We start from the raw sequence: 56,272 nt of genomic DNA, 5'->3' as shown, positions 1-56,272 counted from the left end.
AACGGATGCCTCGTCGGTGGCCATCACGTTGCTGTGCGTGCCGAGCAGGTACTTCAGGAAGTACTCGTTGCCCTTCGCCGAGGACCCCATGAGGTTCGAGCGCCAGAGTGTGAGCAGGCGGGGCCAGTTCTCGGGCGCGTCGACGTCGGCGATGGCCGGTTGCAGGTCGCCGCTGCGCAGCTGGCCCGCGACGAAGGATGCCGCGTCGGGGGCGTCGCCCGCGGCGACCGCGGCCTCGGCGGCATCGGCCACGTCGAGCGGGTTGCGGTCGAACTGCGGATAGAACGGCATCCAGCCGAGGCGGGCCGACTGCGCGATCGCGTCGGCCGTGTGCATCCCGTCGAGGTTGCCCTCGGCCAGCGGCGAGGCGAGCGCGTCGGCCGAGTAGCCGTCGAAGCGCCACTGGTCGGTGTGCATGTACCAGTACGCCGTGCCGATCATCGTGCGCGGCGGTCGCACCCAGTCGAGCGCGTTCGCGAGCGAGAGCCATCCGGTGATGGGCCGGCACTTCTCCTGCCCGACGTAGTGCGCCCAGCCGCCGCCGTTGCGGCCCATCGACCCCGTGAGGATCAGGAGCGAGAGGATCGACCGGTACGTGGCATCCCCGTGGAACCACTGGCAGATGCCCGCGCCCATGATGATCATCGAGCGACCGCCCGAGTCGATGGCGTTCTGCGAGAACTCGCGCGCGACGCGGATGCACGCCTCGGCCGGGACGCCCGTGATGTCCTCCTGCCACGCGGGCGTGTACGGGCTCTCCGCGTCGTCGTAGCCGGCGGGCCACTCGCCCGGCAGGCCCTCGCGCGCCACGCCGTACTGCGCGAGCAGCAGGTCGTAGACGGTCGTCACGAGCTTCCCGGCTACGCGAACGGCCGGCACGCCGCGGCGCAGCACCGCGCCCTCGCCGTCGGGCGAGTCGAAGCGGGGCAGGAGCACCTCGACGTCCTCGGCCGCGGTCTTCGCGTCGCGCACCGACAGCGCAGGCTGGGTCTCGCCCAGGTCGAGGTTCCAGCGGCCCACGCCCGATTCCGCGTAGCGGATTCCCATCGAGCCGTTCGGTACGACCGGCTCGCCGGTCGCGGCCTCGAGCACGACGGTCTTCCAGGCGTCTTCGGATGCTCCTGCGCCGAGGTCCGCGCTCGCCAGGTCTGCGCCGGTCAGGTCCGCGCTCGTCAGGAACTTGCCCGGCACGAGCCCGCCGTTGGAGTGCTCGACGAGGGTCACGAGGTGCGGCAGGTCGGTGTACTTGCGGGAGAAGTCGACGAAGAACGGCTCGCGGCGGTCGACGTAGTGCTCCTTCAGCAGGACGTGGCCCATCGCCATCGCGAGGGCCGCGTCGGTGCCGGCCTGGCAGGGCAGCCACTCGTCGGCGAACTTGGTGTTGTCGGCGTAGTCCGGGCTCACCGTGACGACCTTGGTGCCGCGGTAGCGCACCTCGGCCATCCAGTGCGCGTCGGGCGTGCGCGTCACGGGCACGTTGGAGCCCCACATCATCAGGTACGTGGCATCCCACCAGTCACCGGACTCGGGCACGTCGGTCTGGTCGCCGAACACCTGCGGGCTCGCCACGGGCAAGTCGGCGTACCAGTCGTAGAAGCTCGTCATGACGCCGCCGACCAGCTGCGTGAAGCGGGTGCCGATGCAGTGCGAGACCATCGACATCGCCGGGATCGGCGAGAAGCCCGCGACCCGGTCGGGCCCGTACTCCTTGATGGTGTGCACGTAGCCGGCGGCCACGAGCTCGACGGCCTCGGCCCAGGTCGCGCGCACGAGGCCGCCCTTGCCGCGCGCCTGCTGGTAGCGCCGGCGCGTCTCGGGGTTCTTCGAGACCTCGCCGAAGGCGAGCACCGGGTCGCCCGTGCGCGCCTTCGCCTCGCGGTACGCGTCGAGCAGCACGCCCCGGACGTAGGGGTACCGCACGCGCGTGGGGGAGTAGGTGTACCACGAGAACGCAGCCCCGCGGGGGCACCCGCGGGGCTCGTATTCGGGGCGGTCGGGGCCGACGCTCGGATAGTCGGTCTGCTGCGCCTCCCACGTGATGATGCCGTCCTTGACGTACACCTTCCACGAACACGAGCCGGTGCAGTTCACGCCGTGCGTCGAGCGGACGACCTTGTCGTGGCTCCACCGGTCGCGGTAGAACGCGTCGCCCTGGCGGCCCCCCTTGAGGAAGGCCGCGCGGTGGTCGGGCGTCTCGTCCCACCGCGTGAAGAACCTCCCGACGCGAAGCAGTGCGTCGGAAGCCGGACCGTCAACCCCCGAAGACGTGGCCATGCCACGGACCCTACCGAGGTCGGACGGGCGAGCGCTAGGTCCGGGCCGGAGTGTTCACGCGCTCGCCGGCGCTCCGGTGAGCCGGCCGAACCCGAGGCGTAGCATGGCGATGACGGCCGTGAACGCCAGACGGGAGCCGGCATGGTCCAGGTCAGGGTGCTGGGCGTCGCCCTCGACGCCGCCAGGCAGCACGTGGTGCTGCTCAAGCCCCTCCTCGAGCCCGGCGGCGAGGGCCGAATCCTGCCGATCTGGATCGGCGCGCAGGAGGCGACCTCCATCCTGATCGCCATCCAGGGCGAGCAGGCGCCGCGTCCGCTCTCCCACGACCTGCTCACGACCCTCTTCGACGTGGTCGACGCGCGTGTCGAGCAGGCCACGGTCACCCGCATCGACGGCGGCACCTTCTACGCCGAACTCACGATCGCGACGCCCACCGGCGCGCAGGTGATCGACGCGAGGCCCTCCGACGCGATCGCGCTCGCGCTGCGCGCCGAGGCGCCGATCGTCGTCGAGGACGAGGTGCTCGAGGCGGCCGGCATCGCGGCCGAACTCCTCGAAGAGCACGAGGACGCGCGCGACGACGACGCCGAGCTCGACGAGTTCAAGCGGTTCCTCGACGAGGTCGACCCCGAGGACTTCCAGGGCTGAGCGGTGCCGCGACGGCTGAGCCGGCCGAGCCTGGCCTCGCCTCAGTGCTCGCCGAACTCGGCGACCGGCGGATCCTCGCCCGGCCGCACGTTCAGATCCGCCTTGGCCTGCGGCGGTACGGCCGGCCGGCGCGACGCACCCGGCGACGTCGCCGGCCGCACCGGTCCCGACGCGGCCGAGTCGGGCTCAGCGGTGATCACCAGGCCCCGAGCGCTGTTGGCCGACTCCATCAACTGCTCCAGCCAGTCGCGGTTGATGGCCGGATGCCGCCCGCCGGAGAACTTGAAGTACAGGTTCTGCGCCGGATGCACCCAGACCGAGCTGTGGCCGTTGCCGGTCTCCTGCGCGTCACGCCACGACATCACGAAGCTCTCGTTGCGGCGGAGCTTCTGCACGATCACGAGCTGCAGGTGGGCGAGCACCCGGTCGTCGAACTCGATCAACACGCCGTCGTACTGCAGCGTTCCCATCTCGCCACCTCCTCGGTCACTTCAGGCTCCCGCACGGGTGGGGACGCGGCAAGGGAGTTGTGGACGCCTTCGGTGCGGGTTATAGGGCCGACCCGCGCCTACGGCCCGAGCGGCTCCTGTCCGTACTCGTCGAGCATCGACCAGCCGCCCTCCGCGAGTTCCTCCTCGGTGAACGGGACCGCGCGCGCCACGCCCGAGCGGCTCGCGCGCTCGTAGAGGCCGACGATGGTGTCGATCTCCACCAGTTCGCCGTCGCCGCGCTCGGCCGTCGTGACGGCCGCGGTGCCGGTCTGCCAGCCGACGAGGAGGTCGGCGTGCTCCACCTCGCCGTTCGCGACGACGACCGGGATGCTCACCAGGTCGACCGCCTGCTGGCGCTGCAGCACCATCGCGTAGTTCATGACCGCGTCGGCGATCTCCGTGCCGGTCACGAAGGAACCGGTTCCGTTGGTCAGGACTTTCATGGCACACACCGAGGGTCGACGATTCAGGATTCGGCGTCACCCGGGTCTGTGGCAACACGTCGATTCTACCGAGGCCATCCGACGGTGCGCGGGGTTGACAACGGGTGGAGCGCCGTACTCACCGGCTGGTGGTGCTCCGTTTCGCATCCGCCGATCAGAGCTGCAGGCGAAGCTCGACGATCTGCCGGGCGATCTCGGTGATCGGCGTCTGCGACGCCTTCGAGCGGTGGCGGATCATCCGGAACGCCTCGTCCATGTCGACCTGGTTCGTGTACGAGACGACGCCCTTCGCCTGCTCGATGACGATCCGGCTGTTGAGCGCACCCTGCAGTTGCTCCTGCACGACCAGGCTCTCGCGGAGCGCCCGCTCGTGGACGATGCCGATGGTCGCGACGTCCGCGAACGCCTGCGCGGTCGCATGGTCGTCCGGGCCGAGCTCGCCGAGGCCGGCGCGCAACAGGTTCAGCGTGCCGATCGTCGTCTCGCGCAGGCGCAGGGGGATCGCGGTCATCGAGGCGAAGCCCTGCTCGAGCGCGGCGTCGCGGAAGCGTGCCCACCCGGCCGGAGACGCCGAGATGTCGGGCATCGTGACCGCGCGGCCGCTGCGGTAGCACTCGATGCACGGGCCGGCCTCCGCGCCCAGCTGCATCATCTCGACGATGCGCGTCGCCTCGCTGGTGGATGCCACGAGCTCGAGCTCGCCCGTCGCGTCGGCGAGCAGGATGCCCGCGGCGTCGGTGTCGAGCAGGTCGCGGCACGAGTCGACGAGCACCTGGAGCAGGTCGACGACGTCGTAGCCCACGACGAGCGTGTCTGCGAGCTTGGCGAAGGTCTGCACCACGCGGGTGTCGCGCATCGTCTCAGGCATCGCCGGCCTCCTGAACCGAGAAGTCGAGCCGGCCCTCGACGAGGTCGGTCGCCACCTCCTTCACCGAACGCGACGTCGCGAACGCGTGGCCGTGGATCACGAGGCGGGCGTCTTCGGGGGGCACGCGCAGTTGCGCGACCACGATGCCCGTCGCCTGGTGCACGACCCGGCGGGAGTGGATGTTCCCGGCATCCTCGGCGTACTCGCCGCCGACCTCGGCCAGCGCGCGCTGCAGCACACGCCGGCTCACGATCTTCGCCATCTCGACGGCCCGTCGCGCGTCGATCTCCTCGAGCGTCATCGGGGTCGCCGAGTAGAGGTCGATCGCCCCGATCCGCAACGAGCCCACGACCAACGGGAAGGCGAACAGCGATCGCACCGGAAGCTCGCGGATGGCCTCGGTGAATGCGGGCCATCGCACGCTTCGCAGGACGTCGGGCTCCTCGACGGGGCGCGCGGTCGCGAGGGCTTCCCAGCAGGGCCCCTCGCCGAGGTCGAACTGCACTTCGTCGAGCTTGGCGGCCTCGGGGTTCGTCGCCGAGAGGGTCTCGCTGCCGAGGAGATCGCCGAGCGTCGACACCGCCGCACCGCTCACCGGGAGGATCTCGAGGAACGGGCCGCTCAATTGCGCATTCCGCTCGGAACGCTCCAGCTGTTCCAAGGCTTCCACGAAGCCGTCGCCCATCATGCTCCTCGACGGTGTCCCCGGCGACCCATGCGGCCGGGAGGCCGTCACTGCCTCAAGCCAACCCCACGCGCATGCGTACTTCAACCCCCTGCCGATCCCGCGCAGACCGGTCGCGATCCGTGCGGGTCGAGCGCGAGGCATCCGAACGCGGAAGAATGGCGCGCATGGATGCCTCGCTGCCCGCGCTGACCCGGATGCCGTCGCCGCAGTACGTCATGTCGGCCGAGGGTCGGCGCCTCGCCACCTACTCGTGGGGCGACGAGGACGCGCCGACCGTGCTGTGCGTGCACGGGTTCGCCTCGAGCTGTCGCGACAACTGGGTGAACACCGGGTGGGTCCGCGACCTGACGCGGGCCGGCTACCGGGTGCTCGGCGTCGACCAGCTCGGACACGGCGCGAGCGACAAGCCGCACGTCGCCGACGAGTACGCGATGGACCAGCTCGTCGAGGACCTCGTCATCGTGCTCGACACCTACCTCGTCGACCAGGTTCGGTACGTCGGCTACTCGCTGGGCGCGCGCGTCGGCTGGCAGGTCGCCGTGCAGGCGCCGCACCGGGTCACGCGGGCCGTGCTCGGCGGCATCCCCGACGGCCGGCCGCTCGCCCGCCTGCAACTCGACCAGGTTCGCGCCTTCGCCGAGCACGGCACCCCGGTCGAAGACCGGGTCACGCAGAACTACCTGACCCTCGCGAGCCGGGTGGGCGGCAACGACCTGCTCTCGCTCGTCGCGCTCGCCGAGGGCATGGCGCTCGGCGACGCCGACCCCGATCCCGCCGACCCCCCGCGCCAGCCCGTGCTGTTCGCGACGGGAAGTGAAGACGCGATCCTGGCGCAGTCGAGGGTGCTGGCCGAGGCCACCCCCGCCGGCCGATTCGTGGAACTGCCGGGCCGGCACCACTTCAACGCGCCGGGCTCCCGGGACTTTCGGCGCGCGGCGCTCGAGTTCCTCGCGGAGACGCAGTGATGTCGCCCGCGGCCGACCGCCGCGACGACGAGGTCGACCTGCTCATCGACGCGTGGTCGCGCCGGCTGCCCGACGTCGACCTGACGCCGCTCGACGTCATGTCGCGGCTGCGCCGCGCCGCGAACCGGCTGGCGCGTCTGCGTGCGAGCGCGTTCAGCGGCGCGGGCCTTGCCGCGTGGGAGTTCGACGTGCTCGCGGCGCTCCGGCGCGAGGAGCCCCCGCACGAACTCAGCCCCGCGCAGCTCATCTCGGCGACCATGATCGGCAGTGCCGCGATGTCGAACCGCCTCGACAACCTCGTGCGGCGCGGGCTCGTCGAACGGCGGCCCAACCCGCGCGACGGGCGCAGCGTGCTCGTGCGCATCACCGCCGAGGGGGCGACCCGCGTCGACGACGCGATGCGCAGCCTCGCCGAGCGCGAGTCCGAGGAGCTGCGAGGGCTCACGCGCGAGGAGCAGGCGACGCTCGCGAGCCTGCTGCGGCGGCTGGCGCGGGAGTAGGCGCCACCTCGAAGTAGAGGTGCGCGTGCAGCGCGCAGCCGGGGTTGAACGGTGCCGAGCAGGCCGTGCACACCTCGGTCGCGAGGTACTCGTCGATCGTGAGCTCGGTGCCGCACGCCCCGCACAGCACCGCGCGCTCGCCGCGTCGGTCGAGCGGCCATTGCGCAGCCGGATGGCCGGCCTCAGCGGCATGGCAGCGATGGCACGGGTAGTACTCGCCGCAGCACGCGAAGCGGATCGCGACGATGTCGAGCTCGGTGCGGTAGTGCACGCACCGGGTCTGGTCGTCGACCGTCGGGCCGAGCACCCGCGGACGGGAGGCCTCGCGAGCGCCGCCGGTCATGTGCTCAGCCGGCGAGCACCGCGTCGAGGCTCTCGCGCACGATCGCGAGACCGCGCGTGAGCTCCTCGTCGGTGATCGTCAGCGCGGGCAGGAACTTCAGCACCTCGTCGAACGCGCCCGACGTCTCGATGACGAGCCCGCGCTCGAACGCGGCCTTCGAGATCCGCCCGGCGAGCGTGCGGTCGGCGTCGCAGGCGAGGCCGACCATGAGGCCGCGGCCGCGCACCACGAACCCGAGCCCGGGGTGGGCCGCGGCGATCTGCTCGAGTTCGCCGAACAGTAGCGCCGACTTGCGGGCGACGTCGTCGACGAGCGCCGAGTCCCGCCAGTACGTCTCGAGTGCGGCGCGCGCCGAGACGAACGCGAGGTTGTTGCCGCGGAAGGTGCCCGTGTGCGCACCGGGCTCCCACACGTCGACCTCGGGGCGCAGCAGCACGAGCGACATCGGCAGCCCCGAGCCCGAGATCGACTTCGACACGGTCACGAGGTCGGGCACGATGCCCGCGGCCTCGAACGCGAAGAAGTGACCCGTGCGGCCGATGCCCGACTGGATCTCGTCGAGGATCAGCAGGATGCCGCGCTGCTCGGTGATCGCGCGCAGCCGCTGCAGCCACGGCACGCTCGCGACGTTGATGCCGCCCTCGCCCTGCACCGCCTCGACGATGACCGCCGCCGGCAGGTCGAGCCCTGAGCCCGAGTCGTCGAGCATCTTCTCGAACAGGTCGAGCGTGTCGACCCCTTCACCGAGGTACCCGTCGTAGGGCAGGCGCGCGACGTCGCCGAGCGGCACGCCCGCGGCGCCGCGGTAGTGGCTGTTGCCGGTCGCCGAGAGCGCGCCGAGGCTGAGTCCGTGGAACGCGTTCGTGAACGCCACCACGCTCGTGCGGCCCGTCGCCTGACGGGCGACCTTGAGCGCGGCCTCGACCGCGTTGGCGCCGGTCGGACCCGTGAACTGCAGCTTGTGGTCGAGCCCGCGCGGCTCGAGCACGAGGCGCTCGAACGCCTCGATGAACGCGCGCTTCGCGCTGGTCGCCATGTCGAGGCCGTGGATGATGCCGTCGCGCTCGAGGTACTCGACGAGCGCCCGGGTGAACACCGGGTTGTTGTGGCCGTAGTTCAGCACGCCCGCACCGGCGAAGAAGTCGAGGTACTCGCGCCCGTCGGCGTCGACGAGCGTCGAACCCGTCGCGCGGTCGAAGACGGTGGGGAACGCGCGGACGTATCCGCGGACCTCGGACTCGCGACGGTCGAAGACGTCGAGTGCGGTGGCATCGCTCATGGCGGGCTCCTCCTGGAAGCGGGGACGGGGGCGGTGATTCGAGCCTAGGCGTCGCGCGCGGTCGCGGATGCCACGCACGCCTCGAGCGCGACCCACGCGAGCATCGCGCATTTCACGCGCATCACGTACTTCGAGACGCCGTGGAACGCGACGGCGTCACCGAGCAACTCTTCGTCGGCCTCGCCGGCGCCCTTGGAGCGCATCATGGTGCGGAACGCGTCGACGAGGCGGCGAACCTGCTCGACCTCCGCGCCGGTGGCGAGCTCGGTCAGCGCCGAGGCGGAGGCCATCGAGATGCTGCATCCGTCGCCGGTCCAGCCGATGCGCTCGATCGTGGATCCGGACTCGTCGAGGCGGATGGCGAGGGTGATCTCGTCGCCGCAGGTCGGGTTCAACTCGTGGTGGCTCGCGTGCGGGTCGGCGAGCTCGCCGTCGCCCACGCGCCGGCGCGAGTGGTCGAGGATCAGCTCCTGGTAGAGGCCCGACAGGTCGCTCATGCGCCGGCCCCGAAGAAGCCGCGCACCTCGGCGAGGGCGGCCCCGTACCGGCGGATCTCGTCGGCCGTCGTGTAGACGTACGCGCTCGCGCGCGTCGTCGCCCGTAGGCCCAGCCGGCGGTGCAGCGGCTGCGCGCAGTGGTGGCCCACGCGCACCGCGATGCCCTGCGCGTCGAGGAACTGGCCGACGTCGTGCGCGTGCACGCCCGGGACGTCGACGCTCGCGAGCGCGGCGCGCGGCGCACCGGGCGGGGGGCCGACGAGCCGGATGCCGGGAATGCGGGCGACCTCGTCGACGAGCAGCTCGGCGAGTTCGGCCTCGTGCGCGTGCACGCCGCCCATGCCGAGCCCGTCGAGGAAGCGCACGGCCTCGCCCAGGGCAACGGCCTGCGAGACGGGCTGCGTGCCCGCTTCGAACCGGTGCGGCGAGGGCAGGAACTCGGCGCGCTCCATGGTCACCGTCGTGATCGTGGAGCCGCCCGTGCGTGCGGGCGGCAGCGCGTCGAGCAGCTGCTCGCGGCCGTACAGCACGCCGATGCCGGTCGGCCCGAGCATCTTGTGCGCCGAGAACGCGGCGAAGTCCACGCCGAGCGCGCCGAAGTCGATCGGCCGGTGCGGCACCGACTGGCACGCGTCGAGCACGACGAGCGCGCCGTGCCGGTGCGCGATCTCGGCGACGTCGGCGACGGGCGCGGCGAAGCCCGTGACGTTCGACACGTGCGCGAATGCGACGACGCGTGTGCGATCGCCGATGACGGATGCCGCGTCGTCGATGCCCCACGTGCCGTCGTCGCCGACCGGGATCCAGCGCAGGGTCGCGCCCGTCTTCGCCGCGAGGCGCTGCCACGGGATGAGGTTGGCGTGGTGCTCGGCCTCGGTGACCACGATCTCGTCGCCCGGCCGGAGGGCGAACACATCGGCCTCCGAGCCGCCGAGGCCGGCCGAGGCATCCGCCATGCCGAGCGCGACGAGGTTGATCGCATCGGTCGCGTTCTCGGTCCACACGATCTCGCGGTCGCCGGCGCCGACGAAGGCCGCGACGGTCGCCCGCGCCTCCTCGAACGCGCCCGTCGAGGTGCCCACGAGCGTGCTCGCGCCACGGTGCACGGCGGCGTTCGACCGTTCGAGGTAGGCGCGCTCGGCATCGAGCACCGCGGTCGGGCGCTGGGCCGTCGCCGCGGAGTCGAGGTAGGCGAGCGGATGGCCGTTGAGCTCCTGCGCGAGGTAGGGGAACTGGTCGCGCAGGGTCGCGGGCAGCCGGCCGCCGAGCGTCGCGGTGGGATCGAGCGTCACGGTACCTCCCGGTCGTCCCCGAGCGGGCTCGCGCGGGGGATGCATCCTCCAGTCTGACGCAGTTCAGCCGAGCGCCGCCCGTGAGCGGCCCGATCGTTCAGGAGAGCGGGCGGTTGCTGCGGATGAGGCCGTCGGGGTCGACGCGCTGCTTGACGGCGGCGAGCCGGTCGAGTGCGGCGCGGTCGTAGGCGTCGGCGAGGGTGGCGCCGGCACCCAGGAAGGTCGGGATCGCGCCGCCCGCGCCGTGGCGCTCGGCCAGCTCGCGCAGGGGGGCGAGGGCCGCGTCGGCGTCGATGGGCGGCCCGGCGAGCACGACGCCGCTCGAGAGCAGCCCGCTCGCGGTCACGGCGCCGACGACCGACTGGTCGGCACCGAGCTCCTCGGCGATCGCTCCGCCGAGCGCGCGCACGCTCGCCCGCGTGAGCCCGGCGTCGGCGCCGGCGGTGAACGCCTCGACGAAGTCGCGCGCGAAGCCGTCGGCGAACAGGTCGAGCGAGGCGCCGAAGTCGGCCGCGGCCATGGGGGCGACGGGCTCCGCGGCGACGGCGGCCAGGTCGCCGATGGTGAACGCCGTGAGCGTGTCGGCGACGGGTTCGGCCGCGGCCAGCAGTCGCTCGGCGTGGCCGCGACCGGTCGCCTCGTCGCCGACGTGCACGAGGGCGACGGTCGCGAGCCGCGCCCCGCGCAGGTGCGGTGGCAGCACGGGCGCGTCGGGGAAGCTCATCAGGCCGAGGTCGAGGCCGAGCTCGGGCTCGTCGCGCGCGAGCGCGATGCCGGCCTCGAGCACCGCCTCGGCGGCTTCGGCCGGGAACATCAGGCTGCCGCCGAACAGCTGCTCGCCGGGGTGCAGGGCCAGTTCGACCGCAGTGACCACGCCGAACAGCCCGCCGCCGCCGCGGAGCCCCCACATCAGCTCGGGGTCGTCGGCGTCGGTGACGGTGCGGAGCTCGCCGGCGGCATCGATCAGGTCGACGGAGATGATCGAACGCGCGGTCAGGCCGTAGCGGCGGCTGAACATCGACTGCCCGCCGCCGATGGCGAGGGCGACGACGTTGACCTCGGGGTTGGAGCCTGCGAGGGCGATGAGGCCGGTGCCGTCGAGCGCGCTGAGCACGCGGCCCCAGTTCACCCCCGCGCCCACGCGCACCCGGCGCGCCTCGGCGTCGACGACGATCTCGTCGAAGGCGGACGGACGGATGACGACGACCCCCTCGAGGGGCTCGCCCGCGCCGTGCCCGTTGGGCTGCGTCGTGACGCCGGCGCCCGCCTCGCGCGCAATGCGGAGGACGGCCTGCACGTCGGCGGCGTCGGCGGGCTCGACGATCGCGGCCGGCCACTGCTCGACCGCGAGGTTCCACGGCAGCCGGGCGGCGGCGTAGTCGGCGTCGTCGGGGAGGACGACGCGCCCGCGCACCGACGTGCGCAGCGACTCGAGGACGGAGGGATCGAACGGTACGGCGGTCATGTGACGGATGCCTTTCGGTCGGAATCGACGACGCCGCCCAACGTATCGGCCGCCACCGACAGCGTCGAGACGTGGTCGGGATGACCGGGCGGCTGCGCGTCAGCGCAGGTCGAGCCGCATGAGCACGCGCGGGAAGCCGTTCAGCACGGACTCGGTGTCGGCCGCCCTGCGGAAGCCCGCGCGCTCGAAGAGCGCGCGCGTGCCGACGTAGGCCATCGTGAGGTCGACCTTCTCGCCGCGATTGTCGACGGGGTACCCCTCGATCGCCGGAGCGCCGTGATCGCGCGCGAACTCCACGGCGCCCGCGAGCAGGTGGTGCGAGACGCCCTCGCCGCGGTGGCCCGGGCGCACGCGGATGCACCACACCGTCCAGACGTCGAGGTCGTCGACGTGGGGGATCCGACGGTTCTTCGCGAAGCTCGTGTCGGCGCGGGGGTGCACGCCCGCCCAGCCGACGACCTCGTCGCCGTCGTAGGCGAGCACGCCGGGCGGCGGGTCCTCGCGGCACAGCTCGCGAACGCGATCGCCCCGCGCCGGACCGCGCAGCGACTGGTTCTCTTTCGAGGACGTCAGCCGGTAGCTCAGGCACCAGCACACGTTCGCGTCGGGGCGCTTGGGCCCGACGACGGCGGCGACGTCGTCGAACACGGAAGCCGGGCGCACCTCGATGGCCATGTCCACAGGATGCCACCGACCGCCGACCAGGGCCCACCGCGCCGCTAGGCTTCGGCCATGCCGCTGCTGTCGCTGCTGATCCTCGTCGTCGTCATCGTCGCCCTCATCGACATCATCACGCGCGGCGAGTGGCAGGTGAAGCACCTGCCCAAGATCGCGTGGGTGCTCCTCGTGGTCTTCCTGCCGCTCATCGGCTCGATCCTCTGGTTCACGCTCGGGCGCGAGTGGGAGGGCGGCGTGCGCCTTCCGCGGCGCGAGCCGCGGTCGTCGCCCCGGTCGGATGCCCCGCCGATGCGGCAGTACCCGGTCGACACGCGCTCGACCGAGGAGCAGATCGCCGATCTCGACCGCGAGATCGAGGCGTGGGAACGCCGGCGCGAGCTCGAGGCCCGCCCGCCCTCCGATGAGTCGGGCGCGACCGGCCCGAAGGCCTGAACTCCGCCGCCTCTCAGTCCTCGTCGGCCCAGGTCTGCACGATCACGGCCGACGCGTGGATGCAGAGCACCCGCAGGCGTCCCTCGCCGACGTTGGTGAACCCGTGCCAGACGCCCGCGGGCACCGTCGCGGTGTCGCCCGCGTTCGCGACGAAGGTGCGGTCGCCGATCATGATGCGCGCCGTGCCGTCGATCAGCACCCACGTCTCGGCGTAGGGATGCCAGTGCAGGCCGGGCCCCTCGCCCGGCTGGTTGTCGACGAGGAAGTACGACACGCTCGCCCCGTGCTCGAGGCCGACGAACCGGCGGGTGTTGCTCGTGCCGAGGCGCAGGGATTCGCCGCTGACGATCTCGGGCAGCTCGGGCGTCGTGGCCGGTGCGAGGGTGATCTCGGTGGAGTAGGTCGCGCTGGGCATGGGAATCGCTCCGTTCGGTTCGGTCGGTCGGTTCGGTTCGGTCGGTTCGGTGAGCGGATGCCGCTCACGGGGAACAGGTTCGCGCGGAGGCATCCGTTGCCGTGACTGTTTCGATGCTGGACGAAACATCGGATGCGCGCATTGACGCGGTTACATGGGCGGCGTACATTCACCCGCATGGGTGAATATAAACTCGACACCGTGCTGAGCGCGGTCGCGGATCCCACGAGGCGGGCGATCCTCGATCGCCTGCTCGTCTCCGACGCGAGGGTGACCGAGATCGCGAGCGCCTTCCCGATCTCCCTCAACTCGACGAGCAAGCACATCAAGGTGCTCGAGCGCGCCGAGCTCGTGCGCCGCGACGTGCGCGGCCGCGACCACGTGCTGTCGCTGCGCGCCGAGGGGCTCGGCGACGCCGTCGCCTGGATGCAGCGCTACCGCGAGTTCTGGGAGGAACGGCTCGCCGCGCTCGAGGCGTTCGTGCTCGAGGCGGAGCCCGAAGCCGATATCGACGCGGACGCCGGCTCCGACGCGTCCACCGACGGGATCGCACGATGACGCCCGCGGTCGGCGTGAGCCGGCGCATCCGCGCGTCGGCCGAGCGCCTCTTCGACGCCTGGCTCGACCCGGCGGCGCTCACGCAGTGGATGCGCAGGCCCGGCGACGACGCGCCGGTCGTGGTCGCCGACGCGCGCGTGGGCGGCGGCTTCTCGATCACGATGCACGGCCCGACGGGCCACGTGGTGCACGTCGGCGAGTACGTCGAGATCGACCGCCCCCGAGCGCTGTCGTTCACATGGCGGTCGGAGCACACGGTCGGCGTCGACTCGATCGTGCACGTGACGTTCACGCCCGACGACGACGCGACCGTCGTCGCCGTCAGGCACGAACTGCTGCCCGACGAGGCGTCGGCCGGCAAGCACCGGGCGGGCTGGTCGGAGATCCTCGACCGCTACGTCGACGAGTACGGGGAGGAGGCGGCGTGATGCTGCTCGCGGGGAAGGTCGCCGTCATCCACGGCGGCGGGGGATCGATCGGGGCGGCGACGGCGCGGGTCTTCGCGCGTGAGGGCGCGAGGCTCTTCCTCGCGGGGCGCAGCCTGCCGCGGCTCGAACGCGCGGCGGCCGCGGCGCGGGACGCGGGGGCATCCGACGTCGATATCGCCGTCATCGACGCGATGGACCAGGCAGACGTCGACACGCACCTCGACGGCGTCGCCATGCGCGCCGGCTCCGTCGACGTCGCCCTGAACGCCGTCGGGTTCGACCACGTGCAGGGCCTCGCGATCGCCGACACCTCGCTCGAGGACTACCTGCATCCGACCGTCGGCTACCTCACCACGAACTTCGTCACCGCGAAGGCGGCGTCGCGCGTCATGCTCGCCCAGGGCAGCGGTGTCATCCTCACGATCTCGACGCCTGGGGCGAGGCTCACCGGTCGCGGCCTCATCGGCAACGCGGCGCAGAGCGCGGGGCTCGAGGGCTTCTCGCGCGCGCTCGCCGGCGAGCTCGGCCCGGCCGGCGTGCGGGTGGTGTGCGTGCGGCCGCATGCGCTCTCCGACGCCGTCGACTCGTCGTACACCGGGGAGATGTTCGGACGCATCGCCGCCGCGGGCGGCATCGGCATGGACGCGTGGCTCGAGGGCCTCGCCGGATCGACGCTCATGGGCCGCCTCCCCGTGCTCGACGAGGTCGCCGAGTACCTCGCCTTCGCGGCATCCGATCGCGCCGCGTCGATGACCGGCGGCATCGCGAACCTCACCGCCGGGGCGCTCGTCGACTGAGTCGCGGCTGCCTCCCGGCCGACCGTCGTGCTCGGGCGGGCGTCGTCCTACCCCGTCCGCCGTCGCGGGGCAACGCCTGTCGGCATGCCGCCGGCGCCGGTACGCTCGCGAGCCCGGCGTGGCCGACCGCGGCCGCGCCGGCCGAGGGGGTCGGGCATGGAGATCAGCGTCTACAAGCAGTTCCGCAACGTCATGACGTCGTTGTGGCTCGTGCCCGTGCTGTGCGTGCTGCTCGGCATCGGCATCTCGTTCACCACGATCGCGATCGATCGCGCCACGGGCTTCCGAGCACTCCCCGAGGATCTCGTCGGCGGGCCGGAGGCCGCGCTCGAGATCCTCACCACGGTGGCCGCCTCGATGGTGAACCTCACGGTGCTGGTGCTGACGATCGTGCTGGTGGTCGTGCAGTTGGCGATGGGCCAGTTCTCGCCCCGCATCGTGCAGCGGCTCCTGCGCGACCGGCCGAGCCAGCTGGCGATCGGCCTGTTCGTGGCGACGTTCGTGCACACGCTCCTCACCATCCGCGAGGTCGACGTCGGCGACGCCGACGACCCCGGCCACGTGCCCGGCGTCGCCATCGCGACGACGTTCGTGCTCTCCCTGGCCAGCATCGCCGTGCTCGTGGTCTACATCCACCACATCGGCCAGGCGCTCCGCGTGTCCGCGCTCGTCGAGATCGCGGGAGACAACACGCGCAAACTGGTGAACGAGGTCTACCCGAACGAGGCGCCCATGCCCGCCGACGCCGACCCGGGCTTCGTCCTGGCGGAGGAGTCGGGCGCCGTGACGTTGATCCGGTACGACAAGCTCGTCGAGGCGGCGCAGCGTGCCGACTGCACCCTCGAGCTCATCCCCGCCCTCGGCGAGTTCATTCCGGCCGGCGGTCGGCTGTTCCAGGTGCGGGGGAACCCCGAACGACTCGACCGCAGCGCCGTGCACCGGTCGGTCGTCATCCGCTTCGAGCGCACGCTCGAACAGGATGTCTCGTACGGCGTGCGGCTGCTCGTCGACATGGCCATCCGGGCGCTCGCCGACGCCCCGTGGCAGGACCCCACCACCGCGGTCCAGGCGATCGACCGGATCCACGACTGCCTGCGGGAACTCGCGCAGCGCGAGTTCCCCGACGGCCATCACGTCGACGCGAGCGGTGAGCTCCGTCTCGTCGAGAAGGTGATGAGCTGGGACGACTACGTGACCCTCGCGTTCACCGAGGTCCGACTGGCGGGTGCCGGCTCGCCCCAGGTCGCGCGGCGTCTGAACTCGGCGATCGACGACCTGCTCGCCTTCGCGCCCGAGGATCGCCGGCCGGTGCTGGAGGAGCAGCGCGACCTCCTGCGAGCCGCCATCGAGCGCAGCTACGGCGACGAGCGCGATGCGGCGCTGGCCGCCGGCTCCGACCGCAGCGGGATCGGCGCGTCTCGGCAGTGAGCGGCACGCCGACGTGACGTCGCCGCCCATCGGCGGTGCGGCGTCGTCAGCGCGAGCCTTCGTCGGTGGGATGCCTCGTCGGCGGATGGCTCGCGGCGTAGGGTTCGGTGCCATGAGTACACGACACCTGCCCGCGCAGGTCGGCGACCTCCCACCCATCGGCCGTCCGGCGAACAGCGCCCTCCTCGCGGCGGGCCTCACGAGCCTCGCCGCGGTCGCCGCGATGGGCCGGCGCGAACTCCTCGCGATGCACGGCGTCGGGCCGAAGGCGATCCGCATCCTCGAGGAGGCGATCGCCGAACGCGGGCTCGAGTTCGCCGACTGAGGCGGCTCGCGCGCAGCGCGGCGCGCGGCGGCGGTGCCCAGCTCCTCGAGCCGGAGGATGATGGAGTCATGCGAGAGCTGAGCCATCGCATCACGACCGGCATGCAGGTCTACCCGGGCGACCCGCACGTGCGCATCGCGCCCGCGCTCGAGCTCGCGCGCGGCGGCGTCGACGTGGCGTCGCTCGAGCTCGGATCGCACAGCGGGACGCACCTCGACGCGCCCTCGCACACCGTGGCGGGCGGGCGCACGACTGCGGCGATCGGCCTCGACGAGCTCACGGGCGAGGCGCTCGTCGTGCACGTCGGGCCGCTGGCCCCGGGCGCGACGGTCGGGCTCGCCGACCTGGCAGCCGAGCTGGCCGGCGGCGAGCTGCCCGAGCGGGTGCCGGCGATCGTGATCGTCGACACCGGTTGGGCGAGGCGGTTCGGCACGGATGCCGCGCTCGACCATCCCGTGATCGCCGCGGATGCCGCGGCCGAGCTGATGCGGCGCGGCATGCACGTGCTCGGCGTCGACACGCTGAGCCCGGATGCCACGGGCGGCGAGTCATTCCCGGTGCACGAGGTCGTGCTCGGCGCCGACGGCCTGATCGTCGAGAACCTCCGCGAGCTCGAGGGGCTGCCCGAGCGGGTCCGGGTCGGCATGTTCCCGCTGCCGATCGACGCCGACGGCGCACCCGTGCGGGCGGTCGCGTTCATCGACTGAGCGCACCGGGTCGCGGGCATGTCAAGGGCGTGCCCCGGTCGGCTGCGCCCGGTTACCGTCTCCGGCATGGCCTCGTCACCCGCTCGCCCTGCCGCGAACGAGCACCCCGCCCGGGCGCACGCCGCGCGCCCGCCGGCATCCGTGTCGGTGGTGATCCCGGTGCGCGACGACGCGGCGCTGCTGAGACGCTGCCTCGCATCGCTCGCGGCGCAGCAGGTCGCCCCGCACGAGGTGATCGTCGTCGACGACCGATCGACGGATGCCTCGGCCGAGGTCGCCCGCGAGTTCGGCGCCCGCATCGTGAACGAGCAGCACATCGGGATCCCGGCCGCGGCTGCGACGGGGTGCGACGCTGCGACGGGCGAGGTGATCGCGAGACTCGACGCCGACTGCGTCGCCCCGGCCGATTGGGTGCGCCGGATCGGTGAGCGCTTCGCGGCCGACCCCGGGCTCACGGGCCTCACCGGCACCGCGGTCTTCGTCGACGGGCCTCCGGCCCTGCGCCGCCCGCTCGCCGGGGCCTACCTCGCCGCGTACCGCATCGTGGTCGCGCCCGCCCTCGGGCAGTCGCCGCTGTTCGGGTCGAACTACGCGGTCCGGCGCACGGCGTGGGCGGAGGTCCGCACGGCGGTGCACCGCTTCGACGACCTCGTTCACGACGACATGGACCTCACGGTGCACCTCGGCCCGGAGCGCCGCATCGCGTTCGACCGCCGGCTGCGCATGGGCATGGCGACGAGAGCGCTGCGCGGCGGGGGAGTGCTGCGCATCCGCCGAGGCTTCCACTCGATCGTCATGCACTGGCCGCGCGAGGCGCCGTGGTTCCGCTGGGCGCGCCGGGTGCGCGCCGATCTCGGGCGCCGGCGGCGGTGAACGTCCAGGGCGGCTGGGCGTGTCAGTCGAACTGCCGGGCTGTGCCTGGAGCCGTCCGATGAGGAGCCGGATTCCGTGCTGGAGCCCCTCGCGATCGAAACGGATCATGCGCTGACCAGGGTGTCTTCGTCGATGAGCACGTTGCGCTCGGCGAACTCGGCCGGGACCCGTGCGGTATCTGGTGGAAGCGTGTACGGGCCCTCGCCCAGAACCCACGGCTGCTTCAACGATCGACGTGGATTCGCCGCCCAGTCCGGCAACGGAAGGCCTTCGCGGCCCAGGTGGTGAGCCACCAGCGCGGCGAGTGCGGCGTCCCACTGCATGCTGCCGGTGGACTCGGGTTCCGAGATCGCGAGAGCGAATCGCACGGCGCCGTGCTCGGCCCGCAGGTTGTCGTTGAGTTGCAGGAACCGTCGGAGCGCACGATCGGTTCGTCCGTCAAGCAGGGCGCGTCGCATGTCGGCGGCGATCGTGACGACGTCGTCGCGCACGGTGGGAACGGCGACGAGACGATGGCCGGTGCCGAGCAGCGCGCGCTCGACCGCCTCGAACGACGGATTCTGGAGACCTCGCTCGATCAGGGAGAGGTACGGCTGAGAGAGCCGCGCTCGTCGGCCGAGCGCCTGCTGAGTCAGTCGTCGACTCTTGCGGGCCGAACGGATCAGCGTTCCCGCGTTCATGAGCATCTCCAAATATACGTTTCAGCTAATATTATGCCACTACGTCCGGCTTCGGGTGCGCGATCGCACCGTAGTGTTGAAGCCCGGCTCGAGGCATCCGTCTCGCCGATCTGCGCGGCCCGGCCGCACCCACCCGACGCGAGGACCCCCGTGAGCCTGATCCGCCTGAACGACGTGAGCATCGACTTCGACGGGCGCCCGGTGCTGAAGGAGGCGTTCCTCAAGCTCCGCCGGGGCGACCGCGTCGGCCTCATCGGCAAGAACGGCACGGGCAAGACGACGTTCCTCGAGCTCGTGCTCGGACGCCGCGAGCCCACCGGCGGCACCGTCGACGTGACGCTCGGCACGACCATCGGGTACTTCTCGCAGTTCTCCGAGCTCGACGGCGAGCGCAGCGTCCGCCAGACGCTCAGCGACCACTTCGCGGCGGTGCACGAGACGCAGGCGCGCATCGACGAGATCGGGATGCAGCTCGCCGAGCCGATGGCGGATGCCGCGATGAACCGGCTGCTCGCCGAGCAGGGCGACCTGCTCGAGCGCATGGACGCGATCGGCGGCTGGACTTACGAGCAGACGATCGACACGGTGCTCACTCGGCTCGGCTTCGACGAGGAGCGGCGCGACCTGCCGGTCGACCGGCTCTCGGGCGGCTGGCGCAACCGGGCCGCGCTCGCGCTCATCCTCGTGCAGGCGCCCGACGTGCTGCTGCTCGACGAGCCGACCAACTTCCTCGACCTCGACGGCGTCAAGTGGGTCGAGAACTGGCTCGCCGGCTTCCCGGGCGCCGTGCTCGTCGTCTCGCACGACCGCCAGTTCCTCGACGGGGTCGTCACGCGCATCGTCGAGATCGAGAACTACCGCCTGCAGGAGTACGAGGGCGACTACTCCGCCTACGTGCATGCGAAGCAGTCGCGCCTGAAGATGCTCGAGCGCCAGTTCGCGCACGAGGAGGAGTTGCTCGCGTACGAGCAGGCGGCCTCGGCGGCCAGGCGCGAGGCGGCGCGCAACCCCTCGAACGCCGTCGCCCGACGACTCGCCGACATCAAGAAGCGCCAGGCGCCCCGGCCGATCGACCAGATCATCACGGGCATCTACGACGGGCTGCGGGTGAGCAACGACCTGCTCACCGTGACCGGGCTGTCGAAGGGATTCAACGGGGCGCCGCTCTTCGACGGCCTGTCGTTCGACCTGCACCGCGGCGACCGCGTCGCCGTGATCGGCGGGAACGGCTCGGGCAAGTCGACCCTGCTCGACGTGGTCACGGGCGAGACCGCGCCCGACTCGGGCACGGTGCGCTGGGCGAAGGGCTCGCGGTTCGTCTCGTACAACCGGGTGGTCGCCGAGCTCGACCTGACCGACACCGTGGGGCACGCGGTGAACGCGTACCCCGATTCGCTCGCGTTCACCGCGACGAAGAAGAGCGTCGCCCGGTTCCTCGCGATGCTGCAGTTCTCCGACGCCGACCTGCAGCAGAAGATCGGCACCCTCTCGGGCGGCCAGCGCGCGCGCGTCGCGATCGCCCAGTGCCTGCTCTCGGGCGCCGCGGTGATCGTGCTCGACGAACCGACCAACCACCTCGACATCACGTCGACGCAGGTCATGGAGCGTGCGCTCACGCACTTCCCGGGCGCCGTGCTCGTGGTCAGCCACGACCGCTTTTTCGTCGACAAGCTCGCCGACCGGCTGCTCGTGTTCGCGGGCGACGGCACGGTGCGCGAGACCCCGGCGACCGGCGCGCTCTGAGCCGCCGCCCCCCGGCGTGCCTCCGGCCCCCTTCGGACGGGAGGCTTCGCACCGGTGCGAGTTCCTCGCCGCAGTGCGACGAACACGCCGCACGCGCGCGAGCAACTCGCACGCAACCCCCGTGAACGGATGCCACGGCAGGGGTAACGTGCGACCCATGTCGGCGCACCCCGATCCGTTCGACCTCGATGCGATGCTCGCGACGCTCGAGCGCTACACGCGGCTCGAGAGCCCCACGGGCGACGCCGCCGCGCTGGACGCGCTGGCCGAGGTGCTCGAACGGGATGCCGCGGCCGCCGGGTTCCGGGTCGAGCGCATCGCCGAGGCTTCCGGAGACCACCTGCGCTGGGTGCTGCCCGCGGTCGACGATGCCGGCGCGCCCGTTCTGCTGCTCAGCCACTACGACACCGTCTGGCCGGTCGGGCGCATCGCGGACCTGCCCTGGAGCGTCGACGGCGATGTCGTGCGCGGTCCGGGGGTGTTCGACACGAAGTCGGGCATCGTGTCGCTGCTCGCCGCGGCGCGCTCGCTCGTCGCGACCGGCGTCGCGCACCCCGAGGTGCGGGTGCTCGTGGTCGCCGACGAGGAGGACGGCTCGCTCACCTCGGCGCCGCACGTGCGGGCCGAGGCCGCGGCCGCCGGTGCCGTGCTCGGCCTCGAGCCGGCGCATCCCGACGGCGCGCTGAAGACGGCCCGGCGCGGCAGCACCCGGGTGCGGCTCACCGTGCACGGCCGCGAGGCGCACGCCGCCACCGATCCCGACCGCGGCGTCTCGGCGATCGACGAGCTCATCGACCAGCTCGGCCGGTTGCGCGAGATCGTCTCCGGGCGGCCCGTGCTCTGCAACGTCGGCATCATCTCGGGCGGCGGGCGGGCCAACGTCGTTGCCGGCCGCGCGAGCGCCGAGGTCGGCCTGCGCTTCCTCAGCACCGACGACGAGCACGCCGTGCTCGGCGGCATCCGCGCGCTCCGGCCGATCCGCGACGGGGCCGTGCTCGAGGTCGAGCAGCTCTCGCACCGGCCGACCTGGAGCGAGGGCGAGCACGGCGCGCGCCTGCTCGCGCGGGTCGACCGCGTCGCGGCCTCGCTCGGCGGACCGCTCGGCGGCCGGCCCGCGGCGGGCGCGGCCGACACGAACGCCGCCGGGGCTGCGGGGCATCCGACGATCGACGGGCTCGCACCGCGAGGCGGCGGGGCGCACGCCGTGACCGAGCACGTCTCGGCGCGCAGCATGGTGGAGCGCGCGCGGCTCATCGCCGCGGTCATCGCGGACTTCGCCGCGACGCCCGACGCATCCTGAGTCGCGCGCGGCTGCGGCGGCGGCGGCCGCCGGCCGCCGACTGCTGCCGACCGCGGGCCGGGGTCGACGCGGCTCTTGACGGCATCTGGGAATGCGGTTACCGTACGAGACATACCCCCTGAGAAAGCGCTTTCTCGGCCGTTCGACGCGGAACGACACGATCTCGACGAGGAGACCCATGCCCCAGATGACGCGCGCCCTCCGAACCTCGCTGGCGGTCCTGACCGCCGCGGCGCTCACCTTGACGGGCTCCCTCGCCGCGGCGGCGTTCGGACCCGCCACGGCCCTGAACGCGAACGATCTCGCGATCGGCGACTACGTCGAGATCACCGACACCGGCTCGGACTTCACGATCCACGCCGCCGCAGGCAAGAACGTCACGGTCGACGCGCACGACCGGATCTCCGACCGCGGCGAGGTGTTCACCAAGCGCATCAAGCTCAACGGCTCGGGCACCGAGGCATCCCGTTCGCTGCACTTCACCGTCGCCGAGGGCGACGTGCCCACCGAGGTCCATGTCGCCGCCCGCAGCGGCAGCGGCACCGCCGACCGCGCCGTCGCCCTCTACAACGCGGCCGGCGAGGTCGGCCGGGTGCCCGCGCCCGCCGATGTCGACAGCCTGGCCGTGTCGACCGAACGCCTCGCGATCACCGAGCCGGGCGAGTACTGGCTGGCCTCGCCGAGTGCGGGCGTGAACGTGTACGCCGCCCAGCTCGGAGCGTTCGACCCCGAGCAGCGCGCCGCATGGGGCGCCGTGGCCGCGCCCGTCGTGACGTCGGTCGCACCCGATCCCGCGAACCCCGCGAACCTCGTCATCGCCTACGACGGGGTGCTCGGCGCCGACGGCGGCGACGTCGCCTACGCCACGCTGTACGGCGCCGACGGGGCGGTGCTCGACCAGTCGCTCACGGCGACCGAGGGCGCGGGCGGCCGGTTGACGCTCACGCCTCCCGCATCGGGTTCCTACGAGGTCGAGGTTCGCCTCACCCGCGCGGGCGAGGCATCCGCCATCGCGTCGGCCCGCGCCGCGGTCGCCGACTTCTCGCTGCCGCTCGCCGGGCCCACCGTGACCGGCGCGCTCACGAGCGCCATCTCGGGCGGCGTCGCGACGGTGACCGTCAGCTGGTCGGCGTCGGCCGAGGCCGAGTCGTACTCCGTCGAGACGAGCACCGGCGGCGCGCCGTTCACGACCGCGCTCGCCGGGGTCACCGGCACGACCGCCGACGTGCCCGGATTCACCCCGGGTGCGGCGTACCAGGTCCGCGTCGTCGCGCACCGCGGCGGCGAGACCGCCACGGGCGCCGCCTACGACGTCGACGTCGCCGCCGAGGTCGAGCGCTGGCAGGTCGCCGACGTCGGCTCCAACGCGGGATCCGGCGGCACCGTCGTCGAGCACCCCGACGGCTCGATCACGTTCGACGCCCGCGCCAGTTCGACGAAGCTCGCGAACAGCGAGGACGGATTCCAGTACTTCTACACGCAGGTCGACCCGGCCACCGAGAACTTCACGCTGCGGGCCACGTTCCGCGTCGACGACGCCGCCGCGAAGGACGCCCAGTCGGGCTTCGGCGTGATCGCCGTCGACGACCTCGTGCCCGGCGTCTCGGCCGCACGGTACTTCAACTCGGCCGGCGCGCTGCTGACGCGGTACGCGTACGGACCCGGTGCCGGCGAGTGGCAGGACGGCACGCCGGGCGCGCGGTTCGTGCACGGCTACACGGGGGCGACGACGGACAACACGGCGGGTACTCGCGACATGAGCGACTCCGAGGCGTTCGACCGCGACTGGCGGCCCGACGCGACCGGCCCGAAGTTCGCGACGGGAGACGTGTTCGAGCTCACGCTGCGCAAGTCGAACACGGGCTACCACGCGATCTGGCACCGCGACGGCCAGGACCTCGAGGTCATCCAGTACGACCCTGAGATGCTCGACCGGCAGAACCCCGCCGCGTCGTACGTGGGCCTCGCGGTCGCCCGCAAGATCCAGGTGACTGTGACCGACTGGGAGTTCACGACCGTGCACCCCGACGACGACGACCCGCGGCAGGAGCGGCCCATCGAGCTCGTTCCGGCGACCCTGTCGGTCGACGTCACGCGGACGACGCCGCACCTCGCGCTCGACGTGCCGCTGGTCGCGAACATGTACGGCACTGGACAGATCCTGGATGCCTCGGGCGCCGTGGTCGCCGACGACCTCGCGCTCGCCCCGGGCGAGCGGGTGCTGGTCCCGGTCGGCCTCGAGCCGGGTGCGAACGAGCTCACCGCGCGGCTCGTGCCCGACGCCGAGCAGCCGCACCTGGGTGAATACGAGCGGGTCGCCTCGACCGACCCGGTCGACGTGCCGCTCACGGTGACGGTCGACTCGTTCGGCGAGCCCGGCCAGTCGATCCGGGTCGCCCCCGACGGCCGCCCCGACGGCAACGGCACTTCGGCGGCACCGCTCGACCTGCACACCGCGGTCGCGTTCGCGCAGCCGGGCCAGCAGATCGTGCTCGAGGGAGGCACCTACACGCCGACGCGCAAGGTCGTGGCCGAACGCGGTCGCGACGGCACGGCCGAAGCGCCGATCACGCTGATGTCGGAGCCGGGCTCGCGCGCCGTGCTCGACCTGTCGCAGTCGCCCGACGGCGGCCTCGTCATCCGCGGCGACTGGTGGCACGTCTACGACCTCGAGATCACCGGCTCGGCCGACAAGCAGAAGCCGATGCTCGTACAGGGCGACCACAACATCGTCGAGCGGGTCGAGTCGCACCACAACCGCGACACCGGCATCCAGATCTCGGGTCTCGAGGCCGAGCCGCCGGCGCTCTGGCCGAGCGACAACCTCGTCGTCTCGTCGGTCTCGCACAACAACGCCGACCTCGGCGGCAACGACGCCGACGGCTTCGCCGCGAAGCTCACGGTGGGCGAGGGCAACGTCTTCCGCTCGAACATCGCCCACCACAACATCGACGACGGCTGGGACCTCTACGCCAAGTCGACGACGGGCCCGATCGGCACGGTGATCGTCGAGGACTCGGTCGCGTACGACAACGGCTGGCTCGAGGCCGACCCGGCGCGCACCGGCGAGGGCAACGGGTTCAAGCTCGGCGGCGAGTCGATGCCGGGCGACCACCTGCTGCGCAACTCGGTCAGCTACGGCAACCTCGCCACGGGCGTGACCTCGAACTCGGGCCCGGACATCCGAGTCGAGCGCGTCACGTCGGTCGGCAACGATCGCGGCGTGCGCCTCGAGACGAACGCCGCGGCGACCGACTACCGCGCGTCGGGCGTGCTCTCGTGGCAGTCGCCGCAGGCCGACGTGCTCGCGCTGAAGCAGGCCGACACGTCGCTCGTGACCGACCCGTCGAACGTGTGGAACACGGGCGCCGCGTCGCCCGTGACCGCCGACTGGTTCGTCTCCGTGGAGCTCGACGGCATCCGCCCCGAGATCGCCGCCGACGGCTCCGTCGAGATGCACGGTCTGCTCGAGCTGACGGATGCCGCGCCCGCGGTGACCGGCGCGCGCCTCGGCCCGATCGCCGAGCCGACCGACCTCGAGGTCTTCCCCGAGGTCACGGTGCGGCTCGAGAACCTCGCCGCGCCGTCGATCTCGGGCGACCCGGTGAAGGGCTCCACGCTGACGGCCGACCCCGGCACGTGGACGCACGACGACGCGACGATCACCTACCGGTGGCTGCGCGACGGCGAGGCGATCGAGGGCCGCAAGGGCGCCGAGCCGGCGTACACCGCGCGGGGCGCCGACGTCGGACACGTCCTGTCGGTCGAGGTCACCGCGACGGTCGAAGGGCAGGAGCCCGTGACGGCGACGTCGGCGGGCGTGACCGTCGACCGCCCGACCCACGGCCAAGTCATCGTTCAGGTCCTGCAGTCGATCCTCGACCTGCTGCGGGCGCTGTTCGGCGGCGGTCGCTGAGTTCGGGTATCGCCGTCAGCTCGCGAAGCGGCGCGGGTCGAGGAACGAGGCATCCGTGAACGGCTGCTCGCCGAGGACCGATTGCGCCACCAGTTCGCCGAGCGCCGAGGCGTGCTTGAACGAGTGGCCCGAGCAGCCGCCGCCCACGAACACGCGCGGGTCGGCGGTCGGGCCGATGAGGAACTGCCCGTCGGGCGTGTGCGCCATGATGCAGGTCGTCGCGGCCGACGGCTCGGGCTCGAGGTCGGGGAACGTCGCGGCGACGAGGTCCCGGATGCCGTCGGTCTCGCCGGGGTGCACGACGCGGTCGATCGCGTCGGGATCGTCGCCGGGGAACGGGCCGTCGAACTCGGGACCCACCTTGGCGTCGAAGCCCGGAGTGCCCGCGCCGGCTTCGGTGACGGCCGAGGCGGGGATGGCGCCGTGCCCCCAGATCCAGGTGTCGTGCCCCGGCACGCTGCGGATGAACACGGGCAACGTGTCGAGCGCGGCGGCGTGTCCCTCGCGCGGGCGGAACCAGGTCATCACCACGCGGTGCGGCGTGAGCGGCAGGTCGGGCAGGAACCGGCCGATCCACGGCCCCGCGGTCACGGCGACGCGGCGTACCCGGTAGTCGCTGCGCTCGGTGCGCACGGTCACGCCGTCGGCATCGGGGTCGACGGAGACCACCCGCACGCCCGTGTGCAGGTCGGCGCCCGCGGCGCGCGCCGCGTCGGCGGCCGCGATGATCGCCGCCTCGGGGAAGAGGATGCCGGCCTCGGGGTCCCACACGCCGACGTCGCCCGGGTCGAGCCGGGCGTTGGCGGGGGACCGGAGTGCGATGCCGTCGGCGTCGAGTCGTTCGACGGGCAGGTCGTGCTCGGCCGCGGCGGCGAGCGTGCCCGCGATGAGGTGCGAGTCGGGCGGCCCGATCATGATGCCGCCGGTCTCGAGGAAGAGGCGTTCGCCGGCGGAAGCCTCGAGCTCGCGCCAGAGTTCGCGAGCGCGGCGCGCGATCGGCGTGAGGCCCGGGTGCTCGAGGCAGGCCACGCGGAAGAGGCGGGTCTTCCCGGTGGACCCGCCCCAGGCATGGCCGGGCTCGAACTGCTCGAAGCCCAGCACCGAGAGCCCGCGCACAGCGATTCGCCAGGCGGCGTTCGCGCCGACCGCGCCGAGGCCGATCACGGCCACATCGGCGTCGAATCGGTCGGTTCCGGTGCGTGCGTTCATGCGTCGATTCTCGCTGACGGGATACCACGGCGGCGAGCGATGCCGGAATCATCTGCAACTCAAGGGTTGCAATGGTGGCTCGGATCTGCAAGCATCGGGTTGCAGAAAACGAGGAGGCACGATGAAGGCGGATGGAAGCGGGCCCGTGGGCGGCTCGGCGGTGCGCGGCACGAGCGCTCGACGCGGGGCGGTGCGACCGGGGGCGGTCCTGGCGGTGCTGTTCGCCGGGGCGTTCGTGATGGGCTGTGCCGAGATGCTCGTCGTCGGCATGATCGACCTGATCGCGGTCGACCTCGACGTGACGGTGCCGGCGGCCGGCGCGCTCGTGACCGCCAACGCACTGGGGCTCGCGATCGGCGGCCCGGTGCTGACCTTCCTCACGACGCGCTTCGACCGCAGGCACGTGCTCATCGCGGCCACGGCCGTCTTCGTCGGCGCCAACCTGCTGCCGGCGGTGCTCGGCGCCGACTATCCGGTCTTCGTCGTCGCGCGGGTCGCGATCGGCGCCGTGCAGGGACTCTTCATCGCCGCCGCCATGGTCACCGCAACCTCGGTGGTGCCGCCCGAGCGGACCGGCCGGGCGATGGCGGTCGTCATCTCGGGCTTCGCGACCTCGAGCGCGATCGGGCTGCCCGTCGGCACGCTGCTCGGGCAGGCCGTCGGCTGGCGCGGCGCGTTCGTCGCGGTCGTGGTAGCCGGCGCGGTCATCCTGGCGCTGGCCGTCGCGGTACTGCCCTCGGTGCCGACCCGCGACGGCGGGGGAGCGGTCGGCCAGGCCCGGCACGCCTTCGCCCCGAGGGTGCTCGCGGTGCTCGCCGTGAGCACGCTGACCTTCGCGGCCATGCTCTCGGCGATCACCTACCTCGTGCCGTTCCTCGACGAGGTGACCGGGGTCACCGGTTCGGTCGTCTCGGGCTTCCTCCTCATCTATGGGGTGGCCACGGCGATCGGGTCCTTCGGCGGCGGCCGCTTCGCCGACCTCGATGCGGCGCGCTCGCTCATCGTCGGCGCGATCGGCGTCACCGTCTCGCTCGTCGCGCTCCTCGTGTTCGGCGCCGACGCGGCGCTCGCCGCGATCGCGGTGTTCGGCATCGGCCTGCTCGGCATGGCGACCGGACCGTCGATCCAGCACCGGGTCGTCGCGCTCGCCGGGCCGGGCGCGCCGCTCGCCTCCTCGCTACCCGCTTCGGCCGTCAACGTCGGCATCGCGGTCGGCTCCCTCGCCGGCGGCCTCGCGGTCGACCGAGGGGGAGCGGCATCCGCGGTCGCCGTCGGCATCGGCATCGCCGTGCTCGCCGTCGCGGCCGCCTGGGCGACGAGCCGGCTGCGGGCGCCCGCCGCGGCATCCGAACCCGACGCCGTCGTCAGCCGGTGATGGCGCATCCGACCACCGAACCACGCAACGCGCGCCATCCACGACACCACCACCACGAAAGGAACCATCATGGTCGACATGACCCGCAACGAGGCATCCGTCATCGACGAGAGCCGATTCTCCGTCCGGCGCACCATCCGCATCGCCGCATCCGTCGAGAAGGTGTGGCAGGCGATCACCGATCCCGAGCACTTCTCGAAGTGGTTCGGGCGCATCGCGTTCGACGGCGCCGGCGTCGGCGCACGCGGCAGCATCACGGTCGAAGGATTCGGCGTCATCCCGATGCGGATCGAGGCGATCGACGAACCGCGCTCGATCTCGTACCGCTGGGGCGCCGACGACGCCGCCGGCGCGCCGAAGGCCGAGGTCGACGAGCACTCGACGGTCTTCACGTTCACGCTCGAGCCGGTGGCCGACGGCACGCAGCTCACGGTCGTGGAGACCGGGTTCGAGCGCACCTCCGATCCCAGCGCCAACCTCGACAGCCACCGCCGCGGCTGGGACGAGGAGCTCGACAAGCTCGTCGCCCTGCTCGAGAGCGGCGCATGACGATGCAGGCGCTGGTCCCGGTGTTCGCGGCACTCGGGGACGAGACCAGGTGGAGCATCCTGGCCGCGCTCGGCGAGGGCGACGCGTCGGCGTCGGCCCTCGCCGGGCGCCTGCCCGTCACCCGCCAGGCCATCGCGAAGCACCTCGCCGTGCTCGCCGAGGTCGGCGTCGTCGAGCCGATCCGGGTCGGCCGCGAGGTGCGGTACCGGGTGATCGGGTCCGAGCTCAGCGCCACTGCGCGCCGCCTCGACGCGATCGGCGCCGAGTGGGACCGCCGGCTCGCCGCGATCAAGGAGATCGCGGAGGGCCTCTAGCCGTCGCCCGACGTTCACTGTCAACCCGTGGCCCGCGAGCCGCCCGGTGGCTACGCTGGCGCCAGACGTGCCGCGACGCCGGGTCGCGGCGATGGCGAAGGGGGAATCGCATGTCCATCGGTGACGACGACATCACGAACGAGCCGGGCGACGGCGGCGAGGGCGTGGCCGACGGCGGGGCGAACCCGTCGGGTCACGACGGCGGGGCCGACGGTTCGGCGGCCGCGGGCGAGGGCACGGCCGACGGCGGCGCGAACCCGGGTGGGCACGACGGCGGGGCCGACGGATCGGCGGCCGGCGGCGAAGGCACCGCCGACGGCGGCGCGAACCCGGAGGGCCACGACGGCGGCGCCGACGGATCGGCGTAGTGGCGGCGAGTGAGCGCGGGTCGGAGCTCCGGCCCGCGCTTTCGCGATGCATCGCGGTGCCGACGGAGACGTTCGCCGACCGGTACTGGGGCCGCGAGGCGCTGCTGTCGCGGGCGAGCGAACTCGGCGACGGCCCGGACGGCGCGGGCGATTCGGCGGACGCCGCCGGCTTCGCCGACCTCTTCTCGGCCGACGCGGTCGACGAGCTGGTCACCCGCCGCGGCGTGCGAACGCCGTTCATCCGGATGGCGAAGGAGGGCTCGGTGCTGCCGGCCTCCGCGTACACCGGCTCGGGCGGTTTCGGCGCCGAGGTGGGCGACCAGGTCGCGAGCGACCGCGTGCTCGCGCGGTTCGCGGACGGCGCCACGATCGTGCTGCAGGGGCTCCACCGCCTCTGGCCGCCCATCATCGACTTCACACGCGCGCTCGTCGGCGAGCTGGGGCATCCGGTGCAGGTGAACGCGTACGTCACGCCGCCCGGCTCGCAGGGATTCGACCCGCACTACGACACGCACGACGTGTTCGTGCTGCAGATCTCGGGCGAGAAGCACTGGCGCATCCACGAACCCGTGCACGTCGACCCGCTCGCGTCGCAGCCGTGGAGCCAGCACCGCGAGGCCGTCGCGCGTGCGGCGCTCGACGAGCCCGCGATCGACGCCGTGCTGCGCCCGGGCGACGCGCTGTACCTGCCGCGCGGCTGGATCCACTCCGCGACCGCGGGCGGCGACGCGACCTCGGTGCACCTGACGATCGGCATGTCGGCCTACACGCGCGCAGACGTCGTGCAGGCGCTCGTCGCCCGCGTCGGCGAGAGCGATCGGCTGCGCGCGTCGCTGCCGCTCGGCGTCGACTTCGACGACGTCGACGCGTTCGCCGGCATCGTCCGCGAGACCGTCGACGCGCTCGCCGAACTGCTCGAACGATCGGATGCCTCGGACGCCGCGGCCGCGCTCGCGCGGCGGTTCGAGGGCGACATCCGCCCCGAGCCGCTGGCGCCGCTCGCGACGCTCGAGGCCCTGGCGACGCTCGACGCGTCGAGCACGGTCCGCTGGCGCGAGGCGCTGCGATCGCGGATCGAGGTCGACGGCGACCGTGTCCGCGTCGTGGGCCGCACGACGTCGCTCTCGCTGCCGATCGAGGCCGAGCCCGCGGTGCGCCGGCTCGCCGAAGGCTCGCCCGTCGCGGTCGGCGACCTGCCGGGCCTCGACGCCGACAGCGCCCTCGTCGTCGCGCGCCGACTGGTCCGCGAGGGATTCGCGGTGGCATCCGGGTGACCCTCGCTCCCGAGCACTGGACGCCGTGCAGCGACGGCGCGCGCGAACGCGGCGACCCGCTCGCCGGCACCGCGCCGCGCGGCCTGCGCTGGTTCCTGCTCGAGGTGCCGGCCGCGTGGGGCCCGAACGCGCTGCTCGACGCACCGTTCGACCGCGAGATCGGCCGGGCGCTCGTGCGCCGGGTCGAGGCGGCCGAGATGCGCATCCTCGCGATCCGTCGCACCGGCCGGCGCACGGCGCCACCGGCCCAGCGGTGGGCGATCGTCGACTCGCGCCCGGGCGCTGAGCGCATCGTCTGGGGCGAGGTCGCGCACGCCGCCGACCTGCTCGAGGTGCCGCTCGACGGATCCACCGGGGTGCCCTCGGACGAGCCCGTCTACGCGGTCTGCGCCCACGGCCGGCACGACCGCTGCTGCGCCGTGCGCGGCCGGCGCGTCGCGACCGCGCTCGCCGCCGCGCGCCCCGAGCAGACGTGGGAGTGCTCCCACCTCGGCGGCGACCGGTTCGCGGGCACGATGGTGGTCCTCCCCGAGGGGCTGTACTCGGGCTATGCCGACGACGGGGATCCCGTGCGCATCGCCGAGGCGTACGAGGGCGGGCGCGTCGTGCCCGAACTGCTGCGCGGACGCAGCTCGCTGACCCACCCCGTGCAGGCCGCGCAGCACTACGCCCGCCGGGAGTTCGGCGACGAGCGGATCGCGGCATATCCGCCGGTCGACGAGATCGCGACGGACGACGGCTGGATCGTGCGGCTCGCGCTCGACGGCGGCGCTTCCGTCGTGGTCGACCTCGTCGCGGAGTCCTCGCCGCCGCTCCGGTCGACGTGCGCGGCGACCCGCTTCGTGCGCGTGCGGCAGTGGGCCCTGCGAGGCATCCGCGTCGAGGGGTGAACCCGGCGCATCAACCGTTCGGTGGATTCTCGAATCCACCCCGTCGCGCGCGACGGTGGCCGCGCAGTCGATGGGCCGCGCGCGCGACTCCGCGAGTCTCGAGTCATGCCAGTCATCGACGTCACCGACCTCTGCAAGAGCTACTCCGGCCGTACCGTGCTCGACCACGTGTCCTTCTCCGTCGAGCCGGGCGAGATCTTCGGCATCCTCGGCCCGAACGGCGCCGGCAAGACGACGACGGTCGAGATCATCGAGGGCCTGCGCCGAGCCGACAGCGGCACCGTGCGCGTGCTCGGCCTCGACCCGATCGCCGACGCCGCCGCGCTGCGCGAGGTCGTGGGGGTGCAGCTCCAGCACACCCAGCTGCCCGACAACCTGAAGGTCTGGGAGGCCCTCGACCTCTACGCGTCGTTCTACGAGCACCCGCGCGACTGGCGCGAACTCCTCGACGAGTGGGGTCTCGCCGACCGGCGCGACACGCGGTTCGCGAAGCTCTCGGGCGGGCAGAAGCAGCGCCTGATCATCGCCCTGGCGCTCGTCGGCAACCCGCAGGTCGCATTCCTCGACGAGCTCACGACGGGCCTCGACCCGCAGGCCCGCCGGGCCACTTGGGAGCTCGTCAAGCAGGTCCGCGACGCCGGCGTGACCGTCGTGCTGGTCAGCCACTTCATGGACGAGGTCGAGGAGCTCTGCGACCGCGTCGCCGTCTTCAGCGACGGCCGCATCGCCGCGATCGACTCGCCGGCCGGCCTGATCGCCGCCGTCGACGCCGAGCACGCGATGCGATTCACGCCGGCACCGGATGCCGCGGCCACGGCGATCGACCTCATCCGCGACCTCCCCGGGGTCTCGGCCGTCACGCGCTCGGGTGCCCAGGTGATCGTCACGGGCCGCGGCGACTTCGCGACGGCGGTGACTGCGGTGCTCGCCCGCAACCACGTGCTCGTCTCCGACCTCCGCATCGACACCCGCACCCTCGACGACGCGTTCGTCGCCCTCACCGGCCGCAGCTTCGACCGCTGACCACGCACCCCCGCACGCAAAGGACCCAGACGATGACCGCCGCAACCGCCACCGCCAAGCTCACGACCGTCGAGACCAAGCTGCTCGTCCGAGAGCCGGGCTCGCTGTTCACCTTCCTCATCCCGCTGTTCATCCTCGTCGTCTTCGGCAGCTCGATCGGGCCCGGCGACACGACCCTGCTGCCCATGACGATCGCGATCGCGATCGGGCTGGTGGCGCTGTACCTCATGCCGACCGCGCTCGCCACGTACCGCGAGAAGGGCATCCTGCGGCGGCTCTCGACGACGCCGGTGCGGCCCGTGAGCCTGCTGACGGTGCAGCTCGTGCTGCAGTTCGCGCTCGCGGTCCTCAGCTGCGGGCTGCTCCTGGCCGTCGCGGGTGCCGCCCTCGGCGCACGGATGCCCGCGAACCCGCTGAGCTTCGCGCTCGTGTTCACCCTCGGCACGGCGTCGATGTTCGCCATCGGCCTGCTGATCGCCGCCCTCGCGCCGAGCGGCCGCGCCGCGAACGGCATCGGCGTGCTGCTCTACTTCCCGATGGCGTTCCTCGCCGGCCTCATCCAGCCCGCGAGCCAGATGCCCGCTATCGTGGTGCGGATCGGGGAGTTCACCCCGCTGGGCGCCTTCCGCCAGAGCCTCGCCGACGTCTGGACGGGCGGTGCCCCCGACCCGCTGCTGCTGGGCGTCATGGCCGCGTACGCGATCCTCGTCAGCCTGGCCGCGGCACGGTTCTTCCGGTGGGAGTGATCGCGATCGAGGCATCCGGTTCGTCGCTCGAACGACGCGAGCAGCAGCTCGAGCGGCTGCTCGCCCTCGTGCCGTACGTCCTCCTCGGCTGTTCGACCCTGCTGGCCCTGCTGACGGGCCAGCAGCCGTGGCCCGAACGGCTCGTCACCGTGGGCATCGCCGCGCTCGCCGCGGTGTGGATGTGGGCGATGAGCGCTCGCCGCACGCCGGGGTCCGTCTACGTCGTCGGCCTCATCGTCCTCATCGGGGTGCTGAGCGCTCGCGACCCGTGGTTCGCGAGCTTCTTCGGCTTCACCGGATACATCCACTCGTGGCGGTACCTGCCGGGGATCTGGCGCTTCGTCGGCGTCGCGGCGACCGCGACCATCAGCATCACCGCGTTCATGGGCGGGCTGCCCGAACCGCGACCCGACGCGATCGTGACGTACGTGCTCTTCATCGTCGCGATGGTCGCGCTCGTCGGCGTGTTCAGCTTCCTCGGCGACGTGACGCTCGAGCGCAGCACCGAGCGCACGCGCATGGTGGCCCGGCTCGAGGAGACCATCCGCGAGAACGAGGGCCTGCACGCCCAGTTGCTCGTGCAGGCTCGAGAGGCCGGCGTGACCGACGAACGCCAGCGGCTCGCGCGCGAGATCCACGACACGCTCGCCCAGGGGTTCACGGGCATCGTGACGCAGTTGCAGGCCGCGGTGCGTGCCGACGAGGCGGGCGATGCGGAACTCCGGCGCCGCCATGTCGACCACGCGGCCCGGCTGGCACGCGACGGACTCGCCGAGGCGCGCCGCTCGGTCCAGGCCATCGGGCCGACCCAGCTCGAGTCCGCCCATCTGCCCGAGGCGATCGCGACGGTCGCAGCCGAATGGAGCGAACTCACCGGCGTGCCCGTCGAGGTCGTGACGACCGGCACCGCAGAGCCGATGCATCCGGAGACCGAGGTCACCCTGCTGCGCATCGCGCAGGAGGCGCTCGCGAACGTCGCCAAGCACGCGAACGCGACGCGCGTCGGCCTCACGCTCTCGTACATGGACGACGTCGTCACGCTCGACGTGCGCGACGACGGGGTCGGGTTCGATGCGGCGGGCGCAGCCGACGTGGCGGGTGGATCGCCCGGCGGGGGCTTCGGCCTCACCTCGATGCGGCAGCGCGCGACGCGGCTCGGCGGTACGTTCGAGGTCGAGTCCGAACCGGGCGGCGGAACGGCGATCGCCGCCGGCGTCCCGGCCGTGCGTCGGAAGGAACCGAGTGCCTGAGCCCGTCATCCGCCTGCTGATCGCCGACGACCACCCGATCGTGCGCGACGGACTTCGCGGCATGTTCACCGGCGACGACCGATTCGAGGTCGTCGGCGAGGCCGGCGACGGCGAGGAGGCCCTGGCGCTCGCGCGCACGCTCGCGCCCGACGTGATCCTCATGGACCTGCGGATGCCCCGCATGGACGGCGTGACCGCCATCCGGCGGCTCACCGAGCAGGGCGCCGCGGTTCGCGTGCTCGTGCTCACGACGTTCGACACCGAGAGCGAGGTGCTGCCGGCGATCGAGGCGGGCGCCACCGGCTACCTGCTGAAGGATGCCCCGAGCGACGAGCTCATGCGCGCCGTCGTCGCCGCGTCGCGCGGCGAGGCGGTGCTCGCGCCGTCGGTGGCCATGCGGCTCATGGGGCGCGTGCGCGAGCCCGAGTCGCCGCCGCCGCTCAGCGACCGCGAACTCGAGGTCCTGCGGCTGATCGCGGCGGGCGCGACGAACCGCGAGTCCGCGGCGCGCCTGTTCATCAGCGAGGCCACCGTCAAGACGCACGTGCTGCACATCTACGCGAAGCTCGGCGTCAACGACCGCGCGGCGGCGGTCGCGGTGGGGTTCCAGCGAGGGCTGCTGGCGTAGGGGGTGCGCGCTCGGCGCCGCGCGCTCGGCGCTCGCGCCCGGGCCGTGCCTCACGCTGCGTCGTCCTGCCAGACGGCGGCGCTGATCCGCCAGCCGGCGCCGGTGCGCACGAACTGCATCGACTTCGCGCCTCCGCCGACGAACGGCTCGCCGTGCAGCACCCCCGCCTTGGCGTACCGCCCGAACCACTGGGCGAAGTCGCCGGACACCTCGAGTCGACCGGGCTGCGCGCGCTCGTGGAAGTCCACGAGCGTGCCGTCGGTCAGGATCGCCTGCCGCGGTGCGATGAACGCCTCGACCCCCGACACGGCGGGCGTCAGGTCCCCCGTGCGCACGATGACCGCCTCCGGCAGCATCAGGTCGCGCAGGCCGTCGAGGCGCGCGGCGACGTCCGGGCCGGAGGTGAAGGCCGCGAAGAAGGCATCGACCAGTGCCTCGATCTCGCGCCGGTCGGTCGGCGCCTGGGCGGTCGGCGACCGCCAGGCATCCTCGGTCAGCGCGTAGAGGAGCTGCGTCGACCAGTCGCCCTTGAACCGGATGTTGTCGACGAGTCGCGCCTCCTGGGCGAAGCCGAGGCGTCCGAGGAGGCGGGCCGACGCGAGGTTGTCCTCGAGGCACACCGCCGTGATGCGGTGCAGGCCGAGACGGTCGAACCCGAGGCGCAGCATCTCCGCGCCGGCCTCGGCGGCATAGCCGCGGCCGTGGTGGGCGCGCCCGAAGGCGAAGCCCAGTTCGCCCTGCCGGTCTTCGGCGCTCGACCACTTCAGGAGCACCTCGCCGATCACGGTCTGCGTCTCGCGCAGCTCGACGGCGAGGACCAGCCATCGGCCGGGCTCGGGCAGGACCGCCTGCTCGAGCTTCGCGGTGAGGGCGACCCGGGTCGCCTCCCGGTCGCGCACCGGCCACGGGAGGAAGCGGACGACCTCGGGATCGCCGTGGAAGGCGAGGAGGTCGTCCAGGTCGTCCTCGCGGTGCGGGCGGAGCGCCAGGCGGGAGGTGTGGATCGGTTCGTCGATCAGGAGGGGTTCGTGCAGCATGCGGTGCCTTTCTTCGTCGGGTGGTGGTTCGTCGGGGCGGTGTCGTCGGGTGGTGGTTCGTCGGGTCGGTGTTCGTCTGGCTGATGGTTCGTCGTGGCCGCCCCGGAAGCCGCCGTCCAGGCACGACCGGCACGTGCCGTCCGCGAAAGGGGCACGTCGACGAGGCGGACGCGGCCCGACTCCTCCAGCGCGGTGGCTCTCATGGATGTTCATGCTAGGCTCCGGCTGCTCGCCGGAACGTGCCAGTTCGACGGGCGTCGAGTCGATTCACCGTCGATGTGGAGGGGGTCGGTTGTGATGAACGAAGAATCGTCGGCCATCGATGCGGTCGACCTGGCGATCATCCGTGAACTCTCCCGCGATGCTCGCGTCAGCTACGCCGAGCTCAGTCGACGGGTCGCACTCAGCCGGCCGGCCGTTGCGGAGCGGGTTCGCCGTCTCGAGGAATCCGAGGTGATCCGGGGCTACGGCGCCCACCTCGACCTCGCGAAGCTCGGGCTGGCGCTGCGTGCGCACGTCTCGCTGCGGCCGCGTCATCGATCGGTCCGCACTGCACGCGGCATGCGCGAGCAGCTGCTGGCGATCGGGCACGTGCTCTCGTGCGTGCACGTGACGGGCGAGAACTGCTACGAGCTCACGATCGCGGTCCGGGATACCCCGCAGTTGGAGGAGATCATCGAGCGCCTCTCGGCACTCGGCGACACGACGACCGGCATCGTGCTCTCCGAGCCGGTGGCGCCGCGGGATGCGGATGTCGCGGGGTGGGTGCGGCCGGCTCGCTGAGCCGCTCGGGCTCTCTTCGAGCCGGGCGATATTCATTCGAACATACGTTCGAAACTCTGCCCGAAACGCGGTAGGATCGGGGTATGACCGAAGCGCTCGCCGCGCTCCACCTCGCGGCGGCGGCATGGCGCGAGTTGGTGAGCGAGTGGGCGGGTGCGTTGATCCGTTCGGTGGGCGATTCGTCGGCGCGCGAGCGAACGGATGCCACGGGTGCCGGAGTCGATCTCGGTGCTGGGCTCGGTGCTGGGCTCGGTGTCGAACTCGGTGCCGATCTCGGTGCGATGAGCGATGCCGGACTCGTGCGTGTGGTCGAGGCGGGCGCGCGACTCACCCGTGTGCTCGAGGGGGTGCAGGCGCGATGCGCGGCCGAGCTCGCGTCGCGATCGCGGGGCGGCGACGGCGCCGACCTGGCGCGGGCGCAGGGCTACTCATCGCCCGAACGACTGTTGGCGCAGGTCACAGGTCGCCGGTACTCCGATGCGGCGCGTCTGGTCGCCGTCGGCGAGGCGACCGCCGGGCGGGCGTCGTTCACCGGCGAGGTGCTGCCGCCGAGGCACCCGCAGCTGGCGGCGGCCCTCGCCGCCGGAACCGTGTGCGTCGATGCGGCCGACCTCATCCGCAGGTTCCTCGACCAGGTGGCGCCGAGGGTCGATCGGGCGGAGTCGGAGCAGGCCGAGGCGTTCCTCGTCGCGCGGGCGCCAGAGGTGGGCAGCGATGGGCTGGTCCGCTTGATCAAGGCGCTCGAGGCCCGACTCGATCCCGACGGGGTTCGCCCGCGCGAGGCCGAGCTGCGCGCCCGCCGCGGTCTGAAGATCTGGGAGGACGGGCACGGCATGATCAACCTTCGCGGCGCGTTCGACCCGGCCACCGGCGCACCCATCAAGCTCGCGATCGAGACGCTCGTCGGCGCCGAACTCCACCGGGCGCGCGATGCGAGACCGGGATTCGGCCGTTCGGCTCGGAGTGCGCCGTCGGCCGAACTCGGAGCGGCGACGGGGCCGGGCGGATCAACAACAGACGCGCTGTTGACCGAAGACCGCACCATCGAACAGCTCAACGCCGATGCGCTGGCCGATATCGCGAGGGTTTCATTGACGGCGAAGCATGCACCGCCCGCGCTGCGCGGAGTCACGGTGGTCGCCCGCGTCACCGGCGAGGCGCTCGCCGGTGGGCAGGGGCACGCCACGATCGACGGCATCGACCAGCCCGTCTCGGTGGCCACCGCGCGCGAGCTGGCGATGTCGGCCGGCATCGCGCCGCTCCTGCTCGGGCACGGCGGCGAACCGCTCGATCTCGGGCGCTCGGCGCGCCTGTTCTCGCCCGCGCAGAAGCTCGCGCTCGTCGATCGAGACGGTGGCTGCGCCTGGCCGGCCTGCACCCGGCCACCGTCGCACACGCAGGCCCACCACATCGCCTGGTGGGGTCGAGATCACGGCGCCACCGACCTCGGCAACGGCATCATGCTCTGCGCCCACCACCATCACCGGGTGCACGACGACGGCTGGGTCATCCGCATCCGCGATGGTCGCACCTGGTTCGTCCCGCCCGCCCATCTCGACCCCGACCAGCACCCGCGCGCCGGCAACGCCGCCCCGCATCAGACGTTGGACCGCGAGCCGACGTTCGCGCCAGAACCTGCGGGTGGGCCAGAACCTGCGGGTTGGCGAGAGCCTGTGGTCGCCGCACCCCACGATTCCGCAGACCACGCAGCGGCCTGACCGGTGGCGTTCCGATGCCGGTTGCTCTGTGCTGGAGTGGCAGGTGCTGGCCTGTCACGTACCCAGTGCGAGGCGCCGGATGCCAGGGTGCCGGATGCGAGGTGCCTGATGCCGAAGTGCCGGATGCCAGGGTGCCGGATGCGAGGTGCCGGATGCCAGGGTGCCGGATGCCGGATGCGAGGTGCAGGATGCCAGGGTGCCGGATGCGAGGTGCCGGGTGCCGGCCGACGGAGGTGGCTCGCGAGCGCGAGCCGGGTGGCTGCCGAACCCGTCAGTCCGCCGGCACGAGTTCGAAGACCGGGTGACGAGCGGCCTCGGCGACGAATGCCGAGACCGGGTCGCGGTGGTCGGCGAGGAAGTACGGGCGAACGATCCAGACGACCTCGGCGTAGCGCTTCAGCACTGGCCCGGCCTCCTCGGCGCCGACTTCGCGCACAGTGAATCGACGGGTCGTGCGACGACGCGCCAGGGTGACGTCACGATTCGCACGAACGTTGTGCACCCAGCCGACCTCGCCGTACGGCGACACGAGCCAGTGACGCCCACCGACCTCGATCGGCGTCACCGGATTCACCCGCAGCTGCCCCGAGCGTCGACCGCGCGTCGTGAGCACCGACGCGCGGGGCAGCAGACCCCGCCGGGCCATCGCCACCGTCACCCGGTTCACCCAGCCGGCGCGCGCGCCCGGGCGGTACGTCCTGCTCGGTTCGCGCCGATCGGTCACCACGGCTCCTCGCCATTCGACGCCCAGCGGAGCACCCGCAGCGCCCGCAACGTGTTCCACCGGCTGGGGCGACCCTCGGGCGCCTCGAGCACGTACGCGCGCAGGGCCGGACGTTGCGGCCCGGCCGGCCAGCGACCGTCTTCGCCGCGCTGCGAACGCACGAGATCGAGTGCCGGCTGCAGTCGCGCATCGGGCCGACCGCCGCTCGACCGGAAGTACTCGAGCGCCCGCAGCACGTCGTAGAACCAGTACATCGGGAACGCGAAGCCGAGGTAGCGCTCATTCGCGACTTCACCCGTCGACGCGCGACGGAACAGCTTGCGCTCGAGCAGGTACTCCTCACCCGTGCGCACGGCGTCGGCGAGTGCGGCATCCGTCGACGCGGTCGCGCGCTGGTACGCACGCAACCCCTCGATCACGCACAGCGTCGAATCGAACGACGAGCGCGGCGACTGCTCAGGGGGGTCGCAGTTCCATCCGCCGTCGTCGCGTCGCTGCTCGAGCAGGCGCGCGACCCTGCGGTCGGTGCCGCCGCCGGCGGCGCCGTCGAGCAGGCCGAAGTACGCCGCGTAGGAGAGGACTCCGCCGGTCACGCACTCCTCGTACCTGGTCTCGAAGAACGGCACGCCGGCGTCGCCGTCGGGCCAGGTCACGTGGTCGCGCACCCTCGCGATCGCCTCGCGCACGGCGGATGCCTCGGGGTCGATGCCGAACTGCAGCAGTACGTGCAGGGTCCACATGACGGTGTCGCGCTCGCGACGATCGCCGTAGACATCACCGCCCCAGTAGCCGTTCGCATCCTGCAGGGCGAGGATGTCACGGCCCCAGCCCTCGTCGGCGACCCGCGCCCGCTCGGCGGCGACCCGGGCGGCCGGCTCGTCGAGGAGGTCTCGCCGCACCTGCCACCGGATCGCCGGATCGGAGTCGAGCAGCCAGTCCACCACCTGCTGGTCCATACGGGACATGCTCTCGCAGTCCGCCGACCTGCGCGAGCGGTTGACGAGGGTCAACGCCTCCGCTCGAGCCCCTCGAGCAGCAGGTCGAGCCCGAACTCGAACTCAGCCTGGTCGTCGCACCAGCCGAGTGTCGAGTCGGGGTCGTCGTGGACTACCTCGGTGAGCATCGCGGCCAGGTTCGGCGCGTAGGTCGCGAGGTGCGCGATGGCGACCGGGGGAGGAGCCTCCTTGTCGTCGCTGAGCTCCTGCACGTAGCCGTAGACGCGACTGCCGATGGCGTGCAGCGCGTGGTGGATGAGGTCGAACGAGAGGCCGCCGGCGCGCATGATGCCGACGATGCCGTCGACGTGTCGTGCAGCGGTGGGCCCGGGCGCGCCGCGCGCGTTCATCACCCACGGCGCCCACGGATGCCGCAGCAGCACGCGCCTCGCGGCGAGGATGCGTTCGCGCAGCGCCGGCACCCAGCTCGAGGCATCCGTCGAGGGGGGCACGGCGAAGCCGCCGGCCTCGTCTTCGATCTCGGCGAAGACCATCTCGATCGCGCCGTCGAGGATCGCGTCCTTATTGGGCAGGTGATGGTAGATCGACATCGCCTCGACGCCGAGCTCGTCGGCGAGGGCGCGCATCGTGAGCCGGTCGAGGCCGTCGCGATCGGCGAGCGCGACGGCCGTGCGCAGCACGGACTCCCCGCTGAGCCGGGTGCGCTTCGCGGTGCCCGCGGTCGTGGTTGACGGCATGCGGCCAACCTTACAGCGTGAGATTCCGTCCTGCGGGGTCTGGACAGCGCGCGCCCTTCGGCGTATCTTACGCCGTAAGTCTTACAACGTAAGGACCCGCACGAGCCAGAACGGAGCACGATCATGAACGCACGACCCACCGCAGCCGAGGCATCCATCGCCGACGTCGCGACGATGCGCGCCGCGCGCGTCGACCGCTTCGGCCCGCCCGACGTGGCGCACGTCGCCCGGATGCCGCGCCCCGAGCCGGCCGCGGGCGAACTGCTCGTGCGCGTGCACGCCTCGACGGTCAGCATCGCCGACCACCGCATGCGCAGCCGCGAGGTGCCGCGGGGGCTCGGCCTCGTCGTCGGGCCCGCGATCGGCTTCGTGCGACCGCGTCACCGCGTGCTCGGCATGGAGGCCGCCGGCGTCGTCGCGGCCGTCGGCGAGGGCGTCACCGCGTACGCGCCCGGCGACGAGGTGATCGTCATGCGCGGCAGCGCGTTCGGATGCCACGCCGAGTTCGTCACCGTCGCCGCGGACGGCGAGGTCGCCCGCAAGCCCGCGAACCTCTCGTTCGAGGATGCCGCGGCGGTGGTGTTCGGCGGGTACACCGCCGTGCGCTTCCTCGACCGGGTCGAGATCGGACCGTCGACGGAGGTGCTCGTGAACGGGGCATCCGGCGCCGTGGGCTCGGCCGTCGTGCAGCTCGCCGCCGCACGCGGCGCGCACGTGACCGCCGTGACGAGCGGGCGCAACGCCGAGCTCGTGCGCTCGCTCGGCGCCCACCGCGTCATCGACTACACGGCCGAGGACTTCGCGGTCGTGGCCGGCGACGCCGCCGCCGAGGCCGGGGCCGGAGGCGCCGCCGACGCCGGGGCCCGCTACGACGTGATCGTCGACGCCGTCGGCAACGCCCCGTTCGCCCGGGTCGCGCACCTCCTCCGCCCGGGAGGAGCGCTCCTGCTCGTCGTCGCCGACCTCGCCGGCATGCTCGGCGCCGCGTGGCACGCGCGACGAACCGGGCTCGTCGTCGACCATCAGGGCGGCGACATGGGCGCCGAGGGCATGGCGCGCCTGGCGGCGCTCGCCGAGGCGGGCACGCTTCGGCCGGTCGTCGATCGCACCTATGACCTCGACGAGATCGTCGAGGCCCACCGGTACGTGGACACCGGCCGCAAGCGGGGGAGCGTGGTGCTGCGGGTGTTCGAAGACGACCGCGGCTGATCGGTTCAGCGGCTCCTTGTGATCGATACCGATCGAAGCGTTGCCGGTCGTGATCACGCCTCCCTAGCCTGTCGACGGGGCGGCCTCCGAACCGGGGGCCATGAGTCGAGGGAGACCACGTGCAACGTCGCACACCAAGACGGACATCGACCGCGCGGGGAGCGTCGGCGGCCACAGCCACGCTCGTCACCGGGGTACTGATCGGAGCCGGGCTCTCGGTGATCGCGGCGGCGCCCGCGAACGCCGACGCGCCGACCGGCGAGGCCTACCTCTCAGATCTGCCCTGGCTGAACGAGTCGAACGGGTACGGACCGATCGAACGGGATGCCTCCAACGGCGAGGCCGCCGCCGGCGACGGCCGGCCGATCACGATCGGCGGCGTCACCTATGAGAAGGGCATCGGCATGCACGCCACCGGTGCGCTCTCGGTCGAACTCGCCGCGAACTGCACGGCCTTCAGCGCGTTCGTGGGGCTCGACGACGAGGTGACGACCGGGGTCGGCACCGCCCGGTTCGAGGTGTACGGCGACGGCACGCTCCTCGCGCAGACCGCGGTGCTCACGGGCAACGATGCGCCGCTCGAGCTCACCGCCGACGTCTCGGGGATCGAGACGCTCCGGATCGTCGCCCACGAGGCGACCAACGGCAAGAACTACGACCATGCCGACTGGGGCGACGCGAAGCTCACGTGCGCCGACGAGGAGCCCGAGGAGCCGGTCGTCGTCGAGGACTGGCGCATCGACGGACCGAAGGGCTCGCCGCTCGACGCCGAACTCACCCTCGACTCCGCAGGTCGGGTCGCGCTCGACGTGCGCGAGGGCGAGACCACGCTCGTCTCGGCGAAGCGCCTCGGCCTCGTCGGCAGCGATGGCGACTTCCGCTCCGGCCTCTCGTATGTCGGCCGCGTCGACGAGCGCGTGAAGGACCGCTACACCATGACGACCGGCAAGGAGGAGCAGCGCGAGTACACGCACGCCGAGTCGATCTTCGAGTTCGAGAACGCCGACGGCGGGCGCTTCGCGATCGCCGTGCGGCTCGCCGACGACGGCGTCGCCTACCGCTACCTCATCGAGGGTGATGGCGAACACCGCGTCGACGACGAGTCCGGTTCCTGGGTGCTTCCCGCCGACGGCAGCGCGTGGATGCAGCGTTCCTACGCCGTGAACTACGAAGCCGAGTGGATGACGACCACCGCCTCGGCGGCCAACGGCACGGGCTCGGTCGGATACCCGGCGCTGTTCCAGCAGGGCGAGCGCTACGTGTTACTCACCGAGTCGGACGTGCACGGCGACTACTCGGGGTCCCACCTGTCGCACGGCACGGGCTCGCTCTCGTACGGCGTCGACCTCTTCGAGGGTCGGCCGGTGACCTCGACGGGCGAGCTGTCGACCCCCTGGCGGGTGGCCGTGATCGGCGGGCTCGAGGGCATCGTGGAGTCGAACCTGGTCGACGACCTCGCGACGCCGAGCCGGTTCGACGGCGAGGACGCCGACTGGATCCGCCCCGGCGTCTCGAGCTGGAGCTGGCTGACCGATTGGAACAGCCCGAAGGACGAGGCGCGACAGCGCGACTTCGTCGACCTGTCGGCCCGCATGGGCTGGGAGTACGTGCTGCTCGACGAGGGCTGGGACGCGAGCTGGGTGCCGCGCACCGTGCGCTACGCGCACACGAAGGGCGTCGACGTGCTCGTCTGGTTCCACAGCCGCAACCTGCAGACGCAGGAGCAGCGCGATGAGTGGCTGCCCAAGCTCGCCTCGTGGGGCGTGAGCGGCATCAAGGTCGACTTCATGGACAGCGACAGCCAGGACATCCACCGCTGGTACGACCAGATCGCGGCCGACACCGCGAAGCACCACCTGATGATCAACTTCCACGGCTCGTCGCTGCCGACCGGCCTGCAGCGCACGTGGCCGCACGTCATGGCGTACGAGTCGGTGCGGGGTGCCGAGAACGGCATCAACCCCGAGCGCAGCCTCATCGTGCCCTTCACGCGCAACGTCGTGGGCTCGATGGACTGGACGCCGGTCACGTTCTCGCGCGGCAACGGCAACTCGTCGAAGGCGCACGAGGTCGCGATGGCGATCGTGTATGAGTCGGGGTGGCAGCACGCGTCGGACAAGCCCGAGTCGTATGCAGCCGAGCCGAACGCCGTGCCGTTCCTGCAGAACCTGCCCGAGTCGTGGGAGGAGACGCAGCTCGTCAGCGGCACGCCCGGCTCAGACGTCGTGCTCGCCCGCAAGGCCGGTGACCGCTGGTTCGTCGGCGGCATGCGCGCCGGATCGGGTGAGCCGCTGGAGCTGCCGCTCGCCGAGTTCGGCGGCAGGAAGCTGCTGGTGGACCTGCTGACGGATGACGGGGCGAATGGTTCGGCGACCGTGGCGACGACGGTCGAGGCGTCCTCGGCCGACGTGCTGACGGTGCCGACGGCGACCAACGGCGGCTTCGCCGCGGTCGTCTGCCCCGCGAAGCCGCATCGCGAGTCGTGCCTCGAGCCGGTCGAACCGGGGCCGGCCGCGCAGCTCTCGGTCGAACCGGCCGACGGGCAGGCCGCGCCGGGTACGACGTTCGAGGTGACGGCCGCGTTCACCGTCGCGGACCGCGACGTCCGCAAGGTCGTGCTGACCCCGAGCGTGCCCGAGGGCTGGGTCGTCGAGGGCGGCGAGGCCAGCGCGAAGCGACTCGCGGCGGGCGAGGTGCTCGAGGCGACGTGGTCGGTGACGGTGCCCGCCGACGGCGCGACCGGCACGGTCGAGCTGCCGATCACCGCCGAGTATCGCGACGGCAACCGGCCCTTCACGGCGTCGAGCCAGGCGACCGTCTGGGTGACGCCGCCGCCGCTCGACGGCACGGTGTACGTCTCCGACCTCGAGTGGTCGCAGCAGTCGAACGGCTACGGACCGATCGAACGCGACCAGTCGAACGGGCAGGCCGCGGGCGGCGACGGCCGGCCGATCGAGATCGACGACGTGACCTACGCGAAGGGCGTGGGCATGCACGCGACCGGTTCGCTGACGACGTGGCTCGGCGGCACCTGCTCGGCGTTCGACGCCGTGGTCGGCATCGACGACGAGGTGCTCGAGACGCCGGGTGAGAGCGGTGTGGGCTCGGTGCGGTTCCAGGTCTTCGGCGACGGCGTCCTCCTCGCGGAGACGGCCGTGCTCACGAACGACGATGCGGCATTGCCGCTGACGGTCGACGTGACCGGGGTGCAGCGACTGCAGCTCGTCGCCCACGAGGCGACGAACGGCAAGAACCACGACCACGCCGACTGGGCCGACGCCAGGGTCACCTGCAGCGCCGGCTGACGGCCGGCCGGACGGCGGGGCGGCGGGGCGGCGGGGCGGCGACCGAGCCGCTCCGCCGTCCGCACGCGGTCGGCCTAGGGTGAGAGGGCACGCAACTCGGCGATGAGGAGGCGAAGTGTTCACGGATGAACGTCGGCAGGTGATCCTCTCCGCGCTCGCCGTGCACCGGTCGATCTCGGTCGCCGATCTCGCCCGCATGGTGCGCTCCTCGGAGATCACGGTGCGCCGCGACCTCAAGGCGCTCGAGGACACCGGTCATCTCGTGCGGCACCGGGGCGGGGCATCCGTCGCGCGCTCGACGATGGACGAGCCGACCTACCGCGAGAAGACGGTCGTCGCCGCGGCGCAGAAGCTCGCGATGGCCGAACTCGCCGCCGACCTCGTCGACGACGGCGACGTCGTCATGCTCTGCGCCGGAACCACGACGCAGGCCGTCGCGACGCGGCTCGCGCGCCGCCGGCTGATGGTCGCCACCACCTCGTTGCTGGTCGCCGACGCGCTGGCGGATGCGCCGGACGTCGAGGTGCTGCTCATCGGCGGCATCCTGCGCGGCAACATCCGGGCCGCGATCGGCGGTGAGGCCGAGCGGGCCGTCGCCCGGCTGCGATTCCAGACCGTCTTCCTCTCGGGCAACGGCCTGACGGCTGCCAACGGGCTCACGACCCCGAACATGCACGTCGCGAGCCTCGACCGGGCCGCGGTCGACGCGGCGCAACGCGTGGTCGTGCTCGCCGACCACACGAAGGTCGGCACCGACTCGATGATGCAGACCGTGCCGACCGACCGGATCGACGTGCTCATCACCGACGAGCGCGCCGACCCCGGCGAGCTCGACCGGATCGCGGCCGCGGGCGTCGAGGTGCGCGTCGCGGGAGACATGCGCATCGCCGGAGACGTGGGCACCGCCGTCGAGGTCCCCGACGCGGAAGCCGGACAGCCGGCAGGCTAGGCCGGCGAGCAGGGAGCGATCGTGGAATCGTCCGCATGGGAGTTCGAAGCCCGGTACGAGGACTGGCTGCCGGGGCTCGCCCTGATGCGCGATGCGCTCCTCGAGCAGCTCGCCGACGCCGACCTCGACCGGAACCTGGGTGGCGACACGCTGACCTGGGGCCAGCTGATCGACGACTGCGCGCAGATGCAGGGCTCCTACCTCGACGCGTTCGTCGAGCTGGAACAGCACTGGGCGCCGCCGCGACCGCCGGGCCAGCATCGGTCGACCGTCGCCGAGATCCTCGACGACTTCCACGCGCTGGATCGCGAACTGCAGCGGGTGCTCGGCACCTTCTCGGGCGAGGACTGGGATGCCGTGATCACCCGGCCCGACGGCACCAGGCGAACGAGGCGTGCCCAGCTCGAGGTCCACGCGCAGTTCATGCTGATCTTCCTCGCCAAGGCGACCGTCTACGCGCGGGCGCAGAACCGGGTCATCCCGCCGTCGCTGCAGACGTTCGTCGGCTGAGTCGTCCTCGCGCGCGCGTCACGCGTTCGCGAGCTCCTCGATCACCCCCATCGGATGCCTCGTCTCGCGAGCCTGCGTACGCCGGTGCGGTGGACGCCCGTGCGGACTGGCCCGACGGGAAGCGGTCTCGGAAGGGACGAAGCCCGGCTCAGCCGATGAGTCCGGATCGGTGCGCGAGGATCGCGAGCGCCGTGCGGTCGCGCACCTCGAGCCGGGCGAGCAGGCGACTCACATAGGTGCGCGCCGTCGCCGGGCTCAGATGCAGCGCGGCGGCGATCTCCTCGTTCGTGTCGCCCTCGGCGACCCGCACGAGCACTTCGCGCTCGCGCTCGCTGAGCGCATCCAGCCGCGGGTCGCGGGCGCGCGGCGCCGGCGACCGGGCGAGGTGCTCCATGACCCGGCGCGCGATCGGCGGCGCCAGCAGGTTGTCGCCGGCTGCCGCTGTCTTCACCGCATCGCGCAGCGCCTGCGCGGGGGCATCCTTCAGCAGGTAGCCGGCCGCACCCGCCGCGATCGCCTCGAGGATGTCCTCGTCGTCGTCGAAGGTGGTGAGGATGATGATGCGCGTGCCGTCGAGGTCGGGGCGCGCGGTGATCTCGGCCGTGGCGGCGAGGCCGTCGGTGCCGGGCATCCGGATGTCCATGAGCACCACGTCGGGCCGCAGCGCGGCCGCCTGCGCGACCGCCGTGCGACCGTCGGCCGCCTCGCCGACGACCGCGAGGTCGGGGTCGGTCTCGAGCAGCGCGCGGATGCCGGCGCGCACGAGTGCCTGGTCGTCGACGATGAGCACGGAGATCATGCGGCGCCCTCCAGCGGCAGTACGGCACGTACGGCGAATCCGTCCGGCGCCGGGCCGGCAGTGAGCCTGCCGCCGAGCGCCTCGGCACGTTCGCGCATGCCTCGGAGGCCGTTTCCGGTGGCGGCGGGTTCCGGCGAGCGGTCCGGCGAGCGATCGGCCGGAGGCGGGCCGGCCGTGCCGTCGTCGCGGATCTCGGCGACCACCTCGTGGCCGTCGCGCGCGACGGTGACGACCACGCGCGATCCCGTCGAGTGCCGTACGACGTTCGTGATCGCCTCCTGCACGATCCGGTACACGGCGGCCTCCGTCGTCGATGAGAGTGCCCGTGCACCGGCCGCCGTGGGCAGCAGCGTCGGGTCGACCGTGGTGCGCACCTCGAATCCGGCCGCCGTCGCGGAGCGCGTCAGCTCGTCGAGATCTTCGAGCGACACGACGGCGCGCGGCCGTTCGCCGGGGTTGCGCAGCAGGGTCACCGTGCGGCGCAGTTCGACGAGCATGGCCGTCGCCGCGGAGCGGATGAGCTCGAGCGCGCGGCGGGCGGCCTCGTCGTCGCGGCCCACGGCCTCGCGGGCGACCTCGGCGTGCAGCGAGATCACCGAGGCGTCATGGCCGACGGAGTCGTGGAGATCGCGGGCGATCGCGAGCCGTTCGGCGTGGAGGTGCGCCTCGGCGTCGAGGCGCGCCTGCTGCGCCGTGAGCTCCGCGAGCCGTCGGGCACCGGCCTGGAGCTCGCGCCGGGCACGCAGCCCGTCGCCGAACGCGATGGCGCCGGCCATCACGGCGAGGTGCCCGACGAGTTCGTAGCCGACGACGAGCGAGAACGACTGGCCCTCGAGCAGCCGGAACGCGACCGAGACGACGGTGACGGTCGCGGCCGTCGCGACTGCGGCGATGAGGTGGCCGAACTCGGCGGCCGAGCAGAGCGCCGCCGCGACCGGCACGGCGAGCCCGACGGCGGGGTAGCCGGCTGCGTAGTAGGCGAAGAGGCCGAGTGCGCTGACGGCGAGCACGATGAGCGGATGCCGCCGTCGCACGAGCATGAGCGCGCCGAGCCCGGCGGCCCACAGGTAGGCGACCACGTCGGGCTGCTGCCGGCCGCCCTGGCCGGCGCTGATGACGATCGAGATGACGGCGGCGACGCCGACGCCGATGAGCGCGTCGACCGCTCCGGCCGGGATCCGGCCGCGAGGCTCGAGTCGTGCTCGCTCGGTCACGATTCGAGGGTAGGCCGTCGCCGGCGCCGACGGCAGTCGCCTGGAGGCGATCGGGCGGGTCGCCCGGCGGCGACCGGAATGGTCGCGTCGCGGTGACGCACGTCGCGACGCGAGACGGATGCCCCGATCCGGGCGGAATTCCTAGCGTGAATGCCATGAACTCCTCACCGATCGAATCCACCGCTCGTCCCGACCGTTCCGCCGCGCCCGCCGCCCGGCGTCGCGGGCTCGGCTTGCCCTTCCTCGCGCTCGTGGGCCTCGCACTGCTCACCGTGCCGCGCGTGGTGCTCCACGACCTCGACCTGCTGCACGAGGGCACGTTCGTGAACCTGCTCTTCGTCGTCGTACCGCCCGCCGTCTGGATCGCCGTCGTGCTCTGGCGCCGGGTGCCGATGCCGTTCGTGACCCTCCTCGTCATCGGAGCGATCTCGGGCGTCTTCCTGGCGCTCGTGCACCAGGTGCTCTGGGGTGTCGCGTTCGGCGACCGGCCGCCCATGCTCGGCGGCAACCTCGCCGACCTCGATCCGACCGTGCAGTCGCTCATCATGCGGACCTTCGCCTCGATCAGCAGCCTGTTCACGGGCGTCGTCGTCGGCGTCGTGGTCGGCCTGGTCGGCTGGGGCCTGAGCGCCGCGCTCGGCCGGCGCCCTCAGCGGTGATCGCCGGCACGATCGGAGCGATTGACGTGAACGTGGGTTCACAGTACTGTCGTGAACATGAATTCACAGAAACTCGACCATCATGTCCCGGTGTCCTTCTCGGCGGTGTACCGAGTGCGGCCCGGCGCGGAACCGAGCGTGCCGGCGCTCCTCGACGACTACGTGACCGCCGTGCGCTCGGCCGGCCACGGCACCATCTCGGTTTCGGCCGGCGTCAGCGAAGACGGCAGCCGCCTGGCCATCGCCGCCCTCCACCCCAGCACGCAGGCGGCGGAGGCGCACCTCATTGCCGTCAGTCCGTTCATCAGCCGATCCTTCGAGCTGGCCGAACTCGAGTCGGTCATCGTCCTCGGCACGCCGGGCCCGCTGCTGGAGGCCGCGCTCACGGCGAACGCCGAGGCCGGGGCGACCGTCACGACGGCATCGTGCCGTAAGGGATTCGTCGCCGTCCCGCCCTCCGAGCGCTGATGCGCCCCGTGATCGCGCCGGGAACGCGCTGATACCCTGAACGCCATGTCGCAGCAGTCCCCCGACCCGGTGAACCGTGCCGCGTCGCACCGCTGAGGCGACCGAGCGGCTCCGCGCCGATCTCGTCGACCGGGCCCGTGCGATCGTTCGCCGCGACGGGGCATCCGCGCTGACCATGCGCGGGCTCGCCGCGGAGGCTGGCTGCGCGGTCGGGCTCATCTACAAGGTCTTCGACGATCGCGACGAGCTCGTGATCGAGCTGGCCGTCGCCGAGCTCGGCGCACTCGGCAGCGGCATCGCGACCTGGGCGCAGGGCGCCGGCGACGAGTCGGTCGGCGACCACCTCGACCGGTTCGCCGGCCTGATCCTCGACGCCGAGACCTCCGCCCTCTCGCACGCCGAGTCGCTGGGCGGCAGCCGGCTGGCGGCCCGGATCGCGCAAGCCGACGGACCCGCGCGCTTTTTCGAAGGACTCGGCGGGGCGGTGGCGGCCTACCTCCGGTCCGAGCAGGATCGAGGGCGGGTCCGGGCCGACATCGATTCCGCGGCGTTCGGATTCCTCGTCACGGGAGCCGTCCACAACCTCGCTGCGTCGGGGCCGGGCTATCCCCGTCCCGATCGCGCCGGCCTGAGCGCTCATCTCCGTGCGGTCGCGCGCGCGATCGCGCCCGATCGGCACGACACCGATTCCCGGCGGGACGACCGGCGGGTGCCGGAGGCCTGACGGACCGATCGGGCTCCCTTGATCACACGGCGGGGTGCTCCCGCCGATCGCCGACCGGCCCGCTCGCACCCGGGAACGCGAGCGAACCGGCGGCGACCCACCACTCCATGACGTCGTAGGCGAGCCGCCCGGCGATCACCGACGGGTCGGCGTCGGACATCCTCGCCGCCTCGGCCGCATCGCACGCGAACACCGACATCCCGCGGTACGACGGGTCGCTCTGCGCCAGGAACGGGCCGTTCGCGACGATCCGGCCGCGGCTCGCGAGTTCGGCGCGATAGGCGAGGTGCCGGGCCTGCAGGTCGTCGAGCTCGGCATCGGAGAGCTCGGGCGCGTCGGAGGGGCGGCGCAGCACGACCACCGTGTAGACGTCGAACGCGTCGGGGATGTTCGGGTCGCGAGCCATGACGGGATCGTACGCTGCAGTCATGACGACCGACCATGACCTGGCCCGATGGCGCCTGCGCTCGCAACGTCTCGCCGCCCCCGAGGGCGACGCCGAGCACATCGTGCGCACGCTGCTGGCCGTGCAGGCCGAGAACGCGTCGCAGTCGGCGTGGGCGGTGGCCACGCGCACGGCCGCGCCCGAGGCATCCGATCTCGCCGGCGCGCTCGCCGACGGTCGCGTGCTGCGCCTGCACGTGCTGCGCCCGACGTGGCACTACGTGCACGCCGACGACGCGCCGTGGCTGCTCGCGCTCACCGCGCCGCGCGTGCTGCCCGTCTTCGAGAGCCAGCTGCGGCACCTCGAAGCGCGCCTTCCGGCCCTCACCCGCACGATCGAGGAGCTCCTCGCCGAGGCATCCGACCGCACTCGCGCCGAGATCGCGGCGGCGCTCGCCGAACGCGGCGAAGCCCTCACGGGACACGAGCTCATGCTGCTGCTCGGGCGGCTCGAGATGCTCGCGCTCGTGTGCAGCGGCGCGCCGCGCGACGGCGAGCACACCTATGCGCTCTTCGACGACCGCGTGCCGGCGCCGCGTCGCCTCGAGCGCGACGAGGCGCTCGCCGAGCTCGCCGCGAGGTACTTCGCCGCGCATGGGCCGGCGACGGTGGGCGACCTCGCCTACTGGGCGACCCTCACCGTGACCGACGTGCGTCGCGGCGCGGCCGCCGCCGGCGACCGGCTCGCCTCGTTCGAGCACGACGGGCGCACCTTCTGGCACGCACCGGGGGAGACCCCAGAGGATGCCTCGGCGGAGGTTCCGGCGGCGGCGCCGCGCGGTCACCTTCTCCAGGTGCTCGACGAGATGTACCGCGGCTACCAGGACTCGCGCTGGGTGCTCGACGCCGAGGGCATCGTGCCGCGCGGGCGCGAGTCGGCGATCGGCATGGCCCTCGTCGACGGGCAGCTGGTCGCCGCCATGAAGCGGACGACCGCGGCCAAGGCGGTGACCTTCTCGGTCTCGCCGTACCGGGAGCTCGCGGCACCCGAGCGCGAGTCGATCGACGATGCCGCGACGCGGTACGGGCGGTTCCTGGGGCTGGAGGCACGGGTGAGAATCGACTCTTGATAGGCGATTATCGATTAGTGTAGTGTCGCGAGGGTTCCACCGCTCCGGTCTCGCGCGCGGGTGCGCGGGCCGGGGTCCACACGACCGAGCACCGCGTTCCGCGGTCAACTCCAGAAGGACCGGAACCTCGCAATGAAGCGATCTCTCTCCGCACTCGTCATCACCGGGCTGCTCGTCTTCGGCCTGCCGACCGTGGCCCATGCGGCCCCCGACCCGGCCCCTGATCCAGCGATCGGTGCGGCGGCCGATCCAGCGGCCGTCGAATCATCCGCACCGGGCGCGACCCTCACCATCGCCCCGGACGGCGACGACACGGCCGACGGCTCGCCGGAGCATCCGCTGCGCACCCTCGAGGGGGCTCGCGACGCGATCCGCGAGCTCAAGGCCGCGGGCCCGCTGCCGGCGGGCGGCGTCACCGTCTACCTGCGCGAGGGCACCTACGCGCGGAGCGCGACGTTCGAACTCGGCGCGCAGGACTCGGGCACCGCCGAGGCGCCCATCACCTACCGCTCGTACCCGGGGGAGACGGCGCGCCTGACCGGCGGCCTCGAGCTCGACCGCGACGGCTTCGCGCCCGTGACCGACGACGCCGTCCTCGGCCGCATCGTCGACGAGTCCGCGCGCGGCAAGGTGCTCGCGCTCGACCTCGAGGCCGTGGGCATCACCGACTTCGGCGAGCTCAGCCGGCACGGGTACTGGAAGGCGAACGACGTCAGCACCGTGCCGCCCATGGAGCTCTACGTCGCCGGCGAGGGGATGACCCTCGCGCGGTGGCCGAATGCCGGCACCGTGCGCATGGACGAGATCCTCGACGTGGGTCCGCAGGAGGGCGACCCCGACCTGCAGGAGCGCGGCGGCACGTTCAGCTACACCTACGACCGCCCGCAGTACTGGGGTGCCGCCGACGAGATCTGGCTCGACGGCATCTTCGGCTACAGCTGGGAGTGGTCGTACAACCGGGTCGAGTCGATCGACACCGAGGCCAAGACCATCACGCTGCGCTACGGCGAGATGTCGGGCCTCATGAAGACCTGGTTCGAGGACTTCCACTTCGCCGAGAACCTGCTCGAGGAGCTCGACGCGCCCGGTGAGTACTACATCGATCGCGGCACCGGCCTGCTGTACTTCCTGCCGAACCAGGCGTTCCTGAGCGGCGACGCCGAGGCGACCGTCACGATGCTGAAGGAGCCGATGCTCCGCACCACGGATGCCTCGCACATCGCCTTCGACGAACTGGTCATGGAGTACGGCCGGGCGAACGCCGCCGTCATCCTGGGCGGCAGCAACGTCACGGTCTCGAACTCCGACATCCGGAACTTCGCCGACGGCGGCGTGCTCATCAACTCGCCCGGCCGCTACACGTACGACGGCATCCCCGTGAACCGCGGCGGTCGCGACCACGCGGTTGTCGACTCGCACCTGCGCCACATCGGCGGCGTGCCGGTCGTGCTGCAGGGCGGCGACAAGACGACGCTCGAGCCGGGCCGCAACCGCGTCGAGAACTCGCACATCCACGACTTCGCGTACTACCACAAGGCGTACAACCCGGGCGTGATGCTCGACGGCGTCGGCAACGTCGCGCGGGGCAACGAGATCCACGACGCCCCGCACCCCGGCATCATCGTCCACGGCAACGACCACCTGATCGAGCGCAACGAGATCTACGACATCTGCAAGGCGTTCCAGGACCTCGGCGCGATCTACATGAACGCCGGCGCGACGCCGCAGCAGCGCGGCACGGTCATCCGGCAGAACTACTTCCACGACACCGGCGTCGGCCGGCTCGGCGTGGAGGGCATCTATCCCGACAACCTCACGATGGGCCTGACCATCGAGGAGAACGTCTTCTACCGGATGGGCAACGCCGCGATCAAGAGCGGTTCGGGCGACCACATCACGTCGCGCAACAACGTCTTCGTCGACGCGCACGTGCCGTACGACAACTACGAGATGTGGATGGGCGACGAGCCGGGCAACAAGGTCGACACCGCCTACATGCCGGGGTGGATCGAGCTGTTCGAGCAGAACAACGGTTTCGTCGACACGCCCTACGGCGAGAAGTACCCCGAGCTGCTGACCTTCTTCGACGAGAACCACTACTTCCCGGCGAACAACGTCTTCGAGCGCAACCTGACCTGGAACCCCACGATCACGCGCTCGGACCAGGTGAACGAGCACGGCGCGCGTGACGTGAAGAACCTCATGAACTACGCCGACAACTGGGTGGCGAACGAGGACCCGGGCTTCGTCGACTGGCAGGCCGGCGACTTCCGGTTCGCCGAGGACGCGGCGGTGTTCGAGCAGATCCCCGGCTTCACGGCCATCCCGTTCGACGAGATCGGCACGCAGGGCAAGGTGGGCCACCCCGCCTCGCCCGACACGATCGCGCTCGAGGCCATCCACCTGCCGGCCGAGCAGTTCACCATCGACCTCGGCAAGACCGCGACGTTCGCGGCCGAGGCCGTGCCGTGGAACGCGTCGAACGGTGAGGTCGCCTACGCCAGCAGCGATCCTGCCGTCGCGACCATCGACGCCGCAGGCCTCATCACGGCGCTCGCTCCCGGTGAGACCACCATCACCGCGGTGTCGGCCGAGGACCCGGCGATCACCGACGAGGCGCTCCTGATCGTCGCCGACGGCGACGGCGTGATGCACTTCACCGACTTCGAGTCGGGCGGCAACGGCTGGGCGACCGATCCGAACCGCAACATCGTCGAGGATGCCTCGGGCGACCGCGTCTACCGCATCGTGAACGGTGCGAACTCGCAGCTGCCGCGGGACTTCACCGACTACGTGCTCGAGTTCCAGGTGACGACGCCCGAGGTCGTGCCCGAGGGCGGCATCATGCTGATGTACGACCGCACGGGCGCGAACCCCGGCGGGTACGTGCGCTACCGGCACCTCGAGGCCGGGTCGAAGTGGACCATCTACGGGCCGCAATGGCAGACCCTGAAGGAGATCACGCTGCCCGCGGGCGAGGGCCTGAAGCCGGCCACCCAGCACGACGTGCGCATGGTCGTGAAGGGCTCGGGCATCCGCGTCGAGGTCGACGGCGCGCTCGCGATCGACGGGCCGAACCCGTCGGCGACCGCGTCGGGCATGGTCGGGTTCTACGTCGAGCAGTTCACGGCGCTCGACTTCGACGACGTGCGGTTCTCGATCGTGCCGACCGCGGTCACCGACCTCGCGGTCTCGCCCGAGCAGGCGACCCTCGAGACCGGCGAGCGGCGGCAGCTCGAGCTCACGGTGACGCCGTCGGATGCCACGAATCCACGCGTCGAGTGGACCTCGGATGCGCCCGACGTCG

General features: G+C 72.3%; 56 protein-coding genes (2 of these 56 running past the window's edge). 35 read left to right on the top strand and 21 right to left on the bottom strand.

The features are described from left to right. A protein-coding gene (locus tag GE115_RS10770; RefSeq protein ID WP_153684788.1) for a nitrate reductase subunit alpha crosses the window boundary here: on the bottom strand, positions 1-2,274 show its 5' portion. The gene continues 1,458 nt to the left of window position 1, outside the view; 2,274 of the gene's 3,732 nt are visible here — the first part of the coding sequence; the start codon lies at positions 2,272-2,274; its stop codon lies beyond the left edge, outside the window. A gap of 141 nt (positions 2,275-2,415) precedes the next feature. On the opposite strand from GE115_RS10770, the gene GE115_RS10765 reads away from it, so the two are divergent. After that, a complete protein-coding gene (locus tag GE115_RS10765; RefSeq protein ID WP_153684787.1) occupies positions 2,416-2,922 on the top strand; it encodes a bifunctional nuclease family protein in 507 nt (168 codons plus the stop codon). Between the two features lie 41 nt (positions 2,923-2,963). On the opposite strand, the gene GE115_RS10760 is transcribed toward GE115_RS10765, so the two are convergent. The 4 genes from GE115_RS10760 to GE115_RS10745 form a co-directional block, all read right to left on the bottom strand. After that, positions 2,964-3,392, bottom strand: coding sequence for a DUF7882 family protein (locus tag GE115_RS10760; protein WP_312855081.1), 429 nt, complete (start codon positions 3,390-3,392; stop codon positions 2,964-2,966). A gap of 98 nt (positions 3,393-3,490) precedes the next feature. After that, on the bottom strand, positions 3,491-3,856 hold the full coding sequence (locus tag GE115_RS10755) for a hypothetical protein (protein ID WP_153684786.1): 366 nt from the start codon (positions 3,854-3,856) through the stop codon (positions 3,491-3,493). Between the two features lie 154 nt (positions 3,857-4,010). After that, the gene (locus GE115_RS10750) at positions 4,011-4,724 is read right to left on the bottom strand and encodes a GAF and ANTAR domain-containing protein (RefSeq protein ID WP_153684785.1); all 714 of its coding nucleotides are present in this window, start codon (positions 4,722-4,724) and stop codon (positions 4,011-4,013) included. Beyond that, positions 4,717-5,349: a GAF and ANTAR domain-containing protein gene (locus GE115_RS10745; RefSeq protein ID WP_246190703.1), complete on the bottom strand. Its 633-nt coding sequence runs from the start codon at positions 5,347-5,349 to the stop codon at positions 4,717-4,719. Before GE115_RS10745 ends, GE115_RS10750 begins: the two co-directional genes overlap by 8 nt. 227 nt (positions 5,350-5,576) lie before the next feature. On the opposite strand from GE115_RS10745, the gene GE115_RS10740 reads away from it, so the two are divergent. Together GE115_RS10740 and GE115_RS10735 are read left to right on the top strand one after the other, a co-directional pair. After that, positions 5,577-6,377 carry an alpha/beta fold hydrolase gene (locus GE115_RS10740; RefSeq protein ID WP_153684784.1) on the top strand — a complete coding sequence of 267 codons (801 nt, stop codon included), beginning with the start codon at positions 5,577-5,579 and terminating at the stop codon, positions 6,375-6,377. Then, positions 6,377-6,877: a MarR family winged helix-turn-helix transcriptional regulator gene (locus GE115_RS10735; RefSeq protein WP_153684783.1), complete on the top strand. Its 501-nt coding sequence runs from the start codon at positions 6,377-6,379 to the stop codon at positions 6,875-6,877. The genes GE115_RS10740 and GE115_RS10735 overlap by 1 nt, the downstream gene beginning before the upstream one ends. Here GE115_RS10735 and GE115_RS10730 read toward each other — a convergent pair. The 6 genes from GE115_RS10730 to GE115_RS10705 all read right to left on the bottom strand — a co-directional run bounded on the left by GE115_RS10730 (position 6,819) and on the right by GE115_RS10705 (position 12,428). Continuing rightward, a complete protein-coding gene (locus GE115_RS10730) occupies positions 6,819-7,220 on the bottom strand; it encodes a CHY zinc finger protein (protein WP_153684782.1) in 402 nt (133 codons plus the stop codon). The genes GE115_RS10735 and GE115_RS10730 overlap by 59 nt on opposite strands. A gap of 4 nt (positions 7,221-7,224) precedes the next feature. Then, positions 7,225-8,499, bottom strand: a complete 1,275-nt coding sequence (ectB, locus tag GE115_RS10725; RefSeq protein ID WP_153684781.1) for a diaminobutyrate--2-oxoglutarate transaminase — start codon at positions 8,497-8,499, stop codon at positions 7,225-7,227. A gap of 44 nt (positions 8,500-8,543) precedes the next feature. Continuing rightward, complete coding sequence (gene sufU / locus GE115_RS10720) at positions 8,544-8,996, bottom strand: Fe-S cluster assembly sulfur transfer protein SufU (RefSeq protein WP_153684780.1); 453 nt, start codon at positions 8,994-8,996, stop codon at positions 8,544-8,546. Continuing rightward, positions 8,993-10,288 (bottom strand): SufS family cysteine desulfurase, encoded by a 1,296-nt coding sequence (locus GE115_RS10715; protein WP_312855080.1) that lies wholly within the window; start codon positions 10,286-10,288, stop codon positions 8,993-8,995. Before GE115_RS10715 ends, sufU begins: the two co-directional genes overlap by 4 nt. A gap of 97 nt (positions 10,289-10,385) precedes the next feature. Next, positions 10,386-11,753, bottom strand: a complete 1,368-nt coding sequence (locus GE115_RS10710) for an FAD-binding oxidoreductase (protein WP_153684778.1) — start codon at positions 11,751-11,753, stop codon at positions 10,386-10,388. A 99-nt stretch (positions 11,754-11,852) separates the two neighbouring features. Continuing rightward, the gene (locus GE115_RS10705; RefSeq protein ID WP_153684777.1) at positions 11,853-12,428 is read right to left on the bottom strand and encodes a GNAT family N-acetyltransferase; all 576 of its coding nucleotides are present in this window, start codon (positions 12,426-12,428) and stop codon (positions 11,853-11,855) included. A 57-nt stretch (positions 12,429-12,485) separates the two neighbouring features. On the opposite strand from GE115_RS10705, the gene GE115_RS10700 reads away from it, so the two are divergent. After that, positions 12,486-12,863 (top strand): PLD nuclease N-terminal domain-containing protein, encoded by a 378-nt coding sequence (locus tag GE115_RS10700; protein WP_153684776.1) that lies wholly within the window; start codon positions 12,486-12,488, stop codon positions 12,861-12,863. Positions 12,864-12,876: 13 nt separating this feature from the next. Here GE115_RS10700 and GE115_RS10695 read toward each other — a convergent pair whose 3' ends face one another. Further along, a complete protein-coding gene (locus tag GE115_RS10695) occupies positions 12,877-13,278 on the bottom strand; it encodes a cupin domain-containing protein (RefSeq protein WP_153684775.1) in 402 nt (133 codons plus the stop codon). A 177-nt stretch (positions 13,279-13,455) separates the two neighbouring features. Here GE115_RS10695 and GE115_RS10690 point away from each other — a divergent pair, with 177 nt between their 5' ends. The 7 genes from GE115_RS10690 to GE115_RS10660 all read left to right on the top strand — a co-directional run bounded on the left by GE115_RS10690 (position 13,456) and on the right by GE115_RS10660 (position 18,394). After that, the gene (locus GE115_RS10690) at positions 13,456-13,836 is read left to right on the top strand and encodes an ArsR/SmtB family transcription factor (RefSeq protein WP_153684774.1); all 381 of its coding nucleotides are present in this window, start codon (positions 13,456-13,458) and stop codon (positions 13,834-13,836) included. Further along, on the top strand, positions 13,833-14,264 hold the full coding sequence (locus GE115_RS10685) for an SRPBCC family protein (RefSeq protein ID WP_153684773.1): 432 nt from the start codon (positions 13,833-13,835) through the stop codon (positions 14,262-14,264). Before GE115_RS10690 ends, GE115_RS10685 begins: the two co-directional genes overlap by 4 nt. After that, positions 14,264-15,061: an SDR family NAD(P)-dependent oxidoreductase gene (locus tag GE115_RS10680; protein WP_153684772.1), complete on the top strand. Its 798-nt coding sequence runs from the start codon at positions 14,264-14,266 to the stop codon at positions 15,059-15,061. Before GE115_RS10685 ends, GE115_RS10680 begins: the two co-directional genes overlap by 1 nt. A 156-nt stretch (positions 15,062-15,217) precedes the next feature. Continuing rightward, positions 15,218-16,489, top strand: coding sequence for a DUF2254 domain-containing protein (locus GE115_RS10675; RefSeq protein WP_172979840.1), 1,272 nt, complete (start codon positions 15,218-15,220; stop codon positions 16,487-16,489). A gap of 112 nt (positions 16,490-16,601) precedes the next feature. Further along, on the top strand, positions 16,602-16,814 hold the full coding sequence (locus tag GE115_RS10670; protein ID WP_153684770.1) for a helix-hairpin-helix domain-containing protein: 213 nt from the start codon (positions 16,602-16,604) through the stop codon (positions 16,812-16,814). Between the two features lie 68 nt (positions 16,815-16,882). After that, entirely contained in the window at positions 16,883-17,521 is a 639-nt protein-coding gene (locus tag GE115_RS10665) for a cyclase family protein (RefSeq protein WP_153684769.1), read from the top strand. A 66-nt stretch (positions 17,522-17,587) separates the two neighbouring features. After that, positions 17,588-18,394, top strand: coding sequence for a glycosyltransferase family 2 protein (locus GE115_RS10660; RefSeq protein ID WP_153684768.1), 807 nt, complete (start codon positions 17,588-17,590; stop codon positions 18,392-18,394). A gap of 104 nt (positions 18,395-18,498) precedes the next feature. Here GE115_RS10660 and GE115_RS10655 read toward each other — a convergent pair whose 3' ends face one another. Next, positions 18,499-19,074 carry a helix-turn-helix domain-containing protein gene (locus GE115_RS10655; protein ID WP_172979838.1) on the bottom strand — a complete coding sequence of 192 codons (576 nt, stop codon included), beginning with the start codon at positions 19,072-19,074 and terminating at the stop codon, positions 18,499-18,501. Positions 19,075-19,224: 150 nt separating this feature from the next. Between GE115_RS10655 and GE115_RS10650 the strand changes: the two genes are divergently transcribed. The 3 genes from GE115_RS10650 (at position 19,225) to GE115_RS10640 (ending at position 26,033) form a co-directional block, all read left to right on the top strand. Then, entirely contained in the window at positions 19,225-20,817 is a 1,593-nt protein-coding gene (locus GE115_RS10650; protein WP_312855079.1) for an ABC-F family ATP-binding cassette domain-containing protein, read from the top strand. Positions 20,818-20,974: 157 nt separating this feature from the next. Continuing rightward, positions 20,975-22,117 (top strand): M20/M25/M40 family metallo-hydrolase, encoded by a 1,143-nt coding sequence (locus tag GE115_RS10645; RefSeq protein ID WP_153684765.1) that lies wholly within the window; start codon positions 20,975-20,977, stop codon positions 22,115-22,117. 178 nt (positions 22,118-22,295) lie between these two features. After that, positions 22,296-26,033: a right-handed parallel beta-helix repeat-containing protein gene (locus GE115_RS10640; RefSeq protein ID WP_153684764.1), complete on the top strand. Its 3,738-nt coding sequence runs from the start codon at positions 22,296-22,298 to the stop codon at positions 26,031-26,033. Between the two features lie 15 nt (positions 26,034-26,048). Here the strand turns inward: GE115_RS10640 and solA are convergent, their stop codons facing one another. Next, on the bottom strand, positions 26,049-27,242 hold the full coding sequence (gene solA, locus GE115_RS10635; RefSeq protein WP_153684763.1) for an N-methyl-L-tryptophan oxidase: 1,194 nt from the start codon (positions 27,240-27,242) through the stop codon (positions 26,049-26,051). Positions 27,243-27,363: 121 nt separating this feature from the next. On the opposite strand from solA, the gene GE115_RS10630 reads away from it, so the two are divergent. The 10 genes from GE115_RS10630 to GE115_RS10585 all read left to right on the top strand — a co-directional run bounded on the left by GE115_RS10630 (position 27,364) and on the right by GE115_RS10585 (position 35,659). Next, positions 27,364-28,617, top strand: a complete 1,254-nt coding sequence (locus GE115_RS10630) for an MFS transporter (protein ID WP_153684762.1) — start codon at positions 27,364-27,366, stop codon at positions 28,615-28,617. Between the two features lie 69 nt (positions 28,618-28,686). Continuing rightward, the gene (locus GE115_RS10625; RefSeq protein ID WP_153684761.1) at positions 28,687-29,166 is read left to right on the top strand and encodes an SRPBCC family protein; all 480 of its coding nucleotides are present in this window, start codon (positions 28,687-28,689) and stop codon (positions 29,164-29,166) included. After that, the gene (locus tag GE115_RS10620) at positions 29,163-29,480 is read left to right on the top strand and encodes an ArsR/SmtB family transcription factor (protein WP_153684760.1); all 318 of its coding nucleotides are present in this window, start codon (positions 29,163-29,165) and stop codon (positions 29,478-29,480) included. Before GE115_RS10625 ends, GE115_RS10620 begins: the two co-directional genes overlap by 4 nt. A gap of 110 nt (positions 29,481-29,590) precedes the next feature. Then, complete coding sequence (locus GE115_RS10615; RefSeq protein WP_153684759.1) at positions 29,591-29,848, top strand: BatC protein; 258 nt, start codon at positions 29,591-29,593, stop codon at positions 29,846-29,848. A 56-nt stretch (positions 29,849-29,904) separates the two neighbouring features. Then, a complete protein-coding gene (locus tag GE115_RS10610; protein ID WP_312855078.1) occupies positions 29,905-31,122 on the top strand; it encodes a cupin domain-containing protein in 1,218 nt (405 codons plus the stop codon). Beyond that, positions 31,119-32,012, top strand: coding sequence for a ferredoxin family protein (locus GE115_RS10605; RefSeq protein WP_216648819.1), 894 nt, complete (start codon positions 31,119-31,121; stop codon positions 32,010-32,012). Before GE115_RS10610 ends, GE115_RS10605 begins: the two co-directional genes overlap by 4 nt. A 105-nt stretch (positions 32,013-32,117) precedes the next feature. Further along, positions 32,118-33,035: an ABC transporter ATP-binding protein gene (locus GE115_RS10600; RefSeq protein ID WP_153684758.1), complete on the top strand. Its 918-nt coding sequence runs from the start codon at positions 32,118-32,120 to the stop codon at positions 33,033-33,035. Between the two features lie 32 nt (positions 33,036-33,067). After that, the gene (locus GE115_RS10595) at positions 33,068-33,781 is read left to right on the top strand and encodes an ABC transporter permease (protein ID WP_153684757.1); all 714 of its coding nucleotides are present in this window, start codon (positions 33,068-33,070) and stop codon (positions 33,779-33,781) included. Beyond that, complete coding sequence (locus tag GE115_RS10590; protein ID WP_312855077.1) at positions 33,772-35,031, top strand: sensor histidine kinase; 1,260 nt, start codon at positions 33,772-33,774, stop codon at positions 35,029-35,031. Before GE115_RS10595 ends, GE115_RS10590 begins: the two co-directional genes overlap by 10 nt. Further along, a complete protein-coding gene (locus GE115_RS10585; RefSeq protein ID WP_312855076.1) occupies positions 35,024-35,659 on the top strand; it encodes a response regulator in 636 nt (211 codons plus the stop codon). Before GE115_RS10590 ends, GE115_RS10585 begins: the two co-directional genes overlap by 8 nt. Before the next feature lie 50 nt (positions 35,660-35,709). Here the strand turns inward: GE115_RS10585 and GE115_RS18850 are convergent, their stop codons facing one another. Beyond that, positions 35,710-36,696 (bottom strand): GNAT family N-acetyltransferase, encoded by a 987-nt coding sequence (locus GE115_RS18850; protein WP_246190702.1) that lies wholly within the window; start codon positions 36,694-36,696, stop codon positions 35,710-35,712. Between the two features lie 297 nt (positions 36,697-36,993). On the opposite strand from GE115_RS18850, the gene GE115_RS10575 reads away from it, so the two are divergent. Both GE115_RS10575 and GE115_RS10570 read left to right on the top strand, forming a co-directional pair. Beyond that, positions 36,994-37,479, top strand: a complete 486-nt coding sequence (locus GE115_RS10575; RefSeq protein ID WP_153684755.1) for an Lrp/AsnC family transcriptional regulator — start codon at positions 36,994-36,996, stop codon at positions 37,477-37,479. Between the two features lie 83 nt (positions 37,480-37,562). After that, the gene (locus GE115_RS10570) at positions 37,563-39,197 is read left to right on the top strand and encodes an HNH endonuclease signature motif containing protein (protein WP_153684754.1); all 1,635 of its coding nucleotides are present in this window, start codon (positions 37,563-37,565) and stop codon (positions 39,195-39,197) included. Between the two features lie 271 nt (positions 39,198-39,468). Here the strand turns inward: GE115_RS10570 and GE115_RS10565 are convergent, their stop codons facing one another. From GE115_RS10565 to GE115_RS10555, 3 genes are read right to left on the bottom strand one after another with little or no spacing between them, the layout of a single operon-like run. After that, on the bottom strand, positions 39,469-39,921 hold the full coding sequence (locus tag GE115_RS10565) for a nitroreductase family deazaflavin-dependent oxidoreductase (RefSeq protein ID WP_216648818.1): 453 nt from the start codon (positions 39,919-39,921) through the stop codon (positions 39,469-39,471). Continuing rightward, a complete protein-coding gene (locus GE115_RS10560) occupies positions 39,918-40,877 on the bottom strand; it encodes a prenyltransferase/squalene oxidase repeat-containing protein (protein WP_246190701.1) in 960 nt (319 codons plus the stop codon). Before GE115_RS10560 ends, GE115_RS10565 begins: the two co-directional genes overlap by 4 nt. Positions 40,878-40,927: 50 nt before the next feature. Further along, positions 40,928-41,614 (bottom strand): TetR/AcrR family transcriptional regulator, encoded by a 687-nt coding sequence (locus GE115_RS10555; protein WP_153684752.1) that lies wholly within the window; start codon positions 41,612-41,614, stop codon positions 40,928-40,930. Positions 41,615-41,737: 123 nt separating this feature from the next. Here GE115_RS10555 and GE115_RS10550 point away from each other — a divergent pair, with 123 nt between their 5' ends. The 4 genes from GE115_RS10550 (at position 41,738) to GE115_RS10535 (ending at position 47,587) form a co-directional block, all read left to right on the top strand. After that, on the top strand, positions 41,738-42,823 hold the full coding sequence (locus GE115_RS10550; protein ID WP_216648817.1) for an NAD(P)-dependent alcohol dehydrogenase: 1,086 nt from the start codon (positions 41,738-41,740) through the stop codon (positions 42,821-42,823). Between the two features lie 119 nt (positions 42,824-42,942). Further along, entirely contained in the window at positions 42,943-46,128 is a 3,186-nt protein-coding gene (locus tag GE115_RS10545) for an NPCBM/NEW2 domain-containing protein (protein WP_312855075.1), read from the top strand. A 115-nt stretch (positions 46,129-46,243) separates the two neighbouring features. Then, complete coding sequence (locus tag GE115_RS10540) at positions 46,244-47,077, top strand: DeoR/GlpR family DNA-binding transcription regulator (protein WP_312855074.1); 834 nt, start codon at positions 46,244-46,246, stop codon at positions 47,075-47,077. Positions 47,078-47,098: 21 nt separating this feature from the next. Next, a complete protein-coding gene (locus tag GE115_RS10535) occupies positions 47,099-47,587 on the top strand; it encodes a DinB family protein (protein WP_153684751.1) in 489 nt (162 codons plus the stop codon). A gap of 148 nt (positions 47,588-47,735) precedes the next feature. On the opposite strand, the gene GE115_RS10530 is transcribed toward GE115_RS10535, so the two are convergent. Both GE115_RS10530 and GE115_RS19230 read right to left on the bottom strand, forming a co-directional pair. Continuing rightward, entirely contained in the window at positions 47,736-48,386 is a 651-nt protein-coding gene (locus GE115_RS10530; RefSeq protein ID WP_153684750.1) for a response regulator transcription factor, read from the bottom strand. Then, positions 48,383-49,600: a sensor histidine kinase gene (locus GE115_RS19230; RefSeq protein WP_216648816.1), complete on the bottom strand. Its 1,218-nt coding sequence runs from the start codon at positions 49,598-49,600 to the stop codon at positions 48,383-48,385. Before GE115_RS19230 ends, GE115_RS10530 begins: the two co-directional genes overlap by 4 nt. 155 nt (positions 49,601-49,755) lie before the next feature. Between GE115_RS19230 and GE115_RS10520 the strand changes: the two genes are divergently transcribed. From GE115_RS10520 to GE115_RS10510, 3 genes are all read left to right on the top strand, one after another. Then, positions 49,756-50,259, top strand: coding sequence for a hypothetical protein (locus tag GE115_RS10520; RefSeq protein WP_153684748.1), 504 nt, complete (start codon positions 49,756-49,758; stop codon positions 50,257-50,259). A 57-nt stretch (positions 50,260-50,316) separates the two neighbouring features. After that, on the top strand, positions 50,317-50,727 hold the full coding sequence (locus tag GE115_RS10515) for a hypothetical protein (protein WP_153684747.1): 411 nt from the start codon (positions 50,317-50,319) through the stop codon (positions 50,725-50,727). A 76-nt stretch (positions 50,728-50,803) separates the two neighbouring features. After that, on the top strand, positions 50,804-51,451 hold the full coding sequence (locus GE115_RS10510; protein WP_153684746.1) for a TetR/AcrR family transcriptional regulator: 648 nt from the start codon (positions 50,804-50,806) through the stop codon (positions 51,449-51,451). A gap of 22 nt (positions 51,452-51,473) precedes the next feature. Here GE115_RS10510 and GE115_RS10505 read toward each other — a convergent pair whose 3' ends face one another. After that, entirely contained in the window at positions 51,474-51,857 is a 384-nt protein-coding gene (locus GE115_RS10505; protein ID WP_172979837.1) for a YciI family protein, read from the bottom strand. Positions 51,858-51,879: 22 nt separating this feature from the next. On the opposite strand from GE115_RS10505, the gene GE115_RS10500 reads away from it, so the two are divergent. Continuing rightward, positions 51,880-52,965, top strand: a complete 1,086-nt coding sequence (locus GE115_RS10500) for a winged helix DNA-binding domain-containing protein (RefSeq protein ID WP_172979835.1) — start codon at positions 51,880-51,882, stop codon at positions 52,963-52,965. 132 nt (positions 52,966-53,097) lie between these two features. After that, positions 53,098-56,272, top strand: partial view of an Ig-like domain-containing protein gene (locus tag GE115_RS10495; protein ID WP_216648815.1) — the 5' portion only. Its footprint extends 1,250 nt past the window's final position; the window shows 3,175 of its 4,425 coding nt (coding positions 1-3,175); the start codon lies at positions 53,098-53,100; the stop codon falls past the right edge of the window.

This window comes from Agromyces agglutinans (genome assembly GCF_009647605.1).
Lineage (GTDB): Bacteria > Actinomycetota > Actinomycetes > Actinomycetales > Microbacteriaceae > Agromyces > Agromyces agglutinans.
This window is presented reverse-complemented; position numbering and strand designations above follow the sequence as displayed.

Bases quoted from the DNA above. Each gene is read 5' to 3' on its own strand.
- GE115_RS10765 (WP_153684787.1), top strand. From the start codon at position 2,416: ATGGTCCAGGTCAGGGTGCTGGGCGTCGCCCTCGACGCCGCCAGGCAG.
- GE115_RS10760 (WP_312855081.1), bottom strand. From the start codon at position 3,392: ATGGGAACGCTGCAGTACGACGGCGTGTTGATCGAGTTCGACGACCGG.
- GE115_RS10755 (WP_153684786.1), bottom strand. From the start codon at position 3,856: ATGAAAGTCCTGACCAACGGAACCGGTTCCTTCGTGACCGGCACGGAG.
- GE115_RS10750 (WP_153684785.1), bottom strand. From the start codon at position 4,724: ATGCCTGAGACGATGCGCGACACCCGCGTGGTGCAGACCTTCGCCAAG.
- GE115_RS10740 (WP_153684784.1), top strand. From the start codon at position 5,577: ATGGATGCCTCGCTGCCCGCGCTGACCCGGATGCCGTCGCCGCAGTAC.
- GE115_RS10735 (WP_153684783.1), top strand. From the start codon at position 6,377: ATGTCGCCCGCGGCCGACCGCCGCGACGACGAGGTCGACCTGCTCATC.
- GE115_RS10730 (WP_153684782.1), bottom strand. From the start codon at position 7,220: ATGACCGGCGGCGCTCGCGAGGCCTCCCGTCCGCGGGTGCTCGGCCCG.
- ectB (WP_153684781.1), bottom strand. From the start codon at position 8,499: ATGAGCGATGCCACCGCACTCGACGTCTTCGACCGTCGCGAGTCCGAG.
- sufU (WP_153684780.1), bottom strand. From the start codon at position 8,996: ATGAGCGACCTGTCGGGCCTCTACCAGGAGCTGATCCTCGACCACTCG.
- GE115_RS10710 (WP_153684778.1), bottom strand. From the start codon at position 11,753: ATGACCGCCGTACCGTTCGATCCCTCCGTCCTCGAGTCGCTGCGCACG.
- GE115_RS10705 (WP_153684777.1), bottom strand. From the start codon at position 12,428: ATGGCCATCGAGGTGCGCCCGGCTTCCGTGTTCGACGACGTCGCCGCC.
- GE115_RS10700 (WP_153684776.1), top strand. From the start codon at position 12,486: ATGCCGCTGCTGTCGCTGCTGATCCTCGTCGTCGTCATCGTCGCCCTC.
- GE115_RS10695 (WP_153684775.1), bottom strand. From the start codon at position 13,278: ATGCCCAGCGCGACCTACTCCACCGAGATCACCCTCGCACCGGCCACG.
- GE115_RS10690 (WP_153684774.1), top strand. From the start codon at position 13,456: ATGGGTGAATATAAACTCGACACCGTGCTGAGCGCGGTCGCGGATCCC.
- GE115_RS10685 (WP_153684773.1), top strand. From the start codon at position 13,833: ATGACGCCCGCGGTCGGCGTGAGCCGGCGCATCCGCGCGTCGGCCGAG.
- GE115_RS10680 (WP_153684772.1), top strand. From the start codon at position 14,264: ATGCTGCTCGCGGGGAAGGTCGCCGTCATCCACGGCGGCGGGGGATCG.
- GE115_RS10675 (WP_172979840.1), top strand. From the start codon at position 15,218: ATGGAGATCAGCGTCTACAAGCAGTTCCGCAACGTCATGACGTCGTTG.
- GE115_RS10670 (WP_153684770.1), top strand. From the start codon at position 16,602: ATGAGTACACGACACCTGCCCGCGCAGGTCGGCGACCTCCCACCCATC.
- GE115_RS10665 (WP_153684769.1), top strand. From the start codon at position 16,883: ATGCGAGAGCTGAGCCATCGCATCACGACCGGCATGCAGGTCTACCCG.
- GE115_RS10660 (WP_153684768.1), top strand. From the start codon at position 17,588: ATGGCCTCGTCACCCGCTCGCCCTGCCGCGAACGAGCACCCCGCCCGG.
- GE115_RS10655 (WP_172979838.1), bottom strand. From the start codon at position 19,074: ATGAACGCGGGAACGCTGATCCGTTCGGCCCGCAAGAGTCGACGACTG.
- GE115_RS10645 (WP_153684765.1), top strand. From the start codon at position 20,975: ATGTCGGCGCACCCCGATCCGTTCGACCTCGATGCGATGCTCGCGACG.
- GE115_RS10640 (WP_153684764.1), top strand. From the start codon at position 22,296: ATGCCCCAGATGACGCGCGCCCTCCGAACCTCGCTGGCGGTCCTGACC.
- solA (WP_153684763.1), bottom strand. From the start codon at position 27,242: ATGAACGCACGCACCGGAACCGACCGATTCGACGCCGATGTGGCCGTG.
- GE115_RS10630 (WP_153684762.1), top strand. From the start codon at position 27,364: ATGAAGGCGGATGGAAGCGGGCCCGTGGGCGGCTCGGCGGTGCGCGGC.
- GE115_RS10625 (WP_153684761.1), top strand. From the start codon at position 28,687: ATGGTCGACATGACCCGCAACGAGGCATCCGTCATCGACGAGAGCCGA.
- GE115_RS10620 (WP_153684760.1), top strand. From the start codon at position 29,163: ATGACGATGCAGGCGCTGGTCCCGGTGTTCGCGGCACTCGGGGACGAG.
- GE115_RS10615 (WP_153684759.1), top strand. From the start codon at position 29,591: ATGTCCATCGGTGACGACGACATCACGAACGAGCCGGGCGACGGCGGC.
- GE115_RS10600 (WP_153684758.1), top strand. From the start codon at position 32,118: ATGCCAGTCATCGACGTCACCGACCTCTGCAAGAGCTACTCCGGCCGT.
- GE115_RS10595 (WP_153684757.1), top strand. From the start codon at position 33,068: ATGACCGCCGCAACCGCCACCGCCAAGCTCACGACCGTCGAGACCAAG.
- GE115_RS18850 (WP_246190702.1), bottom strand. From the start codon at position 36,696: ATGCTGCACGAACCCCTCCTGATCGACGAACCGATCCACACCTCCCGC.
- GE115_RS10575 (WP_153684755.1), top strand. From the start codon at position 36,994: ATGAACGAAGAATCGTCGGCCATCGATGCGGTCGACCTGGCGATCATC.
- GE115_RS10570 (WP_153684754.1), top strand. From the start codon at position 37,563: ATGACCGAAGCGCTCGCCGCGCTCCACCTCGCGGCGGCGGCATGGCGC.
- GE115_RS10560 (WP_246190701.1), bottom strand. From the start codon at position 40,877: ATGGACCAGCAGGTGGTGGACTGGCTGCTCGACTCCGATCCGGCGATC.
- GE115_RS10555 (WP_153684752.1), bottom strand. From the start codon at position 41,614: ATGCCGTCAACCACGACCGCGGGCACCGCGAAGCGCACCCGGCTCAGC.
- GE115_RS10550 (WP_216648817.1), top strand. From the start codon at position 41,738: ATGAACGCACGACCCACCGCAGCCGAGGCATCCATCGCCGACGTCGCG.
- GE115_RS10530 (WP_153684750.1), bottom strand. From the start codon at position 48,386: ATGATCTCCGTGCTCATCGTCGACGACCAGGCACTCGTGCGCGCCGGC.
- GE115_RS10520 (WP_153684748.1), top strand. From the start codon at position 49,756: ATGAACTCCTCACCGATCGAATCCACCGCTCGTCCCGACCGTTCCGCC.
- GE115_RS10515 (WP_153684747.1), top strand. From the start codon at position 50,317: ATGAATTCACAGAAACTCGACCATCATGTCCCGGTGTCCTTCTCGGCG.
- GE115_RS10505 (WP_172979837.1), bottom strand. From the start codon at position 51,857: ATGGCTCGCGACCCGAACATCCCCGACGCGTTCGACGTCTACACGGTG.
- GE115_RS10500 (WP_172979835.1), top strand. From the start codon at position 51,880: ATGACGACCGACCATGACCTGGCCCGATGGCGCCTGCGCTCGCAACGT.